Consider the following 57,092-nt stretch of genomic DNA (forward strand, 5'->3'; position numbering starts at 1 on the left):
AAGGTGTTGTCCAAGCACAACCCCAAGATCAAGTTCCGTTCGTTTGATTCGATTGATAACGCGCCGGAAGAAAAGGCGCGCGGCATCACCATCGCCACGGCGCACGTGGAGTACGAGACGCCCAACCGGCACTACGCCCACGTGGACTGCCCCGGCCACGCCGACTACATCAAGAACATGATCACCGGCGCGGCGCAGATGGATGGCGCGATCTTAGTCGTCGCCGCCACCGACGGTCCCATGCCGCAGACGCGCGAGCACGTGCTCCTGGCCCGCCAGGTCGGAGTGCCGTGCATCGTGGTCGCGTTGAACAAGTGCGACGCGGTGGACGATCCGGAACTGCTGGACCTGGTGGAACTGGAAGTGCGCGAGCTGCTCAAGAGCTACAAGTTCCCGGGCGACGACGTGCCGGTGGTGCGTCTCTCCGCGCTGGGCGCGTTGAACGGCGAAGAGAAGTGGGAAAAGCAGGTGGACGAGCTGATGGCCGCGGTGGACAAGTACGTTCCGCTGCCGGCGCGCGACATTGATAAGCCGTTCCTGATGCCGATTGAAGACATCTTCTCCATCTCCGGCCGCGGCACGGTCGTAACGGGCCGCATCGAGCGCGGCAAGGTGAAGGTGGGCGAGGAAGTGGAGATCGTGGGCTTCCGCGACACGCGCAAGACGGTGGTCACGGGCGTGGAGATGTTCAAGAAGCAGTTGGACGAAGGCATGGCGGGCGACAACGCGGGACTGCTTCTGCGCGGTATCGGCAAAGACGACGTGGAGCGCGGCATGGTGCTGGCCAAGCCTGGTTCAATTACGCCGCACACCAAGTTCAAGGCCGAGATCTACGTGTTGAATAAGGAAGAAGGCGGGCGGCATACGCCGTTCTTCAAAGGCTATCGTCCGCAGTTCTACTTCCGCACCACGGACGTTACGGGCGTGGCGGAGTTGCCGGCGGGCACCGAGATGGTGATGCCGGGGGACAACGTGTCGCTGACCATTGAACTGATTACGCCAGTGGCCATGGAAAAGGGCCTGCGCTTCGCCATCCGCGAAGGCGGAAGGACGGTAGGGGCAGGCACCATTTCAGAGATCATTCAGTAAGGAAGGGATTTAGCAATTGCCAGAATTGACAATTGCCAAAGAATCCAAATTGAGGCGACGAGCGGGCGTGAGCGAAAGCGGAAGCCCGCTGCCGAAATCCTGAGGGCCAGGCCCGAAGGATCTGGTAGCAACAAGGCAATTTCGGCGATGTTTGGCAATCTTGGCAATTGTGGCAATGAAGAAGGGGCTGGGTTTTTATGAGAGAAATCGTGACATTGGCGTGCGGCGATTGCAAAGAACGCAACTACTCGACGACCAAGAACAAGAAGACAACGACCGGTCGTCTGGAGTTCAAAAAGTTTTGCAAGCGCTGCCGCAAACACACGCCGCACAAGGAAGTTAAATAGATTGGGTAATTGAGTAGTTTCGTAATCGGGTAATTGAGCGATCGGCTACGAATGTCCGGATCAGATTACCCAATTACCAATTTTAGCAATTACTCAATCTTCGGAGGGGCGTAAGCTCAACGGCTAAACTGCCGGTCTCCAAAACCGGACTTGGGGGTTCGAATCCCTCCGCCCCTGCCAAATTTTGATTGCGGGACTGAACACGGGTACTGAGAAGAAGACAGGTAGGACACCATGGCAAAAACGGCAATCATGACGCGTGAAGACCGGAGTCTGGGCAACCGGATCAAGCAGTTTCCTTCGCGCACCAAGAATTTTCTGGTGGACGTCCGCAATGAAATGCGGAAGGTCACCTTTCCCAGCCGGAAAGAGGTCCAGGCGACCACCCTGGTGGTGATCATTACCGTGATTCTTTTTGGCGTGTATTTCTTTGTCCTGGACCAGGCCTTTACCCCTGCTGTTGCCTGGGTGTTGAAGCATAAGTAACTCCGGAAGGTTGATGGGAAGCATGGAAGAGCAAAAAACAGCTGGAACCAGCGGGACTGAGCCAGAAGCCGGCGTGGCGCCTGCTGCGGCGGCGGCGGCGGCGGAAAACGTCAACCCGAACATGAAGTGGTACATCATCCACTCCTATTCAGGTTTTGAGCGGAAGGTGAAGGAGTCGCTGGAAACACGTGTAGCCGCGTTCGGGCTGGAGTCGAAGATCGGCAAGGTTGTCATTCCAACGGAACCTGTCACCGAGATCCGCGGTGGCAAGAAGTACACCGTGGAACGGATGTTCTATCCCGGCTATGTTCTGGTGCAGATGGACCTGACAGGTTTTCGTACCGGTGGTGAAGGCGACCACGTTTGGCATGTGGTGAAGTCCACGCCGCGGGTGACGGGCTTCGTCGGCACGGCCAATGATCCTACGCCGCTGTCCGAAGACGAAGTCAACCAGATCATCTACCGGGTGAACGTAGGTAAGGACAAGCCCAAGATCAAGGTCAAGTTCGAAAAGAACGAGACCGTGAAAATCACCGATGGTCCGTTCGCAACCTTCACCGGCACAGTGGACGAAGTCAATGAAGATCGCGAGACCCTCAAGGTGATGGTGACGATATTCGGCCGCGCGACTCCGGTGGAGCTGGAGTTCGGGCAGGTGGAAAAAGTGGCATAGCAATTGCCAAAATTGAAAATTGCCAAAGAATCCAGATTGAAAAGCCGCAGTACTGGCAGTTGGGATGAACAAGCAATTTCGGCGATCTTTGGCAATCTTGGCAATTCTGGCAATTGCAGAAAACAACGAGAATTAAGGAGCACAGGCAAGAGTGCCTGTGCCACACACGTCAAGGTCAGGAAAACAGATGGCACCGAAAAAAGTACAAGGTCAAGTCAAGCTGCAGATTGAAGCCGGGAAAGCGACTCCGGCGCCGCCGGTGGGTCCCGCGTTGGGCCAGGCGCAGATCAACATCATGGAGTTCTGCAAGCAGTTCAACGCTCGCACGCAGAACAAAGAGATGGCTGGGCTGATTATTCCCGTGGTGATCACGGTTTACACCGACCGTTCGTTCACCTTCATCACCAAGACGCCGCCGGCTTCAATTCTGCTCAAGCGGGCCGCCGGCATCGCCAAAGGCTCCGGCGCGCCGAACAAAGATAAAGTCGGCAAGGTGACGGAGAAACAGGTCATGGAGATTGCCAAGCAGAAGATGCCGGACCTGAACGCCGCCTCGCTGGACGCAGCCATCAAGAGCGTGAAGGGCACCGCCCGCAGCATGGGCATTGAAGTCACAGCTTAGGTACTTGTGAACCAGGTTTTGTAAATCGCTAACACCACGGCGACGAAGAAGAACCCGGCGCGGTGGGAGATAAGGAAATGCAATGAGCCGTAAAACAGGAAAGAATGTCACGAAAGCTCGCGCAGCAGTGGAGCAGCGTTCCTATTTGCTGAACGACGCTGTCGCGCTGTTGCAAAAAGTTAAATTCGCCAAGTTTGACGAGACGGTAGAAGTCACCCTCCGGCTGGGCGTTGATCCCAAACACGCTGACCAAATGGTCCGCGGTACCGTGGTGTTGCCGCACGGCCTGGGCAAGTCGAAGAAAGTCCTGGTGATCGCCAGCGGCGAAAAAGTCCGCGAAGCTGAAGCCGCCGGAGCCGACATCGTGGGCGGCGAGGAGATGGTGGAAAAAATCCAGAAAGAAAACTGGACGGATTTTGACGCCGTAATCTCCACCCCGGACATGATGAAGTCGGTGGGCAAGCTGGGCAAGGTGCTGGGTCCCAAAGGACTCATGCCCAACCCCAAGACGGGGACCGTTACCTTTGATATCGCCAACGCGGTGAAGGAAATCAAGGCCGGTAAAGTGGAATTTCGCACCGACAAAACAGCGCTGGTGCACGTGCCGGTGGGCAAGATCTCTTTCAGCCCGGACAAACTGGTGGAGAACGCCACCACGGTCATCAGCAGCGTGGTCAAGGCCAAGCCTGCGGCGGCCAAAGGCAAATACATCAAAGCAGCGTACATCTCTTCCACCATGGGACCGGGTGTTTCGGTTGACACTACCGCGGTTGAAGCTGCGGCGAAAGCTTGAGGCGTTAATCGGGCGTGAGCGAAAGCGGGAGCCCGATGCCGAAATCCCGAGCCTAGCGAGGGAGCTCCTCCAAAAAGCCGGGTAAAAGATAAGGATCAAACAATGGCGGTTACAAAAGCAAAAAAAGCCGAACAGATTGAAAAGCTCAGCGTGGAGCTGAAACAGGCCAGCAGCATGATTGTCGGCACGTTTTCCAAGCTCACGGTGGCCAAAGATTTTGAGTTGCGCAAGACGGTCCGCTCCGCGGGGGCGCGCTACAAAGTGGTGAAAAACACGCTGGCGCAGCGGGCGTCGGAAGGCACCAAGGTTTCCGAAGCGCTGAAGGGCTTGAAGGGTGTCACGTCCATCGCTTACACCAGCGGCGATCCCGTGGCCCTGGCCAAGGCGCTGGACAAGTACGCGAAAGACAATCCGGAATTCACTTTCAAGGCCGGCATTCTGGAAGGCCGCCTGATCTCCATGAAAGAGGTCAAGGCGCTGGCCACCATGCCGTCCAAGGAAGAGATCTACGCCAAGCTGCTGTTCCTGATCCAAGCTCCGGCGCAGCGGTTGGTCACGGTGATGAACGCCGCAGGCCGCGATTTGGCCGTGGTGATCAACCAGGGTGTGGAGAAGAAAAAGTTCAAGGACTCCGGCGAAGCTGCCAGCAGCTAAGCCGGGTTCCAGCCTGGACGGGCCCGTGCTGGCCGGTTCAGGAGAAGTTTCTCGCTGTCAAAGACTCACGTGGCGCATGTCTGGGCGCAATGGAACGCGATGGGATGATGCGGCGAATCAGCACAAATGACTTCAGAAACTTGGGAGAGAAGACAATGGCAGATTTGCAGCAATTGGAAGATCAAATTGTTGGGCTCAGCTTGCTTGACGCAGCCCAGCTCGTAAAGAAGCTCGAAGAGCGCCTCGGAGTCTCCGCGGCCGCAGCAGCCCCAGTGGCCGTGGCGGGTGGCGGAGCGGCAGCCGCAGCTCCAGTGGAAGAGAAGACCGAATTCACCGTGGTCCTGACCGGCGCGGGCGCCAACAAGATCAATGTAATCAAGGCCGTGCGCGAAGTCACCAGCCTGGGCTTGAAAGAAGCCAAAGACCTGGTGGATGGCGCCCCCAAGAGCATCAAGGAGAACGTTTCCAAGGAAGAAGCCGAGACCATCAAGAAGAAGTTCATTGATGCCGGCGCTACCGTTGAAGTCAAGTAACTCCAGGCTCCCAAGGGCTGAAATTGCAGTTTAGTGCGTAGCGGGTGGTCCCCAAAGCAGCAAAAACCGGGGACGCGGCTGGCCACGGGCGGAAGCTAGCCGGGCCCGCTAAGCATTTTTATCGCCAATGGGGTTGAATCCGGAAGAGGGTTTCTGTTATCAAATAGATACGGTAATTCTCTTCCAAAACCGGAATTATTCAGGATTGCAGGCAGCGTGGTGCTCTGGGCTGGCGTGGCCCGGAGTCGTAGCTTGGCCTGCCGATTGTTGTCTTTTTGCAACAGGTCTGTGAGTAGCGGACCGCAGAACGGTTCTTAGACACGGGCGCGGACAAACACAATTCAGTCTTTCAAGATTTCGCTATCGCGGCGTCTTCGGAGATTTTTGTCTCCGCGGACCCGCGTTGCCGTGTCTTCATGCCCCGTGCGTAGTGCAGCGTGCTTGAAGCTGCATAGTTAACAGGTTTCGCCCTGGAAAAGCAAGAGATTTTCCGGAGCAGGCCCTTACCCGAAGTTCGCCACCTAGAGCGAGCGGCGAGTGCAACGCATTTAGGAGTAATTCATGCCGAACAAAAATGGCCAAGCCCGCTATCGTTTCGATTTCTCCAAGATTCCGGCAGCCCTGCAGATCCCGAACCTCATTGAGGTCCAGAAGCGCTCGTACGACCGCTTTCTGCAGATGGACAAACTGCCCAGCGAACGTGACGACAGCGGTCTCCAATCTGTCTTCCAGTCCGTCTTCCCCATCAACGATTTTCGCAATGTTTCCGAGCTGGCGTTTGTAGATTTTGCCATCGGCAACTGGGAATGCAAATGCGGACACCTGAAGGGCCTGCATCACCTGCGTACCACCTGCCGCAATTGCGGCAACACGGTGATCACGGACCCGTTTCATCCTGGCGAAGTGCTTTGCGGAAAGTGCGGCACCTACAACGCCAACACGCCCGACTTCTGCAACAAGTGCGGCGACCCCGTGGGCCTGCAGCTGAAATATGACGTGGCTGAGTGCGAAGAGCGCGGCATGACGTATTCCGCTCCGCTCAAGGTCACCATCCGCCTGACCATTTACGACAAAGACCCGGAAACCGGGAACAAGAGCATCCGCGACATCAAAGAGCAGGAAGTGTTCTTTGGCGACATTCCGCTGATGACCCAGAACGGGACGTTCATCATCAACGGCACCGAGCGCGTGATCGTCAGCCAGTTGCACCGCTCGCCTGGCGTGTTCTTTGAATCGGCCAACAACAAAACTTATTTCCTGGGCAAGATCATTCCCTACCGCGGATCGTGGGTGGAATTCGAGTACGACCAGAAGAACATCCTGTACGTCCGCATTGACCGCAAGCGCAAGTTCCTGGGCACCATCTTCCTGCGCGCCCTGGGCCTGCGTTCCGACGAAGACATTTTGCGCACGTTCTACACCGTGGACCGCATCAGCCTGAAGAACAAAGAACTGCGCTGGATGCTGGAGACCGGCGTGGAGAAGCCCACCAACCTGCTGGGCCTGAAGTTGACGCGCAGCGTGAAGGACAAGAGTGGGCATGAGATCGCCCACTCCGGACGGAAAATTACGCCGGCCATCCTGAAGGAAATCCAGAAGGCCAAAATCAGCGAGATTGAAATTGACGTCACCGACCTGGAAGGCGCCTTCACCGCGGCCGACGTGGTGGACGTGAACACCGGCGACGTGCTGCTGGAAGCCAACAATGAAATCACCGCGGACAAGCTCAGCAAGATCATGGACGCGGGCATTGAAGAGATCCACGCTTTCTTCCCCGAGCGCGACGACGTGGGCAACATCATCAGCGCCACCCTGCGCCGTGATTCGGTCAAGACGCCGCAGGAAGCGCTGATCGAAATCTACCGCAAGCTGCGTCCCGGCGACCCGCCGACCCTGGACACCGCCACCGCGCTGTTCCACGGCATGTTCTTTGACCCGCGCAAGTATGACTTCAGCCGCGTAGGCCGCTTGAAGTTCAACATCAAGCTGTATGACCGGAATGAAGCCGTGGGCCTGGACAAGCGCACGCTCGACCCGGAAGATTTTTACGCCACCATCCGCTACCTGCTGAAGCTGCGCAAGAGCATTGGCTCGGTGGACGATATTGATCACCTGGGTAACCGCCGCGTCCGCGCCGTGGGCGAACTGATGGAAAACCAGTTCCGCATCGGCCTGGTGCGCATGGAACGCGCCATCAAAGAAAAAATGTCCGTGTACCAGGAAATGTCCACGGCCATGCCGCACGATCTGGTGAACGCCAAGCCGGTCATGGCGGCCATCCGCGAGTTTTTCGGGTCGTCCCAGCTTTCGCAGTTCATGGACCAGACCAATCCGCTGTCCGAGATCACGCACAAGCGGCGTCTCTCCGCACTGGGACCGGGCGGTCTGTCGCGTGAGCGCGCGGGATTTGAAGTCCGCGACGTTCACCCCACGCACTACGGCCGCATCTGCCCGATTGAAACGCCGGAAGGACCGAACATCGGTCTGATCAGCTCGTTGAGCTGCTACGCCCGCATCAACGACTACGGCTTCATCGAATCACCCTACCGGCGCATCAAAGACGCGCGGGTGGTGGACTTTGTCAGCATCGTCAACGCCGGCGACGCAGAATTCCGCGTGGGCGACCACATTGAGCTGAAAGAAGCCGAGAAGATCAACGCCGATCTGAAAGAACGCCGCAAGAAGCTGATCGAGCATGAGCCGTTCTCGTTCTACCTCTCAGCGTGGGAAGAAGACAAACACGTCATCGCCCAGGCCAACATTGACCTGGACGACAAAGGCCGGATCACCGCGGAGCTGGTCAACGCCCGCAAGTCCGGCGACTTTGATTTGGTCCGCCGCGAGGAAGTTGACTACATTGACGTTAGTCCCAAACAGCTGGTCTCCGTGGCCGCTTCACTGGTTCCGTTCCTGGAACATGACGACGCCAACCGCGCGCTGATGGGCGCCAACATGCAACGCCAGTCTGTGCCCCTGCTGCGCGCTGCCGCGCCGTACGTCGGCACCGGCATGGAAGGCGTGACCGCGCGCGACTCCGGCGCGGTGGTGCTGGCGCGGCGCAACGGAATCATTGACTCAGTGGACTCGGAACGCATCATCGTGCGCGTGGAAGGTGAGCACCATCCGACCCAGCTCTCGCGCGAAGTCGGCAGTGACATCTACCAGCTCACCAAATTCAAGCGCTCCAACCAGAACACCTGCATCAATCAGAAGCCGGTGGTCAAGAAAGGTGACCGCGTCCTGAAAGGCCAGGTCATTGCTGACGGCCCTTGCACCGACAAAGGCGAACTGGCCCTGGGACGCAACGTGCTCGTGGCCTTCATGCCCTGGCGCGGCTACAACTTTGAAGACGCGATCCTGGTTTCGGAAAAGATGGTGAAGGAGGACTACTACACCTCCGTCCACATCGAAGAATTCGAGATCGAGGCCCGCGACACCAAACTGGGTCCCGAGGAAATCACCCGCGACATCCCCAACGTGAGCGAATCGGCTCTGCGTGATCTGGACGAAAGCGGCGTCATCCGCATTGGCGCCACCATCAAGCAAGGCGACATTCTGGTGGGCAAAGTCACGCCCAAGGGCGAGACCCAGCTCACGCCGGAAGAGAAGCTGCTGCGCGCCATCTTCGGCGAAAAAGCCGGCGACGTGCGCGACGCTTCCCTGACATGCCCTCCGGGCATCGAAGGCACCGTGGTGGACGTGAAGATCTTCTCCCGCAAGGGCCAGGAGAAAGACGAGCGCGCCAAGGCCATTGAAGCCAGCCAGATTGAGCGGCTGGAAAAGAACCTGGCGGACGAAATCCGAATCCTCACCGACGAGCGGTTGAAGCGTCTGGAAGCCATCCTGGGCAGCAAGGAAGTGCAGGCTGACCTGCATGACGAGCGCACCAACAAGCGCTTACTGACCAAGGGCGCAATCCTGGACCGCGAAACCATTGAGCGCATCTCCACCCGCAACCTGAAGCGCATCAAGTACGCCGACAAGGACCCGCGCGTCAACGAGCAGATTGACGAAATCGAAGAGATGACCTCGCGCCAGATTGACGTTTTGCGCAAGATCACCAACGAGAGGATCGGCAAGCTGCAAAAGGGCGACGAGCTGCCTCCCGGCGTAATCAAGCTGGTGAAGTGTTATATCGCCATGAAGCGCAAGCTGAGCGTGGGCGACAAGATGGCGGGCCGTCACGGCAACAAAGGCGTGATCGCGCGCATTCTTCCTGAGGAAGACATGCCGTATCTGGCTGACGGTACCCCGGTGGAAATCGTCCTGAACCCGCTGGGCGTTCCCAGCCGTATGAACGTGGGACAGATTCTGGAAACCCACTTGGGCTGGGCTGGTTATCACCTGGGTGAGCGCATCGCCGAGTTCTTGAAAGAAAATTCGCGCGAGGAAGTGATTCGTCGCGAACTGAAGTCCATCTTCAAGGACACGCCGTTCGGCGCCAAGATCGCCGAACTGGCGGACGATGAGCTGATGCACGTGGCCAAAACGCTGACCAAGGGCGTGTTCTTCGCCTCGCCGGTGTTTGACGGGTCGCGCGAAGTGGAGATCAAGTCCATGCTGCGCGAGGCCGGCCTGCCGGAATCGGGCAAGACCGAACTTTTTGACGGCATGACGGGTGACAAGTTCGAGCAGCCGGTCACGGTGGGCTACATTTACATGCTCAAACTCTCCCACCTGGTGGACGACAAGATCCACGCCCGCTCCATCGGACCGTATTCGCTCATCACCCAGCAGCCGCTGGGCGGCAAAGCGCAGTTCGGCGGACAGCGCTTTGGAGAAATGGAAGTCTGGGCGCTGGAAGCTTACGGCGCAGCGTACATCCTGCAGGAACTGTTGACCGCCAAGTCAGACGACGTGTTTGGCCGCACCAAGATCTATGAGGCCATTGTGAAGGGCGAAGCCGCCATTGAACCCGGCGTGCCGGAATCCTTCAACGTGCTGATTCGCGAGTTGCAGTCACTCTGCCTGGACGTGGAATTGATCAAGACCGAAGGCGGCCGCAAACAGATGCATGCCGCTGCGGCCGACTAAAAACCCGGCCGTGTCTCAACTCCGGGGAGCGAACCGGCTGGGGTTGAGACCTATAAAGCTTCATAAGCCGGGAGCCGCCGCGGTGGCGTAAAAGCCGCAGGAGGACACCTTGTATCGTTCAAGTCCGTTTGACCTGGGTAATCCGATTGCCGATTTCGATTCCATCAGAATCAGCCTGGCTTCTCCCGAGAAGATCAGGAGCTGGTCTCATGGCGAGGTGACCAAGCCGGAGACCATCAACTACCGCACCTTCAAGCCCGAGCGCGACGGCCTGTTCTGCGCCCGCATCTTTGGCCCGGTCACGGACTGGGAATGCTTGTGCGGAAAATACAAGCGGATGAAGCACCGCGGCGTGATCTGCGATAAGTGCGGTGTGGAAGTTACGCTGAGCAAAGTGCGCCGTGAACGCCTGGGCCACATTGAGCTGGCGTCGCCATGCTCGCACGTGTGGTTCTTCAAAGGACTGCCGTCACGCATAGGGCACCTGCTCGACATCTCGCTGCGCGACCTGGAGTCCGTGCTGTACTTTGAGTCTTACGTGGTCGTGGAAATTGGCGAAGCGCCGGTCAAAGAGCGCGAAGTCATCAAGGAAGAGACCCGCTTCCGCGAACTCGACCAGCAGTTCCGCGCCACCGGATTCAAGGCCATGATGGGCGCGGAAGCCATCAAAGAGCTGTTGAAGCGGGTAGAAGTGGACGAACTCTCCACCGAACTGCGCGAGAAGATGAAGCACGAAACTTCTCTGCAGAAGCGGCTCAAGTACGCCAAGCGGTTGAAAGTGGTTGAGGCCTTCCGCAAGAGCGGCAACAAGCCCAACTGGATGATCCTGGACGTGATCCCGGTGATCCCGCCGGAACTGCGTCCGCTGGTGCCGTTGGATGGCGGCCGTTTTGCCACCTCCGACCTGAACGACCTGTACCGCCGCGTGATCAACCGCAACAACCGGTTGAAGAAGCTGATGGACCTGCACGCTCCGGAAGTGATTGTGCGCAACGAAAAGCGCATGCTGCAGGAGTCTGTGGACGCGCTGTTTGACAACGGCCGTCGCGGACGCGTTCTGCGCGGCGCCAACAACCGTCCGCTCAAGTCGCTTTCGGACACGCTCAAAGGCAAGCAAGGCCGCTTCCGCCAGAACCTGCTGGGCAAGCGCGTGGACTACTCCGGCCGTTCGGTCATCGTGGTCGGACCGGAACTCAAGCTGCACCAGTGCGGACTGCCCAAGAAAATGGCCCTGGAGCTGTTCAAGCCGTTTATCTATCACCGCCTGGAACAAACCGGACACTGCACCACCATCAAGCAAGCCAAGGAAATGGTGGAACAGCAGGAACCTATTGTCTGGGACATTCTGGAAGAGGTCATCAAAGACCATCCGGTGCTGCTGAACCGCGCTCCCACGCTGCACCGCCTGGGCATTCAGGCGTTTGAGCCGGTGCTGGTGGAAGGCAAGGCCATCAAGATCCACCCGCTGGTTTGCACGGCGTTCAACGCCGATTTTGACGGCGACCAGATGGCCGTGCACATTCCGCTGTCTCCGGAAGCGCAGGTTGAAGCCAGCGTGCTGATGCTGGCGTCGCACAACATCCTGTCGCCGGCATCCGGCCAGCCGATCACCGTCCCCACGCAGGACATGGTGCTGGGTCTGTATTACCTGACCAAGTCCAAGCCCGGCGCCAAGGGTGAAGGGCGCGCTTTTGCCAACACGGAAGAAGTTCTGCTGGCGCTGGAAGCCGGCGCTGTCGAAACTCTCACGCCCATCCGCTTGCGCTATACCGGCGAGCTGATTGACCTGACCCAGGCGTACGACGACCAGGACATCATCCACACCGAGCCGGTCCATTTTGAGCGGCAATTCGTGAACACCACGGTGGGCCGCGCCATTCTGAACGACCATCTTCCCGAAGGCATGCCGTTCATCAACGGCTTGCTCAAGAAGAAGGGCATCGGCCAGCTGGTGAACTACACCTACTTGCGGTTCGGGTTGGAAACAACGGTCAAAATGCTGGACGAAGTAAAAGACCTGGGGTTCCTATTCGCCACCAAGGCCGGCCTGTCCATCGGCATTGATGACATGGTCATCCCGGAGGACAAGAAGGAACTGGTGAGCGAAGCCGAGAAGCAGGTCATCAACGTCCAGCAGCAGTATCTGGACGGCGCCATCACCAACGGCGAACGCTACAACAAGGTGATTGAAATCTGGTCGAACGTGACGGAAAAAGTCGCCGACGAGATGTTCAACAACATGCAGGAGCTGGACAAGGCCGGGCAGTTGAACCCGATTTACGTCATGGCTGACTCCGGCGCTCGCGGATCGAAACAGCAGATCCGCCAGCTCTCCGGCATGCGCGGACTGATGGCCAAGCCTTCCGGCGAAATCATTGAAACGCCCATCACGGCCAACTTCCGTGAAGGGCTGACCGTGCTGCAGTACTTCATCTCCACGCACGGCGCGCGCAAGGGCCTGGCCGATACGGCGCTGAAGACCGCTGACTCCGGCTACCTGACCCGCCGCTTGGTGGACGTGGCCCAGGACGTGATCATTAGCGAACAGGACTGCGGCACGGTGGACGGCATCTACGTCGGCTCGATCGTGGAAGCCGGCGACATCATCGAACCGCTGCGCGACCGCATCGTGGGCCGCGTGTCGCTCGAAAAAATCAAGGACTACGAAGGCAACGTCATCGTGGACGTGAACCAGGACATCACCGAAGACCTGGCCAACGCCATTCAAGCCGCGGGCATTGAGCGGGTAAAGATCCGCTCGGTCCTTACCTGCGAATCCAAGCGCGGCGTTTGCATCATGTGCTACGGGCGCAACCTGGCCTCAGGCCGCATGGTGGAACTGGGCGAAGCCACGGGCGTGATCGCGGCGCAGTCCATCGGCGAACCCGGAACGCAGCTCACTATGCGTACCTTCCACATCGGCGGTACGGCGTCACGCGTCTCTGAGCAATCACGCCTGGAAGCCCGCACCGCCGGCATGGTGCGCTTTGTGAACCTGCAGACGGTGAAAGCCAAATCCGGCGATCTGGTGGTCATGAACCGCGCCGGCAACATCACCATTGTGGACGACAAGGGCCGCGAAAAGGAGCGCTACTCGGTGGTTTACGGCGCCCGGGTCAAGGTCCAGGACGGCTCGCAGGTCCACCAGGGCCATGTGATGGCGGAATGGGACCCGTACACCTTCGCCATCCTCACGGAAATTGGCGGCACGGTGCAGTTCAAGGACCTGCAAGAGGGCGTGACGCTCCACGAAGAAGTGGACGAAGTCACCGGTCTTTCGCGGCACGTGGTGGGCGAATCGCCGGACGAGAAGCGCCAGCCGGCCATCGTGATCAAAGGCAAGACTACGCGGCGTTACCTGATGCCATCCCGCGCTCACCTCATGGTGCAGGACGGAGATGAATCGCATCCGGGCGACGTGCTGGCCAAGATCCCGCGCGAAACCACCAAGACCAAGGACATCACCGGCGGTCTGCCGCGCGTGGTGGAATTGTTTGAGGCTCGCAAGCCGCGCGAAACCGCCATCATCAGCGAAATTGACGGTGCGGTGAAGTTCGGCGAAGTCTCCAAAGGCCAGCGCAAGATCTACGTGGTGGCCGATAACGGGACGGAGAAAGAGTACTCGGTGCCCAAGGGCGTCCACATCAACGTGCAGGAAGGCGAGCGCATGCGCGCCGGCGAAGCGCTGATGGATGGTCCTCTCAACCCGCATGACATTCTTGCCGTGCTGGGCGAAAAGGAACTGCAGGCGTACCTGGTGAATGAAATCCAGGAAGTCTACCGGCTGCAGGGCGTCACCATCAGTGACAAGCACATTGAGGTGATCGTCCGGCAGATGATGCGCTGGGTGAAGGTGGAGGACGTGGGTGACACCGCGTTCCTGCTGGAACAGCAGATTGATAAATTCCGCTTCCGCGAAGAGAACGAACGAGTGATCGCCACCGGCGGCCGACCGGCAACCGGACGCCCGCTGCTGCTGGGCATCACCAAAGCGTCGCTCTCCACGGAGTCGTTTATCTCCGCGGCGTCCTTCCAGGAGACCACGCGCGTGCTCACCGAAGCGTCCATCCAGGGCGCTGTGGACCACCTGCGCGGCCTCAAGGAGAACGTCATCGTAGGCCGCTTGATCCCGGCCGGCACCGGCATGGAGTTCTACCGCAATGTGCGGCTGGCTCCGGAACTGGAACAGGCCGCCGCCAAGGTACAGGAGGAAGTCTCCCGCGAGTACGCCGAAGCCGAGCGCGCTCTGGAGCTTCTGCGCCAGGAAGGCGAAGCCGAAGAGATGGCTGCAGAGTAAACAGTTGTTTAATGATTAGTAATCAATCGCGGGCTGGAGAAATCCAGCCCGCTTTTTTATTTTACCTTAGGAATGATCCGCAATACACTTTGCGATGAAGCGGAACGGGGGAGAGAATTACCGAGAAAGGTTATGCCAGTGACAATCGACGAAAAACTAGAGGAGCTTATCACGAGAGCCTGGAACACAGTCCAGATCTATAGGTATGATTGGCAGGCGCGTGTAGGTGCATTTCTTCGAGCCGCGGGTTTGGAAGATACGAAGAAGGAATTCGATAATATTATTTTGCATGGCTCCGATTGGGACTCGACGAGAGCCGCTTTGATTGGGCTTCTCGAAGGAACAGCTATCAGAGTGGCTCAGAATCGATCGCAAATAGATGCCGCGGTCCGCACCGGTCCCAAGGCTACTGATTCAAGAAAGATTTTTGTGGTACATGGTCACGACAGCCAGACTAAGGAATCAGTGGCTCGCTTTCTGGAGCGCATCGGACTGGAGCCAGTAATCCTTCATGAACAACCGAGCTCCGGGCTTACCGTTCCCGAAAAGCTTGAAGCATTTTCAGCAGTGGGCTTCGCAGTCATTTTGCTCACGCCTGATGATATTGGCGGTCTAGCGTCCGAACCCGACAAACTCAACCCGCGTGCCCGTCAGAACGTGATATTGGAGCTCGGCTACTTCCTAGGAAAGCTGTCTCGCCGAAGAGTATGTGCTCTCTACAAGAACATTGAGATCCCGTCCGATTATCAGGGAGTGCTGTATGTCGAGTACGATGCATCAGGAGGATGGCGCACAAAACTGGCACAAGAACTCGTTGAGGCCGGTTTCTCGATCAATCTGGAAGCGCTGCTGAAATCCTGACCCTATCTGTTGGCGCGCGCCTGAAGCAGATACGTCCAAAGGCGACATTAGGGAGGAGCCCCAATGCACAATTCCGGAGCGCTCGGAACGTTCAGCGGGTTTTGCGCATCTGGTCGAAGCGTTTGGCGAGATCTAGAAACGAGATTCCCAGAGCATCACAGACTTCGGCCATGTCGACAACGTCAATGCGGCGGTCACCCAGTTCATATTTGCTGACGAACCCTTGTGAGCGGCCCATCTTTCGGCTGAGTTCGTCCTGGATCATGCCGATCTCTTCCCGGGCCTGGCGCAGGAGTTGACGCAAGAGCTGGCGGTTCTTCTGCTGCCGGGGTGATTTGCGCTTTTCCATTGGCGACTGAGCGCGCGGTTATTGGCCTTTCGGCTTCTTTGCAGGCTGCGACGGATGTTTTTCCACGTATTGCTGGATAAAATCGATCAACACGTCTGTCATCTTTTTGCCTTCTGCAGCCGTGGCAGCTTTGAAGGCGTCATGCAGGCCCGCCTCGACGTTCAGGTTCATGCGCTTCCACCTTGGCTCTTTGGCCATTCCGCTCACCTCCCGGGAGTCAAGAGATGAGCTTATATGTTTATGAGTAATTTCGCATTGACAGAAATAGATCATACTCATATACTCATAATGAAGTCAAGGTAATTTCGCATGACCGCTACCAAGCGTAAGAACAAATCCGGACGCTCAACCCGCAACCAGCCCCAAGTCCGCAGCGGAAAAACGTCCAACCTCTACCGCCCGCTGGGCTCCTTTCCCTTTCCGCAGGTGTGCGGCAAGACCATCACGGACGTCTACGTGACGACAGACAGTGACCTGAACTGCCTCACGATCTCTTTCGACGACAATACCGAGCTGGTTCTTGATGTTGAGCCCTGCGTGCGTTTCGCGGCTGACTATTCCGCCTGGAAGAACGGTAACCAGCGCGTCATCAAACGCTGGCCGCTTGTTCGCAGCAAGTAGTTTCCTTTGAGCTATGCAACGCCCCTCCAAACCTCGCAAGAAACTCGGCAAACGACCACTTGGCCTATTTCGGGGCGAAATCTGGATGGCGCCCGATTTCGACGCGCCGTTAGAACTCATAGAGTCCTCCGAAAAGATGGCGCTGCCGCCTGAAAACTCGAGTGCCACCAAGATAAATGCTAAACGGCGCAAACCCGCCAGGAAGCGTACGCGTCCGTAAGCCGCTAGTGGTCCGAACAACGTTCTTTTAGTTGCTAACGGCTTCAGCGCCCTTTACCCTAGTCTAGTTCATGCACTTCACCCGCCTCCGACGCGCGTTCTGGCAAGCCTTTATGCACGGCCAGTTTTCCACGGCCAAGGCGGCGGCGTATTCGTCCATTCTCACGCTGTTTCCGGCATTTCTGGTGGTCACCTCAGTTCTGGAGGCCTCGCACAACACGGAAGGCTTCCTGCAGCAGATTGCGGCCGCGGTGGGCTGGGTGCTTCCGCCGGGTTCGCGGTCGGTGGCGCTGTCGTTTTTTCAGACCAAGCAGCACCACGCCAACCGGATCATCATCTCCACTTCCATCGTGACCCTGCTGGCGGCTTCCGGCGTGATGATTTCCTGGATGGACGGGTTCCGCCGGGCGTACGGCATGCAGAACACCTGGGGATTCTGGAAGGAACGGGCCATCGCGCTGTACCTGGTGCTCCTGGCGCTGATTCCCATGGGTTTTGCCACCATCCTGGTGGCCTTTGGCAATGAAGTGGAGAACTGGATCCAGGCGGAGACCATGCACCTGTTCAAACCGCTGATCATCTTGCTATGGGACGGAGTGCGCTGGGCGATAGCTCTGATTACCAGCATCGCGGTAATCAGCCTGATCTACCATCATGGGCTGCCCAAGACGCAATCCTGGCGCAGGGTGCTGCCTGGGGCCACGGTGGCGTCCCTGCTTTGGTTCCCGGCGACGATGGTCTTTGGCTGGTACGTCAGAGAGTACGCTACCTACAGCGTGGTCTACGGGTCCTTCAGCGCGGCGATTGCCTTGCTGGTGTGGATGTACATTGTCTCCGTGATCGTGTTGCTGGGAGCTGAGATTAACGCGCAGGTTTTTCCCAGAAGCCCGGAAAACTGAATTTCACAACTAAGAATTCACAACCAAGAAGGAAGAAGTCACTGATGAGCGTACGAAAGGGCCTGGAAATGAACCCGGCCGGCGGAGCGCGCCGGGCGAAAATTGTGTGCACACTGGGACCGTCCAGCAATTCTGAGACGGCGATTCGCGACCTGATGCGCCTGGGCATGGACGTGGCCCGGCTTAACTTTTCCCATGGCACACACGCTGAGCACGCTCGCGTGATCGAGCGTTTGCGCAAAGTGGCGCAGCAGGAAGACCGGACCATCTGCATTCTGCAAGACCTGCAAGGGCCCAAGATCCGCACCGGCCGCTTGAAATCCCACGGCCTGGTGGAGTTGAAGAGCGGTTCGCGCGTCACCATCACGCCGCGGGATATTCCCGGCACCGCAAGTTTGCTCTCCACCACGTTCAAGACCCTGGCGCAAGAAGTGCAGCCAGGATCGCGCGTCCTGATTGCCGACGGCCGCATTGAATTGGTGGTGATCGCGTTGCACGGGAGCGACGTGGAATGTGAAGTCATCAACGGCGGTCCCGTCGGCGAGCACAAGGGCATCAACCTGCCGGGAACGGTGGTGAGCGTGCCGTCGCTCACGGAGAAAGACATCAAAGACCTGGAATTTGGCCTGGCGCATGACGTGGACATGGTGGCTGCGTCCTTCATACGCACGGCCGACGACGTTCGAGCCGTCAAGCGGCTGGTGAGCAGCCAGCGGTCGGACGCATGGATCATCGCCAAACTGGAAAAGCCACAGGCTGTGGAAGAAGCCAACCTGGAAGAAATTCTGGACGTGGTGGACGGCGTGATGGTGGCGCGCGGCGACCTGGGTGTGGAGATGCCTCCGGAAAAAGTGCCCATGATTCAGAAGCACGTGATCCGCCGCGCCGCGGAGTGGCGCAAGCCGGTCATTACCGCCACGCAGATGCTGGAGTCCATGGTGGAAAATCCGCGGCCCACGCGCGCGGAAGCCAGTGACGTGGCCAACGCCATTCTCGATGGGTCGGACGCCGTGATGCTTTCCGCGGAAAGCGCCAGCGGCAAGTATCCCCGCGAAGCCGTGGCCATGATGGCCCGCATCATCCTGGAGGCCGAGTCCAGCATGCCGGAGCCGGTGCCGCGCCGCCGCCAGGGCCGCCATCTTTCCATCTCAGAGACCATCTGTGAATCCGTGGCGCACGCGGCGCAGGACCTGGACATGAAAGCCATTGCGGTCTATACGGAGACGGGAAGGACCGCTCGCCTGATCTCCAAGTACCGGCCGCAGTCAAAGATTTACGCCTTCGCGGCCACACCCAGGGTTACGCAGCGCCTAGGCCTGTTGTGGGGCGTGCAGCCCGTCCACTGCACCATGGCCATCAACACGGAAGGCATGGTGGCGCACGCGGAGAAAGACTTGTTCAGCCGTCACGGCGTACAGGCGGGTGACATCATGGCGGTTGTGGCTGGTACCCGGTCTTCCAGCGGCTCAACGAACTTCATGCGTCTGCACGTGGTGGGCAGTGTGGAATCTCATGAGAGAGCGCGGGAGCGGAGGGCGTCGAAGAAGAAGTAGATCAGCAATTAGCAGACAGCAAATAGCAATCAGCAATCAGCCAAAAAAGTCACGGCCGTGTCTTTTCGGCAGTTGTTCTGGTGGATCGTCGTTGAGCTATGCCGTCCGCACGCCAAACCGCCAAGTCATCACTAGGTTCGAGAGTGCTTGAAGGCTGACTGCTGATTGCTGACGGCTGATTGCTCAGTTCACCCACCCGCCGGAATCGCCGTCTTTTTTGTCCTTGTCAGGGTCTTCCGGGTAGAACCGTTTGGGGTCGCGTTCTTGTTTGCTCATGTAGACTTGAAACTTTTTGGCGGCGCGCTTCCGTTTCCAGCGATGGTACGCATTCCTGAGACCGAAGGACCGTTCCGACACAGCAAACGACATGCCCCGCCGGGGAACAAATTTGACAAACAGGTAGCCGAAGAAAAGTCCGCCGAGGTGCGCAATGTGGGCCACGCCGCCGCTCTCCTGCATGGAGAACACGACCGTAACAACAATGAGGATCGCAATCAAATATTTTGCTTTGATCCCAACCGGCAAGGGGATCATGATGATTTCGTTTTCCGGAAAGAACATGGCAAAGGCCATCAGCACTGCATAGATTCCTGCCGAGGCACCGACGGTGATGGAATTGGGATTTCCGAGAATCCCCGAATAAGCCAGCCCGATGCTGAACAGAGCGCCGCCGACCACTCCTGCCAGGAACAACTCAAGGAACCAGCGGTGGCCGCGCAAGCTTTCCGTGGAAGGGCCGAACATCCACAAGGTAATCATGTTGAAGAACCAATGGATGAAACCGCCGTGTATGACGGAATAAGTAACGATCTGCCACACCCATCCGTGCATGACGGCGGTGGGCACGAGTCCAAACCAGAACACAAACCTGGCTTCCAGCAGCGGCGCCGAGAGGCCCAGCAACGCCATCGCAAAATACACGACAGCGTTAATGGCGATCAGCCAGGTTACCGCGGGCGTGAACGGCGGCAGGCTCAGCGTCTGTTGGGTTCTGGTCATTACTTCTTGTCCGCCTGGGGCGTTGGTGTTGCCGCCGGCGAAGGTCCGCGCTCCGGCCCAGGAATCGCCACCAGGCTGCGTTGTCCATTGGCGCCTACGGACCGCACGCCGAAGATCACGTTGTCCTTGGACTCCTGCAGGTCAATCTTGGTTGCGGTGGTGCGGGTTGCGTTCTCCTCGGGGAAGTCAGGGTCCGTGGTCTTGCGCCAGACCACGTCGTAGGCCACGGCCCCGGCGACCGCGTCCCACTCGATTTTGGAATCGTTCTCCAGGTCGTGCGTCAGCAGGCGGGCCTTGGGCGCTGCCGGCGCGGACGCCAGCGTGGCCAGCGTGGCGGCGTTGAGCCGGGCCACGTTGGCCAGGTAGTCGAAATTGACGAACTTGGGCCAGTCACCGTACTCGATGCCTTTTTCCACGCGCGGGGTCTGGTGCTGGTGGTGGAAGTCTTCGCGATACTCGGTAAAACGGACTGCGGCGAATCCTTGCTCATTAAAGGAGCTGTGATCGCCGCCGCGCAGGAAACGGTCGCGGCGGAAAATGATTTTTGGGGTAAATTTCCCGAAGCTGGTATACGTCTGGTTGACTTCCTGGACGTAGCGGGCAATCTGGCGCGAGGCGGAATCGTTTTCACCGCCCACGGCGCGGATGGCGCGCAGATCGGCTTCGCTGGCCGCTGCGGGAAGGCCCTCAGAAAAAACGCGCACCCAGTTAAAATTCTGCAGCGTATCGCCGGGCGTGCGATTTCCGCCGACAATGTCATTGTTCAGCACGCCTTCCAGTTGCCAGCCCTCGGCTTTGGCCATCTTGGCGAAGTGCGAGCTGCCGTCCAGACCCTGTTCTTCGCCGGCGACGGTGAGAAAAATAATGGTCGCAGGAAACCTGTGCTTGCTGAGCACGCGGGCGCATTCCAGAGACACGGAAGTGCCGCTGCCATCGTCATTCGCGCCCGGGGCGGGATCAGTGGTGTTTTCGTTCTGGCTGTTGCGGGAATCGTAATGGCCGGTCACCAGGAAAATACGCTTGGCCTGTGCCGGATCGGTACCACGCAAAATCGCGTAGACGTTCTGGAGTTCCGTCGGCTGCGGGATGCGGTTTTTAGGCTGCAGCACAAACGTGTCGGTCTTTACTTCCAGGCAGCCGCCGCATGCGGCGGAGTAGCGCTCGAATTCAGACTTGATCCAGTTGCGCGCGGCGACGATGCCTTTGTCTGAGGTCGCGGCCCCCGGATTGTTCACGGAGAGCGTGCTCCGCGTGCCAAAGCTGACCAGCTTTTCATCCGTCTGCTGCAGCTGTTGCGGAGACACATCATGGATAATATGAATGATGGCCTCGTCTTTGACCCGGCCCGGCGTTTTGGCTGGGGCCTTCTTGCCGGCGGCAGTTTTGGCCGGCTTCTTCCCGGCGGTCTTGGATGCGGCGGGCGCGGGTTTCGGTGTATGGGCCGGCTGCTGGGCAACGGCGCCCGGCAAAAGCAGCATCAGAACGGCCATCAGGAAAACCAAGGTACAGTATGTTGTGCGGCGCAAGAGCAAGATTTTCACCTTCATTAGAAAGCTTGACGGCAACCTGCAGAGATTCTAAATATAATCACGTGACCTATGCCACCTGGGAGTGGCCCGCTGAGGAGGAAAGCAATGCCAATTTGTCCACAATGTGACACCGACCTCGACCTGGATGAGGAGGAGCTCGAGGAAGGGGAAATCGTCGCCTGCCCGGAGTGCGGCACGGATTTCGAAGTCGTCACCAAGAGCCCGCTGGAGTTGAATCCAGTGGACGAGCTCGACGAAGATGACGAGGACGACCTGGACGATGAGGAAGACGAGGAAGATGAGTACTGAGCGCCGCGCCCTGGCCAAAGCCGCGGTCCTGAGCGTGGCGCTGGGCCTGCTCATTACTTCCGCGTTCGCCCGCGAAGACCGGAAAAAGCGCGAAGACTCCAGGAAGCACTACGCGCTCATCTTCGGCACCGTCTTCGGCACTGACGACCGTCCTGTCTACGGCGTTCGGATTACCATCCGCGAAGTGGGAAAGAAACATCCCAGCTGGGAACTGGTGTCTGACCATCGCGGTGAATTCGCGCAGCGCGTGCCTCCCGGCCCGTCTGACTACGAAATCAAGGGCGAAGCCGAGTTTGCTCCCCTGGAAAATGGCAAGCCGCAAGTAGCTAAAAAGAAGAAGGTTAGAGCTGAAGCCAAAGTGCACATTGCAGAAGAAGAGCGCCAGGACGTCAGCCTGCATCTAACTGACTAGCAATTTCCAAAGAATTTAGTCGGAGGACATGCTGTGAGAAAGTCTGCGTACAGATGGGCGCTGCTGCTGGGCATCCTGGCGGCGACTCTGGGCTTGGCCCAGACGCGCGCAGAGAGCGGCGGCGCGCAGCAGGCCTTGCGTTCGCTGACTGGTCACGTCGTGTCCAGCCAGAACCAGCCGCTGCAGAAGGCCATTGTGTATCTGAAGAACACCAAGAGCCTGGTGATTAAGACATACATCACGGAAGCCGACGGGTCTTACCGTTTTCCCGCGCTCTCTCCCAACGTGGATTACGAAGTCTACGCCGACTATCAAGGCTCGCGTAGTGACACCAAAACGCTCAGCGCGTTCGACAACCGGAAGCAAGTGAACATCACGCTGAAAATCCACAGCAAATAACTTCCAAAAGAAAAAGGCCGCCCTCTTGATACAAAGTAGGACGGCCTAGAATCGTTTTGACTGCGCTCCAGCGATCAGCTCTGGTCGTTGCCGGCGCGCTTCCAGTTGATGATGTCGCCCAGCGTGGTGGTGGCGCTGCTGCTGGACGCCGGATGCTTATAGGCTTCCACATCAGCGCGGCTGGCTTCATCGCCCACGGCGCGCAGGCTGAGTCCGACTTTCTTTTCCTCAGCGTTCATCTTGATGATCTTGAACTCGTGTTCCTGGCCGGCTTCCAATTTGGCGGATGCTCCGCTGGAATCGGTGGCTTCAGAGTTGTGGCAAAGGCCTTCCACGCCTTCCGCGATCTCCACAAACGCGCCGAACTGCGCCAGACGCAGCACCTTGCCGTGCACCTGGTCGCCCACGCGATGCGTATTGAAGAAAGTTTCCCAGGCGTCAGGCTGAAGCTGCTTTACGCCCAGCGACAAGCGGCGCTGTTCCGGCTCAATGCCCAGAACAATGGCCTTCACCTTCTCGCCTTTTTTCAGGACTTCAGAAGGATGCTTGACCCGCTTGGTCCAGCTCAAGTTGCTCACGTGCACCAGGCCGTCAATGCCGTCTTCGATTTCGATAAATGCGCCAAAGTCGGTGAGGTTCCGCACCCGGCCTTCCACCGTGGAGTTGATCGGATACTTCTCGTGCAAGCGCTCCCAGGGATTCGATTCCAGTTGCTTCAGGCCCAGAGAGATGCGGCGCTCGCCGGAATTCACGTTGAGCACCACGCACTCGATCTCATCACCCACGTTCACCAGCTTCGAAGGGTGCTTCATTCGCTTGGACCACGACATCTCGCTCACGTGGACCAGGCCTTCAATGCCCTGCTCCAGCTCCACAAAGGAGCCGTAGTCGGTCACGCTGAGCACGCGGCCTTTCACGCGGGCGCCGATGGGATAGCGTTCCGCGGCGTCCAGCCAGGGGTCGGGCGTAAGCTGTTTGAAGCCGAGGGAAACGCGCAGCTTCTCCGGATCGAACTTTAAGACTTTCACCTGGATCTGGTCGCCCACGTGGACCAGGTCGCGAGGATGCGTCAGCCGGCCCCAGGACATGTCCGTGATGTGCAGCAGGCCGTCAATGCCGCCCAGGTCCACGAACGCGCCGTAATCGGTCAGGTTCTTCACCGTGCCGGTGAGGATGGCGCCCTCCGCCAGGTTCTCCAGGGTCTTGCCGCGCTTGGCGGTGACTTCTTCATCCAGGATCGCTTTGCGCGAAACCACAATGTTGCCGCGCTTCTTGTTCAGCTTGATCACGCGGACTTCAATTTCATGGCCCTTCAACGTGTCCAGATTGCGGACCGGATGGGTATCCACTTGCGAACCCGGCATGAACGCCTTCACGCCGATGTCCACCGAGACTCCGCCCTTCACCCGCTCTACCACTGTGCCCTTCATGGGTTCTTTGGAGTGGTAGGCCTTCTCAATGTTCTCCCACACACGGACGCGGGCCGCGCGCTCATGCGAGAGCAGCACGGAACCTTCTTCGTTCTCCCCGCGCTGTACCATCACTTCAATCGGGTCGCCGGGGTTGAACTTGATGTTGCCTTGCGCGTCGGTGACTTCGGCGATCGGCACCAAGCCTTCTGACTTGAAGCCGATGTCTACGACAACGTGGGTGGCAGTAATCTTGATGACGGTGCCTTTGAAGACGTTGTCTTCACTGGGCGCCGGTTCGGTTTCCAGGGTGTACGACTCAAGAGCCGCGGCAAAATCGTCCATGTGGGTTTCTTCTTTTTGAGTCGAGCCCGCAACGGGCTGCTCAGTGGATTCGAGTTGAGAGTTTTTCCCGGACATAGTTGTTTGAGTTTTTTTCGAGGACTTCTGAAGGGGCCGAATGAACTCCTGAACTTGAGCTGCTTGCTTACTTCCGGCTGACTGCTCAGAGCAACATTTTTCTACCCTTCCGGACCTAAAACACGCCGGAGCTCGCAAGGAGGATCAGTGGACGTGCTGAAGGCGGACTCGGGATCATCCGAGCCCCACTGGTTTGATTCGGCCCCCTTACTTTGCCCTCGGGAGACCTGAAACCCAGCGGCCGGATCTTACGGCAGTCCTGAATGGGCCATAAGACTCCTTCGAGTGTAGCAACGCCCCAAGGGAGTGTCAAACGCCGCAGGCCGCTAAAACCCGTTCTTCAGGCCTGTCCGTCTGGTATCTTTCCAGGGTCATGGACTTCCTGTTCACCCCCTGGCGCTACGCCTACGTCACCACCGCGGAGCAGGCCCAGGGCTGCCTGTTTTGCCGGGTTGTAGGCCACAAAAATGAGCAAGGCAAGACCGCCGACGCCAAAAAAGCCGAAGAGCGGACGACAGACGACGCGGGGAAAGATTCCGCCCGGACGGGCTCGGCCCAGAGTGGCGAAGGCCAGTCCCAAGCTCAGCCCGACGCTCCATCCCAGTCCGAATCCGCCGCCGAGTCCGACGCCAAGAACATGATCGTCCACCGCGGCCGGCACTGCTTCGTCATCCTGAACACCTTCCCCTACACCAGCGGACACGTCATGGTGGTCCCTTACCAGCACGTTGACCAGCTGCTCAAGCTGCCCGCTCCCGCCGCCCAGGAAATGATGGAGTTGACCCAGAAGATGGAAGGCATCCTGCGCGAGCTGTACCGCCCGGACGGCCTCAACCTGGGCATGAACCTTGGAAAAGCCGCCGGCGCCGGCGTGGCCGGCCACATCCACATGCATATCCTGCCACGATGGGTGGCCGACGCCAGCTTCATGAGCGTGGTGGGCGAAACGCGCATCCTGCCGGAAGATTTGGCGACGACGTACAGAAGAATCAGGGAAAAGTTCTAGCGATTGTCATCTTGAGCAAGCGCAAGGGAGCGTTAGCGACTGAGTGCGCGTCGAAAGATCCCGAGGATGTGTCCTCTGCCATGCCGCTACGGTGTGTTCTACCCCAATCGCATCTCTACTCTTCCGCGTGCGCGACAGTTTCCATTACAAGTTCTGGGTCTACATTCTCTCCGCCTGGTCTGGCATGCTCTATGTCGGGATCACTGGGTAAAACGCCCTGATCAGCATGGTGGAGTAAGCACCCTCGGGATCTTTCGACGCGCCCTCGCTTCCTGCGTCGCTCGGGCTTGCTTGATTTCATAACAACGACGGCTCCTAAGAGCGCCGAGTAAACTTGAGTTTGCAAAGACCAAGACTCGGACGAAAGGAGCCGCCAATGAAGATTATAGGCTGTGATTTCCATCCGAGTTTCCAGCAAATTGCGATGGTCGACACAGAAACAGGAGAACACACGGGACGGAGGCTGACCCGGGAGGAAGCGGCTGAGTTCTACCGCGGACTCTCTGGCCCGGTGATCGTAGGCATGGAAGCCTGCGGCAACACGCTGTGGTTGGAGCGTCTGCTGGCCGAACTAGGCCATGAGCTGCGGATGGGCGATGCCGCCAAGATCCGGGCCATGGAGGTGCGCAAGCAGAAGACCGACCGACGCGACGCCGAGTTGTTGTTAACGCTGTTAGTCGAAGGCCGGTTTCCCCAGGTGTGGGTGCCGGGCCTGGAGCAGCGGGACACACGGCAACTGCTGCTGCATCGGCAAAAACTGGTGAGTGTGCGCCGGCAGATCAAGAACCAACTGCAGCACCTGGCGCTGAACCAGGGAGTCCAGCAGAAGCGGAAGCTGTGGACGCAGAAAGGCCGCCAGCTGTTAGAGGAGTTGCCTTTGACGGGCTGGACGGCGCGGCGGCGTGCCGATGATCTGCAGCTGCTGGAGCAGTTGAATCGCAGCATCGCGGAACTGGATACGGCGGTCGAGCAGGCCGCGGCCCAGGACGGGATCGCGCGACTGCTCCAGACCCATCCCGGAGTCGGACCGATCACGGCTCTGGCCTTTGGGTTGACGCTAGGCAGGGTCGACCGTTTTGCTCACAGCAAGCAAGTAGTCAGCTATCTGGGATTGAATCCAGCCGAGCACTCCAGCGGCGGCCGGCAACGGCTGGGGAGTATCAGCAAGCAAGGCAATCCCATGCTACGCAGTTTGTTGGTGGAAGCGGGCCAGAGCGCGGCCCGTCTGGTTCCGGAATTAAAGCGCGCCTATCAGCGGCTCAAACACAGAAAGCATGCGGGAGTCGCCAAGGTCATGGTAGCGCGCAAACTGGCGGTGCGGCTGTACTGGATATGGCGAACACAACAGCCTTACTCCGCCACTCGCATGCAGGGTAGCCCGAGTCATCTTGTGGGGGAAGGTTAACCCCGGTCGCTTGAATGGGCGCCCTGCCTCCCAGAAAAGTCTGGGAGTTCGAAGACAAGAATCATGGTCGGTGGAACTGACCGCATAGATGATTGGTGGAGCGTAACGCTTCCACCGGTGATTCACCAAGAAACGCGAGCCTTGGTCTTATGCAGAAAAAGCAATTCCCTCGAGAGCGAAATGGCGCTTCTCTAACACCCGTGGCGTCGACGCTCTCGTTTACCCTTGACACCGCCGTCGTTGTTATAGACAAGATGACAATTTCATGGAATTGTTACTTCCAATCCGCGTCATCCGCGTTAATCAGCGGTAAGGTTTCTTCTCAGATCGGCGAAATCACTTCAGCTCCCTAAAATCCTCTTCCCTGAACTCCGTCATCGCTTTTGCGTCCGTCTTCGGTTGCGCACGGCGGAGGCGGAGAAAGCGTTGAATGCGATTCGCGCGCTCGCTACCATACTACGTACTTAAAGGTATCGCCGTCAGTGTTGGCCTTAATGAAGAATGAGTTCCGGACGCAATTGTCAATCAGCGGATTGTCCTGGCCTTCGCAAGCCTGCATGAGCGGATCGACGATCACCACTTTGAACGAGTGGCCATTGACCCAGCCGTTGTGTCCGATGAGGTTGATCGTGTCCGGATCCGCGGGCTGCCCGTTCTCATCAAATGGGCACGATCCGTCTTCGGCATACTGCGTCTTCATTCGCGCTGACAGCCAATAGCCGGCGGCGGGCAAGTTGAGATCAAGAAGATATACGCTGATGCTTCGGTGCTTGCCGACCCGGTCCACGTCGCTATTGCAATTGTTGACCTCAAGCTTGGCGTACCCCACCGGCGAGGGCGGCCCCGGCGGAGGCGGACCAGCCGGGCAGCGGAGAACGCCGTTGTAGTTCTCAATCCTTCCTGCGCAGGTCTGATAGTTTGCCAGGGTCGTAGGCAGCCAGTTCCCTTGCGGTGTTTCGCACAGGGCCTTGAGAACGGTCCCTGCCACCACAATGTTCCGGCAGCTCTTCAGGTAGGACCCTGCAGGCTCAGGTCCATTGCCTTTGGGGCAGGTCAGAAACCCGTGGATGTTGGCGATGTCGCCGGTGCATCCGCGCACGTCGAGGCTTGAGGTTTGCGCCAGGACTCGAGTGGAGCCGGTGACGCAGCTCGCCGTCAACGTAAAATCAGTCATTGCTATGTTGCTGCATGACTGGCGATACGACCCCTGTGGCGGAGGCTGGTTCCCAAACGTACACACCAGCGTTCCGCCGTGGTTCTCAATGGAGCCGGGCAGGCAATGGGAAAATTGCGTGAGTTGCGCCGTTGCCATGCCACCGCCGGCGGTCTTGCAATGGGCATTCACGGTGTCGCCGCTGACCCACATATCGCTACAAGTTTGCTGATAGGAACCGCCGGGCAGCGGTAATTTGTTGCACGTGAGCGCCCCGTTGAAATTGAAAATATCGCCCAAACACCACCCGAACATGTCAATGGCCCCGGGAAACCAGCCACCAGACCCATTCGGGCAAGACGCGTGCAGCACGGTCCCGTCAACCCATATGTCACGACAACTTCCCATGTAGGAACCGCGGGGTGTGGCGCCGCCGAGGTTGCAGTGGAGCTGTCCATCCTGGTTCTGGATATCGCCGCGGCATCGCGAGATGTCGGGGATCGTGCTTGAAACCCAGCCGCCATTGCGGTTCTGACAATTGGCGTGCAAGGTCTGGTTGTCGAGCCAGATATCACGACAGCTCGCAGTATAGGAACCGCCGGGTGGTGTTGCTCCGCGGTCGCACCGGAGCTGGCCTTCCTGGTTTTGGATGTCGCCGCGGCATTGCGAAATATTGGGCAGAACGCTGGTAATCCAGACGCCACCACGGTTCTGACAACTCGCGTGCAACGTCCCGTTTTCCAGCCAGACATCACGGCAGCTTCTGGTGTAGGAGCCTCCAGGAGGGGCCGCGCCGCGATTGCATCTGAGTTGGCCATCTTGATTCTGAATGTCGCCGATGCACTGGTGATAATTGGGTAGTGACGTATTGGGCCAGTTACCGCTGCGTGTGCGGCATTGAGCGGAGAGCGTGCCCCCGTTGGCGCTCATGTTGCGGCAGCTCTGTTGATAAGACCCGCCCGGAAGATTGTCGGCCAGGCACTGCTGCGCGGCTACGGCCAGCAGGATTGCGATGAAAAAGGCAAAAAGCAGAATCGGGCTGCGGCGCATCTAGCTCTCCTTTTTTTTGACCCATCTCCGGACCGCTTCAGGATTTGCGAAGCTGGCCGGCGCCAGTGGCGATTGTACGCTCCTGGAGTGGAACGCTCATCCTTTGACCAGCCCCTCCATCTCCTTCTCCCCAATCACCTTCACACCCAGCTCGCGCGCCTTGTCCAGCTTCGACCCCGGATCGTCGCCGGCAACCACGTAGTCCGTCTTCTTGCTCACCGAGCCCGACACTTTTCCGCCGGCGTCTTCAATCAGCTTTTTGGCGGCGTCGCGCGAGTAGTTGGCCAGCGTGCCAGTGAGCACAAACGTCTTGCCCGCCAGCGCCGTGCCGCGGACGCGTTTCTTGCCGGTCAAGGTCAAGCCATGGTCTTTGAGTCGCTTCACCAGCGCGCGATTGCGCGGTTCGGCAAAGAATTCGTGGATACTTTCCGCAATGCGCGGACCAACTTCATCCACTTCCTGCAATTCGTCAACCGACGCGCCCATGATCGCGTCCATCGCCCCAAAGTGTTCGGCCAGAAATTCGGCGGTGCGCTCACCCACAAAGCGTATGCCCAGCCCGTAAATCACGCGCTCCAGCGGCAGCTTGCGCGAGGCTTCAATTTCCGCCAGCAGGTTCTCGGCGGACTTATCGCCGATGCGCTCCAGCGTGAGCAGCTTTTCCTTGTTCAGGTCGTAAATGTCAGCGATGTCTTTCACCAGCTTGCTGTCGCACAGCTGGTTGACCAGCGATTCGCCCATGCCTTCAATGTTCATCACCGAGCGCGCGGCAAAATGCAGGATGCTCTCCCGCAACTTGGCCGGACACGCCGTGTTCACGCAGCGATGGTCGGCCTCGCCTTCCACCCGCACCACATGCCCGCCGCACTCCGGACAGCGTTCCGGCATGTGGAACTTCCTGGTGCCGCGCGGATGGTCTTTGTCCTCGATCACCTGCACCACTTTGGGAATCACGTCGCCGCCGCGCTCCACCGTGACCCAGTCGCCAATCTTCACGCCCAGGCGCTCAATCTCGTCCATGTTGTGCAGCGTGGACCGGCTCACCGTGGTACCGCCAATCGAAACCGGTTTGAGCAACGCCAATGGCGTGAGCTTACCGGTGCGTCCCACGTTCACCACGATGTCTTCGATTTTTGTGACGCCGCTGCGCGCCGCGTACTTGTACGCGATGGCCCAGCGCGGAGCTTTCCCGGTAAAGCCCAGCCGCTCCTGCGTACGCATGGAGTTCACTTTGATCACGATGCCGTCAATTTCGTATGGCAGCTTTTCCCGCAACTGCTCGCCCTTGGCGATGAACGCCAGGACTTCGTCCAGGTTGCGGGCCAGCGTGTGGTACTTGTTCACTTTGAAGCCCGCGGCGTGCATGGCCTTGAGCGCGTCAGACTGCTGGTCAGGAAAATACTTGCCGTTCACCAGCAGGAAGTACACGTACAGATCCAAGCGGCGCTGCGCCACAATATTCGGCTCCAGCACGCGGATGGTCCCCGCCGCGGCGTTGCGCGGGTTGGCGAAGGTGGCCAGCCCTTGCGCTTCGCGGTCTTTGTTCATGCGCTCAAACGAAGCCAGCGGCATAATGATTTCGCCGCGCACTTCAAAATCCGGTGGTATGCCCGCCTTCTTCAGCGCGGCCGCTTCAATCGTCAGCGGCACGGTGCGCATGGTGCGGACGTTGCTGGTCACGTCTTCGCCGACGGAGCCGTCGCCGCGCGTGACGCCCGAGCGCATCCGCCCATCGCGATAGGTCAGCGCCAGCGACATGCCGTCCATCTTGAACTCGCAAACGTACTCGATCTTGTCGCTGCCGGCCAGCTCGCGCACGCGGCGGTCCCAGTCGCGCAACTCTTCTTCGCTGTAAGCGTTGTCCAGTGACAGCATGGGCCGCGAGTGCTCGACTTTGACGAAGCCTTCGCGCGGCTTGCCGCCTACCCGCTGCGTCGGCGAATCCGGCGTGACCAGCTCCGGGTGCGCGGCTTCCAGGCGCTTCAGCTCCTGCATCATCAGGTCGAAATCCGCGTCGCTGATCTCCGGCGCGTCCAGGACGTAATACAGGTGCTCGTGGCGGCGGATCTCCACGCGCAGCTTCTCAATCTTCTTTTCGAGGTCTTTGGCCTTGGATTTGGCGGCGGTAGCCATGCGAACAGATTATATTGTCTGCGCGCTTTCCATGGCGTACAGCTTGTTTGCGATACTGTCCAGCAGCTTGAAGCGTTGCAGCAAGGAATCGGCGAAGAAGCGAAGTCCCAAAACCTTTTGAAACACGGAGGGAAGGAGGACGCGGAGGAAATTAGAATCGCGTACAAAATCCTCCGCTGCCTCCGTTCCTCCGTGTTTCAAGACTTTTAAGCGACAGGCATGCAGAAAATATTTCTTCTCTACAACCCGGCGTCCGGCACCCGGCGCGAAGCCCGCACCCAGCAGATCGTCAAGATCGCTGAAGTCTTTCGCTCCGCCGGCGTTGAGCTGGAAACCTGCGCCACCGCCCACGCCGGCAGCGCCACAGCGCAAGCGCAGACCGCCGCGGCTGGCGGGTTTGACACCATCATCGTATGCGGTGGCGACGGCACCGTGAATGAAGCCATGAACGGCCTGGTGGTCAGCGGTTCGCAGGCCGCGCTGGGCGTGGTCCCTTTGGGCAGCGGCAACCTGCTGGCCACCGACCTGCGTCTCCCAACCAACCCCGTGGCCGCGGCGAATGCTCTTCTCCGTTACACTCCGCGCGAAATTCATCCCGGATTTATTACTTCGCAGAGCAAGAACGGCACGCAGCGGCGCAACTTTATTGTCGCCGCCGGCGTGGGCGCAGACGCCGAACTCATGTACCGCACCGCCGTGGAGTCCAAGCAGCGCTTCGGCCGCATGGCGTACTTCATGGAGATGGCGCGCATGACCCGCTACGGCAAGTTCCCCATGTTCCACGTGGAATGGCAGGACGAAAGCGGCCAGACGCTGCACGACGAAGTCTCCCTGGTGATGGCCATCCGAGCCACCAGGTTTCCTGGCCTGCTGCGCTTCGTGAACCTGGAATCGGCCATCACTCGCGACGATTTCCGCCTGCTGCTCTTCCGCACCAACAAAGTCCGCCACTTCCTCAACTATTTTTACAGCGTGGCCAGCGGACGCAACTGGAACGTTCCTCAGGTGACCGTGGTGTTCTCCCGCCGGGTCCGGTGCAGCAGTCCCATGGCGAACGATATCCACTGCGAAGCCGACGGCGAATCGCTCGGACGCCTTCCCGTGGAAGTCGGCATTGAAGAGAAGACTTTCAGGTTGTTGATGCCGTGAGGGAGCAAATAGCAGCTAGCAAATAGCAGTCAGCAAAATCCAAGACCTTTGAAACACGGAGGAACTGAGGTAGCGGAGGATTTTGGAGGAAGATTTCACAATCCTCCGTTTCCTCCCTTCCTCCGTGTTTCAAAGATTTTTGGATTTTTGGATGGCTTGCTGAATGCTGATTGCTGATTGCTGACTGCTCTGAATACAATGTCGGATTCACCCCGGAGGCTAAAGCAACTGGACCCTCTCACCCACATCCTCACCGGAGCCTGTCTCAGCCGCGCCGGCCTGAACCGCACGACCGGTTTGGCCACGCTCACGCTGGTCCTGGCCGCCGAGGCCCCGGACGTGGACATCCTCAGCGTCTTCGGCGGCTCGGTCTCTTACTTTCAGCATCACCGCGGTTTCACCCACACGCTGCTCGGCGCGCCCTTTGTCGCCGGGCTTGCACTGGCCATCGCCTATGGCATCCATCGCCTGCTGCGGCTTCGCGGCGGCGGAACCAAGGTTCCGGTCAAATGGAAACTGCTGTATCTTTACGCGCTGCTTGCCGTGCTGCTGCATATTCTGCAGGACTTCACCAACAGCTACGGCGTGCGGCCGTTTGCTCCATTCAACCCAAAGTGGTTTTCCTGGGACATCGTTTCTCTCATCGATCCGGTCATGCTGGCCGCGCTGTTTCTGGGGCTCGCCGTCCCCGGCATGCTGGGTCTGATCACCGATGAAGTGGGCGCCAAGAAGCAGCCTTTTCGCGGACGGGGCGGGGCCATCTTTGCCCTGGTCTGTCTTATCGCCGTGATCTTCGCGCGCGACCTGGGCCATCGCCGCGCGCTCACCGCTCTGCAATCGGTGAATTATCGCGGCGAGGACGCGCTGCGCATCTCCGCCTTCGCCCCGCGCATGAGCTTGAATCCGTTTGCCTGGAACGGCGTGGTTGAGACCCAGAACTTTTTCGGCGTGCTGCCGGTGAACTCTCATTCCGGAGAAATTGATTCGCAAGGCTCCATGATGGTGTATTACAAGCCGGAGGAAACGCCGGTGACACTGGCCGCCAAGAAATCCAGGCTGGGCCGCGTCTTTCTCGACTGGGCGCAATACCCCGTGGTCGCCACCGAGCGCCTTCCCGGCGACGCTGGCTATCAAGTCCAGTTTGTTGATCTGCGTTTCACATCGCCGGACGCGGTTCGCGGGCAAGCGCCGCCCCTGGCCGGCTACCTGACGCTGGATCCGCGGCTCAACGTGCTGGACATGTCATTGGGCCGTCCGCTGGTCCGCGACAAGGGGCCCGCTGGAAGCCGTCCTTGACTGGGGTGCTTGACGCTGGACAGCCCAAGCCCTCAGAATACTTGCTGCTGAGGTGTCTCAAATGCTCGCTTACCTGTTTGTGGTCATTGCCGTTGCCGTGCGCGCCCTGGCTGGTACAGGGACCTTTGCCACCCATGGATTTACTCCCGTGGGAGCGGCGCTTCTATTCTTCGGGTCGCGCATGCCGCGCAAACAGTTTTGGGCGCCGGTAGCGCTCTTGATAGCTTCTGATTTGTATCTGAATTTCAAGGTCTATCAGTTCCCCTTCACCTGGGACCAGACAGTGGTCTGGGCCTGGTACGTGGGCGCGTGCTTCCTGGGAGTTCTGCTGCACAACCGGGTGAAGCCGCTTTATGTCGGAGGCGCTGCGCTGGGCAGCTCCGTCTCATTTTTTCTGATCACCAACTTCGCGGTCTGGGCTGCCGGCTACATTGGTTATCCTAAGACCCTGGCGGGATTGGCCGCGTGCTACACGGCCGCCCTGCCGTTCTTCCGGCCGGGAGTTGTGTCTGACCTGATGTTCTCGGCAGTCTTCTTCGGATTGCCGGCGCTGGTGGCCTACGCCACTCGTTCGACAGATAGCGAAACCGCCCGGATCTGAACGCCGTTCACAGTCTTTCTTGCCCCACTCGTCTAGGCCGGTGGGGTGCGTCTCAACGTTAAAAAGTTTATTAGGTTTTTTAACCGCAGGCCCGTTCTCCGCGTGTCTCAGGGGCAGTTCTAATCTTTCCCGCCAAGCCTTCAAGTAATTTGTTTTCTTTGGGTTAGTTCATTTTGCCCCGTCCGCCGCCCATCCCCATCCAAATCACTGATTGGGGACAAAGCCCCATCCGAAGTACCATGCTCCTAACGATTTAAGCTTTGCAGGTTTGACGGACCATGGAAAACAAAATTGATTTAAACACAACTCCACTTATTGTGGTGTGGGAGACCACCACGCCACCCGCGAGCGAGCGCCCGCCGAGCCCGTTGGCGTCCTCAGAACTAACTGACCCCGAGGCGGAACAACTCATCCGCGAAATTGGGGAACTCGGTCCCCGCGTTTTTGTATTTACCGGAGACCCGCTCAAGCGGCCAGGAATCCTCAGTTTTGTTCGCTACGCGGTTTCGTGCCACTTGCACCCCAACATGCTGATCACCGCCAGCCGGTCGCTGACCGGCAAAAGCATCGCGGCACTCAAGTCTGCAGGATTATCGCGGCTGGGTTTGACTCTGGATGGCTCCACGCCTGAGCTTCACGACAGCCGGTGCGGGATAGAAGGATCGTTTGATCGCACCCTCCAAGCCATCCAATGGGCCACGGATTGTCACATCCCGGTGCAGATCCAGACTACGGCGACCCGGCAGAACTGGAATGACCTTGAAGGCATCGCTGCCATCCTGAAGAACTTCCGGCTGATCGCTTGGAGCGTCTCGTTCCCAGTGGCCGTGCCAGGCGAACAGGAGCAAGTGGAAGATGGGCCTTCGCCGGAGGAATTTGAAGAAATTTTTGCCCGGCTTTACGCTCTGGCCCAGCAAGTGCCTTTCAAGATCAAGACGGTTGAAGCCCAGCACTACCGCCGCTTTGTGTTGCAGGAGCGGACCAAGGCCCGCAAGGTAAGCATAGAACACGCCGATAATATCTTTCGGGAAGAAGGCGTCCCCGGTGTGTTGCCCGTCAATGAAACCAGAGAATCGGTGTTCGTCACTAGTTCAGGGGAGGTTTTCGCCAGCAGTTGCATGCCGGTTTCCGCGGGCAACGTGCGTCACCAGAAGCTGGCGGAGATTTACCGGAACTCGCTGCTGTTCAAGTCCCTGCGCGATCCTTCCTTGCTCACCGGCAAGTGCGGCCGCTGCGAGTTCAAGGAAATCTGCGGCGGCTCGCGCGCCCGCTCCTGGGCGATTGCCGGCGACATGTTTGGTGAGGACTCCTGCTGCGCCTACCTGCCCGGACAGCGCCCTCGAAGCAACGCCACCGTCGCTTCGGAACCTGACATCGCGGGAGAGCCGGCGGTTTCCGCTTAGTCTTACGGATAAGCCTCCAGCCGGGACCAGCCGCAACGCGGTCCCGGCTTAATTCCGGGTTCCTTCCGAGTGCTTCATCTCTTCAGCTACTTCTTTCACTGGCTGGCGCAGCAGGCGAAACAGCAGGTAAACCAGCCCGGCCACCACAACAACCGCCACAATTGCCAGCCACAGATGGTTCTTGAACAGGTTTTTCACCTGCCCCACAATCTGCGGACCAAAAAACACAGTCAGCACAGACAGCACGCCAAAGCGCACCAGACGGCCAGCAATAATGGCCGCAAGAAAATTCACCACCTTCATCTCAAATACGCCGGCTGAGAGCACAAACAGCTTGAAAGGCGTAGGCGGAGGCAGGGTAGCCGGAATCATCAAGGCCAGAAACTCCTGGCGTTCAAAGCGGTCGCGTATGCGCTGCAGGCGGCCCGGATCCATGCGCTTGAGCAGGATGAGCTCTCCGCCGGCCCGGCCAATGCCGTAAGGAATCAGGCTGCCCAGGGCCGATCCCACCGCCCCGGCAATGCAATAAAGCCATGCCCGGTGAGGGTTGGCATAGACGTAGCCCGCCACCAGGGGGTCCATGGGGACGCCGAAAAGGGAAGCGTCAATGCCTGCCAGCAGAAAAACGCCCCACGCTCCCAGCGCTTTCAGGGCGGTAAGCCAGCTAAGATATTTGACGAGGAACCCGCGCATGGAAGGCTGGCATCCATTGTATGCGACCCCAGGCCCGGGAAAGAAGGTCTGGGGCTGCCAGGCGGCCCGCGCTTGCGCCTTTCGCGGGACATGGTAGAGTTGGGTGCGGCCCTTTACACAACATTTTTCCAACAATTACACTAAGCGGTTTACCGTTGTGAGGAGATTCCATGCCGTCGGTTGAGGACCGGGTGACCCAGATTATCGTCGACCAGCTTGGGGTCGAGCCCGAGGAGGTCAAGCCCAAGGCGTCGTTTGCCGACGATCTGGGCGCTGACTCCCTGGACCGCGTGGAATTGATCATGGCCTTTGAAGAAAGTTTTGGGATGGAAATCCCGGACAGCGACGCGGAAAAGATCGTCACCGTCCAGGACGCGGTTGCTTACATTCAACGGAATGCGAAGTCAGTAAAACAGTGATCCCTTGCCGTCCGGGACGCACAGCAGCAGAAATCACGCAGAAGAAATTACGCAGCAGAAATCACAAGGAGACGCGATTCTATGGCATCAGCAGTCGAAGAGAAGGTAAAGCAGATTATCGTGGAGCAGCTCGGAGTGGATGAGGGCGAAGTCACGCAGAACGCCTCATTCGTGGATGACCTCGGCGCCGACTCGCTGGATACCGTGGAGCTGGTCATGGCCTTCGAGGAAGCCTTTGATATTGAGATCCCGGACGAAGACGCGGAAAAGATCCGCACGGTCAAAGACGCCATCGAGTACATTGACAAGCACGCGAAAGGCGGGAAGTAACGTTGGCCAGGCGTGTCGTCGTAACAGGGTTGGGCATGATTTGCGCTGTGGGCAACACCAGCCCTGAGGTATGGAAGAACATCCTTGCCGGCAAGAGCGGAGTCAGTAGAATCACCCACTTTGACCCCAGTCCCTTTGCCTGCCAGATTGCCGCCGAAGTAAAGAACTTTGATCCCCTGAACTTCATTGAAAAAAAGGAAGTAAAGAAGATGGGCCGCTTCATCCACCTGGCGCTGGCCGCCACCGATGAAGCCATGAAGATGTCAGGGCTTCAGGTGACCCCGGAGATCTCCAGCCGCGTAGGTGTGCACATAGGCTCCGGCGTGGGCGGCTTTGATGTGATTGAACGTGAGCACGAAGCTCTGCTTACCGGGGGGCCGCGCAAGATCTCGCCTTTTTTTATTCCCGCCGCCATCGTCAATCTGGCGGCCGGGCACGTCAGCATCCGCTATGGGGCCAAGGGTCCCAATGAAGCCACAGCCACCGCCTGTACCACCAGCGCCCACGCCATCGGCGACGCGTATGAGATCATCCAGCGCTCTGATGCTGAGGCCATGATCGCCGGCGGCAGTGAAGCGGCCATCACTCGCATGGGCGTGGGAGGCTTCGGGGCCATGCGCGCTCTTTCCACGCGCAATGACGAGCCGGAAAAGGCCAGCCGTCCTTGGGACGCCGGGCGTGACGGCTTCGTCATCGGCGAAGGCGCCGGGATCGTCATCCTGGAGGAGCTGGAATTTGCCCGCAAGCGCGGAGCGCCCATCCTCTCCGAGATCATCGGTTACGGCATGAGCGCGGACGCCTTCCACATTACCCAGCCGGCTGAGGACGGAGAAGGCGGCTACCGCGTGATGATGAACGCCATTCATGACGCCAAGATCACGCCCGCCGACGTGGGCTACGTGAACGCCCACGGCACTTCCACGCCCATCGGCGACGCGCTGGAAACCTTGGCCATCAAGCGCACGTTCGGAGAGGGCACCAAGATCGCCGTGAGTTCCACCAAGTCCATGACCGGACACCTGCTGGGCGGTGCCGGCGGCCTGGAAGCCGGCATTACCATTCTGGCCTTGCGCGACCAGGTTCTTCCTCCTACCATCAACCAGGAAACTCCTGATCCCAAGTGCGACCTGGATTACGTGCCGAACACCGCGCGCAAAGCGTCGTTCGATATCGCGCTGTCGAATTCCTTCGGCTTCGGCGGCACCAACGGGTCGTTGATTTTCCGTCGCTGGACGGAGTGAGCAGGCTTCCGCCCCTGAAAAAACAACCAATCATGCGCTCTCGCTCCCCCCAATTTGCGCGTTCTCTTCTGACACTAATATTCCTCCTTCCCTTGTGCGCGGAGGCCCAATCCCCTGCCTGGAGAGTCACCCTGGAGCCTCTCCGCCCCGTCAACGGCTCGCCGGTGCTGTTTCGCGTGACGCCGCCGGCGGCGCTGACGTCGCTGCAAGCGACGTGGCTCGGGCACAAACTCCGGTTCCGCTTCAATGCGAAATGCAAATGCTGGTACGCTCTGGGGGGCGTAGAACTGTCCACCAAGCCCGGCAAATACCCGCTTCACCTGGAAGGCGACAGCGCCACCAACCACAGCTTGGCCTTCAGCCATGACGTGCTGGTCAGGGCCGCTCACTACCCTTCCACGGCTTTGAAAGTGGCGCCAGGCTTCGTTGAGCCTCCCAAGGAGATCCAACCGCGCCTGGAGGAAGAAGCGGCGCTCAAGAAGCGCGTCTTCGCGGAGACTACGCAGGAGTCGGTTTGGTCCGGCAGTTTTGTTGCTCCCACGCAAACCGACCCCACCGGAGTCTTTGGCGCGGGGCGCGTGTTCAATGGCAAATTGCGCAACCAGCATCAAGGACTCGACTTCCACGCCAACACCGGCACGCCCGTGCATGCCACCAACAGCGGCAAAGTGCTTCTGGCCCGCAGTCTTTATTTCGAAGGTAACTGCGTCGCCCTGGATCACGGCGACGGATTGATCACCCTGTACATGCACCTCTCGGAGTTCAAGGTCAAAGAGGGTGACGCGGTAGAGAAAGGCCAGCTTCTGGGACTGAGTGGCGGCACTGGCCGTGCCACCGCGCCGCATCTTCATTTTGGCGTGCGCTGGCAGGGCACGTATCTTGATCCTGCGACTCTGCTCAAACTGCACGCCCCGTAAGAAGCAGCGCCAACAAGAAAGCGTGGCTGGTTAGGCCACGCTTTGCTTGAGGAGGCACGGGGGCAGAAAGAGCTAGATCAACGCGTCAACATATCTTTTGATTTCTATCTTCAGCTCTTGTTGCATGAGCTTTTCCGTCCGGCGGAGTTCGTTGCGCGCGTCGCGAAAAGCCCGGCGCATTTCCGGCTGCTGGCTTCTGACCGCGGCCAGCGCGCTGCGCAACTGTGCCCGCAGCTCCCTGCCGGGGAAGACCAGGTTATGCGACTCTGACGGCTCGTCAGGATCGGCCACCGAATCCTCGATGATGCTGTCAATATTGCCTTCCAGCAGTTCCATGTCATCGAAATCAAGGTAGAGCTTGGAGGAGTCTTTGGCGCCGTGTTGCGGCACTTCTACCGTGACCGTTTGCTCGTGCTTGTCACGGACAATGCCCAGATTGATCTTGCCGGCTTCGCGGTGGCTGCGCAGTATGCGCGACAGGTCGGAGCGGTCCGTAAGCTTTTCGTTTTCCGCTTTCACGATCACGTCACCGGCTTTGATCCCCGCTTTTTCCGCCGCGCTGCCTTTTTCCACGCTGCGCACCAGGATGCCTTCGCCGTTCTTCACGCCAAAGTATTCACCCAGCTGCCGGGTCAAGCCTTCCGTCTGGATGCCCAGGATCCGTGAATAGCTTTGCATCACGATCACGTTAGGGACGCCGAACGCATTGGGCATCTCCGGTATCCGCGGCACGACTGGCCAGCTCGGATGGCTCTCCGCTACAACCTTGCTGCGATCGGCCAGTTGGGCGCTGATCTTCATGATGTTGCCGTCGCGGCTCACGTTCAGCGTCACGGTGCGTCCCGGCGGCGTTTCTTTGATCATGCGCCGAAGCTGTTCCTCGCTTTCAATGCGCGCGCCGTTGAAATCCAGAATGACGTCATGTTCTTTCAAGCCGGCTTTCCCCGCGGGCGCGTCCTGGTCCACCATGGTGACCTCTACGCCGCGTTCTTCCTTGAGCTTCAGCGGCCCAACGCGGTCCGCCGTGATGTCCCGGATGTCCACGCCCAGGTACGACCGGCCTTGCGCGGCTGCGCCCAGCAGGACTTCCATGTTCTTGCTTTGCATTTCCGGCTGTTCTTCCGGGCCGGCGGACGCGGCGGGCAGGGCCAGCCCGGCGAGCAGGAGCGTTGTTGCTAATGTTTTGATCATTGGAGCATTCCCCCAATCCAAGAATTATCGGGACGTCTGTAGGACGTTCCGGAAGTTATTCATTCTTTGCCATCCGTTTGAGCTCGATATTTCCCGTGGTGGTGTGGACGTGCAGCAGAGGTCCTCCGCCGTTCAAATTGCCTTTGGCGAACATGGAGCGCGGGCCAAACCGCTCTTTGGGTTTGTCAATCTTGAGTTCAGAAAACTCGCTGGTGATGCCGGATCCGCGTGCCGTGTCCACGGTGGCCACAATGGTCACGCCCAGGCCGTCCGGCACGTACACAATAATGTCGCCCATCTTGGTTTCCAGCCGGGAATCGCTGAAGATTTTCACGCCCGGGGCGAGCGTCGCCACAATCGGTCCGCTGCCTGTCTCTGCCCGCAAACCTCCGTGGATCACGCCCACTCTGATCTTGCCACCGCTGGTTTCGATCTGCGCCGGGCCTCCCGACTCGGTGACTTCAACGGCGCCGCCGCCGGTTTCCGCCTTGATGCCGCCATCACATTTGGTCACGCTGATGGAGCCGGCCCCGGTGCTTAAGGTCATGACTTTGGCCGCTCCGATGTTCAAGTTGCCGCCGCCCGAACTGGCTCGTACTTTCCCGCCCGCTGAGGCAATGCGAATATTGCCGGCCACGGTATTCGCGTCCACATCATGGCCCACGCGGCCAATATCAATGCCCCCGCCGGCGCTGGACACCGAAACACCGCCGCCAATCTGGTCCAGTTGGATGTTGCCCCCGCCGGTGCTGGCGATCACTTTGCCCTCAATCCCGTTGGCGGAAACCGCCCCGCCCTGGGTCTCCAGTTTGACCACCGCGGTTTGCAGCGGAACGTGGACTTCAAAATCAATGTAGCCCTGCCGGGTGCCTTCGCAGTCCGCGCGCAGGATGGCGCCTTCCGCGGAATTGAACGTGCTGAACTTCAGGCGCTTGAATTCGGCGCGCGCTGCGGCTTCCGAGCCGGCATAGACGTGTTCGCGGATCACGTAGCTGATGCTCAGCTGATTTCCGCCCTGCACCCTAATGGCCCCGGCCGTGGAGCGCACGCGTACGATCTTGTTGGCCGGCAAAGTGCCTTTGATTTCCTGGATCCACTCATTGCCGGAGCGATGGATGGGCTTCTGCGCCCCTGCAGCCACACTGGCCGTCAAGAAAAGGGCCGCGAGTTGTAAGTACTTCGTCGACATTTCGATTTTGTCTGTGTCGCTTTCTTAGTCCAGATTCGGGGTGCTGGCGATATACCGCTGCGCCTGGCCGCGGATCGACGCATTCTGGTCATTCAGCAACCCGTGCAACACGTCGCGAACGCTGCTGTCCGCTTTCACCGGGTCCAGCAGGCTGATCGCCTCCTGGCGGACGCCGGGATTCGAGTCATACCGCAGCGCTTCCAGTACGGCATCGCGCACGCGGCGGTCGTCGCGCACGTAGCCTTTGAGCGCGTCCAGGGCCTGGAGCCGCACGCCCGCATTGTCGTCATAGTGTAACCGGGAGATCAGTGCATCGCGCACGTCATCGTCTTGTGTACGGCTTTTCAGAATTCCCATGGCCACCAGCCGTACATCAATGTTGTTGCTGTTTTGCGCCGCCATCAGCAGTGATTGCATCTGGGGATCGTCCGCCGTCCCTTCATACACCTGTGGCCGCAGGGTGTCATATTTCACTTGAACTCGGTTGGAATTGGGCTGCTGGACGATAGACTCAAAGCCGGCGATGCTGGCTTCTTGGGGCAGGATCGAAGTGCCTGTTCCGGTGGGGGCCTCGGGGTGGTTGGCTATGCGCCATGTGGTAAGCACCCCGCCAGTAAAGCCGATCATCAGCAGCGCCACGGTCAGCGCCGGAGCCAGTTTGAGCTGGTGCATCCATCCGGCAACGTCAAAGACGAACATGCCCCAGCCGCCGCGCGCCTGTTCGGCGTGTTCCAGCTCTTCCTGCAGCTTCATGCGGCTTGCGGCCAGCAGGTTGGGAGAGACCTCCTGGACCGGAAACGCCGCCATGTCCTTCTTGAACGCTTGCGCCTGCTCCACTTCCTTGCGGCAACCCAGGCAATGGTTCACGTGATGCTCAAACTCGTATTTCGCGTCGTCCCCCAGTTCGTCATACATGTAGAGGACAACGTTTTCTTTTACCCATTCGCAGTTCATAAAAACCTCAGCACTTAGCAAATAGCACTTAGCAACTGGCAACTAGCACTTAGCTCAAATCCCAATTCTTTGTTCACCAGGCTGCCTGCATCTTCTAAACAAAAGCTAGTTGCTAGCTGCTAGCTACTTACTTCTCATCGGCGCCAATACGCCTCTTAGCTTCTGCGTCGCCCGGAAGAGCGTGTTCTTGGCCGTTTCTTCCGTGGTATTGAGCATCTCGCCGATGGTGCGCAGGCGCAGCCCCTGGTAATGCTTTAATTCAAAAACCATGCGTTCCCGCGGCGTCAGCCGGGTAAGCGCTGCCGCGATCTTCGCGCCCAGCTCTCGCCGCATCAGGTCGCGTTCCGGATTCGCGCCGGCGCGGTCGTCAGACACGCGGTCCAGCAAATCCATTTCCTGTCCGCTCGAATCGGTCACCACCGCGGAATCTTCTTTGCGCGTCTGCCGCTTGCGCAGATGGTCCAAGCACAGGTTGGTGACGATGCGGTAAATCCACGTGTAAAAGGAACATTCAAACCGGAAATTGCCGATGTGGCGATACGCCTTGAGGAACGCTTCCTGGTAAATGTCGCGCGCGTCGGCTTCCGAGCCGGTCAGGTGCAGCGCCAGACGGAGCACGGCCTGATCATACTGGCGGACCAGTGCTTCGAAAGCGGCGCAGTCGCCCCGCTGAGCGGAGCGAATCAGCTCGCTGTCGTGAACGCGGCTTAGGGGTTGACTCACCATTGCTCCGGAGGAATGTGAGCTCCGTTTACCGTTCGCGCCAACCGCTCCTTTCCACAGTGCAGTTTCGGCCGGCATCTGTTTTAGTGTCCCTGTAATCCTCTCTGCTTGCAATTACTTGGACGCGCCAAAACACGAGACGTAAGCTGAGGTTATCCCATTTTCGAACAGTTTTAAAAGGGGCCGCCGCAGGCAGCCGAATCTTGCCCGGGCAGGGGTGCAAAACCGCCCAGATGCCCGACCGGATAGGAAATATCGGGTATGGACGTGTAGCGGGTAGGTCTCCCGCCCGGTACCGCTGCTCAGTCTTTCGTTAAGATCGCAGAGACCGTCGGCGTTGCTTTTCCCAGTCGCGAATCCCCGGAAATCGAATGGAAGAAGCGGGTTGTCTTTGCTGAAAATCCAGCCTCGTACGCAATTTCCAGCATATCGTCCACCGTGGAAGAATCCTCCGGATCGCGGGTCCTCTGGCTTCTGATCAACAGAATCCCGCCGGAGCGCAGCAGGGTGAATGCATTGACGATTCCTGCCCTGAGCTCCACCTTGTCGACAAGTTGCAGGCCGGAGCAGAAGATCACATCCACAGTGCCGGGTGCTGACACAACGAACCTGTTGGTTGCGAAGAGGATACCATCCTCTTGCGGAACAAAGAACCCGTTGTTCATGTAGACGGCCATCGAGTCTTTCGTCATCAACGTGCTTGCGAAACTGATCAAGAAGGCGGCGATGAAGCAGCCCTTGGTGACAGGCACGTAAACGAAAGGGCGACCCTGGGCCAGGGCATTGAGGTGTTCCCGCACGAGAAACTTTCCCTGCAGTCCCGGGCCGTAATCAATGACGATTCTGGAGTGCGACACCGGGGGCAAATCATAGCTGTGCTGGTTCGCGTCAAAGAGAAGAGTGTCGTTCATCAGGGTGGTTGAGGCTGCATGCGAGGACCAACCCGGGGAAATCATAATATCGGCAGCGCAGGCGCATGCTGCCTGCATTTCAAACGCCGCCAGTCCTTTCCGCCAGGCTGCGGGCGACTCTTTAAGAATGGCGCGCAAGGCAGGTTGAAACGTGCCCTCGCTGTAACTGTGTTCGCCAAATAGCTCGCCGAGCTTGGCATCTTCAAAATTCCCAGGGTGTAAGCGTGCGACTTCATCATGGCTGCACACTGCCAGGGCGCAGGGGAATATGTACTTTTGAAAATTCTCGAGCGTCGCAAACTCACGCGGCGCGCCCAAGAGCTCGCATATATCTTCCACTGTAACTTGATCTTCAGGGCACCTGGGCGGTCTTTTCCAAGGCGTGTCGAACATGGCCGGTCATCATACGCCGGCGGTCTTTGCGAATGCCAGGCAATTGGGGAAGGTAACAAAAACAGAAAAGGCTCTGGGCTTGAACCCAGAGCCTGCGTGTGGTGTGAAAAGTTACGCTTCGGCTTCCTTCGCTACTGATACTTTCACCTTGCTGGTGACGTCGCGATGCAGGCGGATGGGAACTTCAAAGTCGCCGATGCTCTTGAGTGGCTCGTCCAGCTGGATCTTGCGGCGGTCAATATTGAAGCCTTGGCGTTCCAGCGCTTCCGCAATGTCTGACGAGGTGACCGATCCGAACAGGTGGTCTTTTTCGCCGGCCTTGCGGTGGAAAGAGAGGCTCACGGCCTCCAGTTGCTTGGCCAGGGCTTCCGAATCGGCCTTCTCCACGGCGGTGCGGCGCACGGCGGACGACTTCATCTGCTCGATCACAGCTTTGTTGCCGGAGGTGGCCTCAATGGCCAGCTTGCGCGGCAGCAGGTAATTGCGGCCATATCCCTCGGCAACTTTCACCACGTCGCCGCGGTGGCCCAGCTTAGGAACATCTTCTTTAAGAATGACTTCCATGACAGATCTCCAGTAAAGAATCTCGTTGTACTACTAGCCGATGATTCTTGCAGCCTGTGACGACCATTGCGCCGTCCGAACCACCGCGCTCCAATTCTTGCCTTCCTCCGTGCCTCTGTGTTTCCGTGGTAGGGTTTGCTCTACCGCGCGGCGAAAGGCAGCAGGGCGATGTTACGGGCCCTCTTGATGGCCGCCGTCAGCCGCCGCTGATGGGGCGTGCACACTCCGGTCAACCGACGCGGCACAATCTTGCCGCGTTCCGCCACGAACTGCCCCAGCAGACGCACGTCCTTGTAGTTGATGTCGTCAATCTTTTCGACGCAGAACCTGCAAACCTTCTTGCGCCGGAAGAACTTGCGTCCGCCTTCGCGGGGGCCGCCGGGGCCTCGATCGGGCCGGTCCGGACGGTCCGGGCGGCCGCCCGATGGTGGCCGGGATGGTGGTGCGGAACTCTCTTGTCGTTGCTCGTCAGCCATAACTCTCCTTGAGTCCAGCGCGTGTCATGCAGCGCCGGAAAATGTTTTGCTGTTACGCGTTGATCGCGGGGGTCTCGCCTTGCGCAGCGCCTGGCGCTTCCGCGGCAGCCGGCGGCGGAGTGGGAGCGCGCTTGGCGTGCTCGGCGCGGTGCTTCTTCACTTTGTCCAGCCGCTGCTGCTCTTCGTCGGTGCGCACGGTCAGGAATTTCAGCACCTGCTCGGTGACGCGCAGGCGGCGCTCCAGTTCGTGGATGGCCTTGCCGTCAGAACTCAGCGTAAACAGCACGTACTGGCCGTCCTGGCACTTGTTCACGTCATAGGCCAGGCGCCGTTTCCCCATCTTCTCCACGTTCTGTACGGTTGCCCCCGCCGTGGTGGCGTGGCCAGACATCGTGGCAATCAGTTTGTCCAGATCCTCTTCCAGCACTTCCGGACGCACGATAAACATTACTTCGTAGGTTCTCATTTCATCTCCAATTCTGTCGCTGCGCTCCACACCGCCGCCGAGCTTCATTGACCTCAAGCTCTTTTCAGCTTTCGAAGCGCGCCGCTCAGCACGCTAGTCGGCTTCGCGGCGTCAAATTCAACTTTCTTCCGCCGGATCTTCCGGCTTGTTCTTGCGATTAAACCGGTTCATGGCGATGAGGATTCCTTCGCTCAAAGCCACGTTCACCGCTTGCGCCGTCAGGTCCAGCGCTTCATCCACCGCAACCATCTGCGATTTGCGGAACGGCGCGAGTATGTACTTCGCCCCGCCTTTTCTCGGATCGTCAGGCGCAACACCGATCCTGATCCTGGCCAGTTCTTCAGTCTGCAGCGCGTCAATGATGGACTGCATTCCGTTGTGCCCGGCCGACGACCCTCGCGCCCGTACGCGGATCATCCCCAGAGGAAGGTCCAGCTCGTCATAAATCACGATCAGGTCCTTCTCCGGCTCCACTTCATACTTCCTGACCAGCTCCAGGACCGACATGCCGCTCAGGTTCATGTAGGTTTCCGGCTTGGCCAGCAGAATCTCTTCATTGCCGATCCTGCTGCGCGCCGTCAGCGCCTTACAATGCCGGTTGTCCACCATTACGCCGCATTGCTCGGCGATGCGGTCTACCGCGAGAAAGCCGATATTGTGCGGCGTGAACTGGTATTCGATACCGGGATTTCCCAGCCCGACGATCAGCTTCACTCGGTCTACTTCTTCGCCGGCGCGGCGGGTTCAGCGCCTTCCTCTTCCGTCTCCTGCTTGCCCTTCTTGATGACTTCCGGTTCAGCAGGCGCGGCCGTCGCAGCTTCCGCAGCGGCTTCCGGCGTCGCCACAACTTCCTCTTTCACTGAGGCGATGTGGGCCACGGCCTGGGTCGCGTCCGTGATGTACTTCAGCTTGCCGCCGTTGTCCGCCAAATCGGACACGCGCAGCACCACGCCAAACACCAACTCGGTTACGTCGGCATCTATGTGGCCGGGAATATCGGCGGGCAGGCACTCAACTTCCACTTCGCGCAGAATCTGGTCCAGGATTCCGCCCTGGGTCTTCACGCCGGCAGCTTCGCCGACCAGGTGGATGGGCACGCTGACCCGGATCTTCTGGTCCATGGCGATCCGCTTCAGGTCTATGTGCAGCAGCTTGCCTTTGATGGGCTCCAGCTGCCAGTCCACGATCATGGCTTTGGTCTTTTCGCCGCCGACCTGGAGATCAAAAATGGTGTTGTGGCCGGTGTCCGAGTGCAGGATCCGCGAGATTTGCTTGGGGTCCACACTGACGGCGACGGTATCTTTCTTGGCGCCGTACACCACGGCCGGGATGCGGCCGCTGACGCGCAGACGGCGGGCTTCATTCTTGCCTCGCGAACTGTCCGGCCTTGCCTGGGTTTCAACTAGTTCTGATGAACTCATTTTTTGTTTCCTTCTTCTCCGCTTCCACCGGCGTTACAAAAACAGCGTGCTGACGGAAGTTTCTTCATGGATTGACTGGATCGCGCGGCCCAGCAGGCCGGCGATGGACAGAACTTTGATCTTGGGTTCAGCTTTGCCCGCTTCCGTAAGCGGAATGGTGTTGGTCACCACCACCTGCTCCAGACGCGATTTGGAAATCCGCTCAATCGCCTGCCCGGAAAGCACGGGATGCGACGCGCAGGCAAAAACTTTGGTGGCGCCGGCGTTCAGCAGCGCTTCCGCGGTCTTGACCAGGGTGCCCGCCGTGTCAATGATGTCGTCAATGATCAAGCAGGTGCGCCCTTTCACGTCGCCGATTACGTGCATCACTTCGGCCACGTTCATGTCCGTGCGGCGTTTGTCCACAATGGCCAGCGCGGCGTCAACTTTCTTGGCAAAGAAGCGGGCGCGCTCCACGCCGCCGGCATCGGGCGAGACCACGGTCAGGCTGGGCAGCTCCATCTTCTTGAAGTAATCCACCAGCACCGGCGAAGCAAACAGGTGGTCCACCGGGATGTTGAAGAACCCCTGGATCTGCGGCGCGTGCAGGTCCACCACCAGCGCGCGGTGCGCTCCCACCGTGGTGAGCAGGTCCGCGACAACTTTGGACGACACCGGAACGCGCGGTTTATCTTTGCGGTCCTGGCGCGCATAGCCGTAGTAGGGAATCACCGTGGTGATGCGCCGGGCCGAGGCTCGCTTGAGCGCGTCCACCAGCAACAGCAACTCCATCAGATGCTCATCCACCGGGAAACAGGTGGGCTGGACCACGAACACGTCCGCGCCGCGCACGTTCTCTTGAATATGGATGTAGGCCTCGCCATCGGAGAAGCGGGTGACCGTGGCCTTGCCCCGTTCAATCCCCAGGAAGGCGCAAATCTCGTCCGTCAGCGCTTCATTGGCGGTGCCGCAGAAGATCTTGAACTTGCTGTCATCGGAACGCGGACGCGTCCGGCTCTCAGTCTTGGGCTGAGTTTGCTGGGCCTTTGCAGGCTTGCTCTCGGTCTTTTCCGGTGGTGTGATTGTCGTTGCCATAGTGATCACCCGTTCGAAGCTGGTTGGCTTACAACGGATCTTGTCGCGGACTCTTTGCCTTCAAGGGCTCCGCCGCAAGCGGCTTCGCCTTCGGCTGTGGCTCGCGCGTCATCGGCGCTCGCCTCGCCTCACCCCCACAAGAGCCCAGGAACTGCCTCACTCGCCCATAACATTACTTCGACTGCAAAGAACGCTGTCTTCGTCCCCGTCGTCTTTCATGCTCTTCGCCAATCCGTTCGGCCCGACTTTCCGATCACGTGCGATGACGGCGATCACGCGCGATTCCGGCGATCTCAAAACTGGCTGGGCCGCTAGGATTCGAACCTAGACAAAGTGCTCCAAAGGCACTTGACCTACCATTAGTCGACGGCCCAACTTCACTTCAAGGGCTCCGTCGCATAGCGACTTCGCCCTCGCCTCAGGTTCGCGCGATCCAGCGCTCACCGTTCGGCTCACCCCTTCAAGGGCTCTGCCACTCGGGCGGCTTTGCCCTCGGCTCGGGTTCGCGCGATTAAGGCGCTCACCACTCGCCTCACCCCATTTCGCCGACGCCCAATTGTCAATTTTGGCAATTCCGGAGATTTTGGCAATCTCTTCCTGAGTCTATCCCGGTTCTTACTTCCTTGAGAAAATTTCCTTCCAATATTGTGCGCGCGGCAACGTCACTGTAGCCTGTGCAGGAATATCGTTGTCCTGCAACAACTTAACGGCCTTGACTGCCGCCTCTTTCCCCAGGAAAAGCCCGTACACCGTGGACCCCGAGCCGGACAGCGACACGTACCTGGCCCCGGAACGCTCCAAGACACGTTTGACCTCGCGCAGAGCAGGATATTTAGGAAAAACGACACTTTCAAAGTCGTTTTCTATCCCGGTACGGACAAGGTCGAGAAGCAGTGCCTCGGCCCGGTCCCGGCCTTTGCCTGGGACACCGGTTGGGGAAAAACTACCGCCATTCAGCCATCCATAAACCGATTGACTGAATAAATCTATTTTATCGGAGCCTTCGTTGCTGGTCAATTCGACGCCCGTCAATTTGGGGCCCGTCAATTTTCCGCCGCCGGACGCCTTGCCCGCCCGCTTGTCCCAGTCGGCGAAGGCCGCTGGAGTCGAGACTCCGGTTGACGACGTAGCGATCACGCAATGCATCGCCGGCAAGTCTTCCAGGGCGTACACCTGTTCGCCCCGGCCCGTTCCCAGCACCGTCCCGCCGATCAGAAACAGCGGCAGATCAGAGCCAACCTCGGCCGTAATGCGCATGCGGTCTTCCGGCGGCAGAGGACGCTTTAACTCTTTTTCCAGTCCCAGCAGGGTCGCCACGGCGTTGGACGACGCCGCGCCCAGCCCGCCCTGCACCGGCAGGTTCTTTTCGATGGTGATGCGGACCTTGCCCCGCGTCTTCAGCGTGCGGAGCACGCGGTCAGCCACGCGCCAGCAGGTGTTCGACTCGTCGTCCGGCACGCGGGGGTCTTTGCAATGGATCTCAATCCCCACGCCGCGGCCCACGTCCACCCGCACCAGGTCAGAAAGCCCGATGGTCTGGTAGATGGTGCGCAGCTCGTGGTAGCCATCTTTACGAAGGTGGCCGATTCGCAATCCGATATTGATTTTGGCAAAGGAACGGACGATTGTGGGCATACCGATGATGGAATGATAAACGACAGTGCGGCTTTTTTTTGAAATCCCGCAGCCGAGCTTCAGAAGTTCGCCCTGAATGCGCGGGGCTCCGCAACGCGAAACCGAAGCCGGCGAGCGCGGGTGGACCGCTGTGAAATAAACCGCTGTGAAATAAGAAGAAGTTGATGGCCAAAAGGCAATTTGGGAGAAGAGCCGAATTACGAGAACCAGTACAGTCCCAGGGTACTTTACAACTAAGGAGAAACCGAGGAACCGCCATGAAAACGAAGATTTGGTGCTCAATTGCGCTGGTTGTCGCCGGTCTGGCGCTGCCCCTGTGGGCCCAGAATTTCCCGGCGGCGAAGGGCGATGATGGACCCGTTGCGTCCTTCGGAAAGTTCTGGATCCTGATAGATCCTCCCTATCAAGCCATGTTTGCCGGCTGTCCTTTGTACAACCCGGCAACCCATGTCCTGGAAAGCCCAACGCTCTACGACAACATTACGACAGTGATCGGGCGCAGTGTGCCCATCAAAGAGGGCTCGCCCCAGGACAATGGTGGGGTTCCAGTTGGTTCCGCCAATACTCCGGTGAGAGATGCGGGCATGGTGGTGCCGCCCAGTTTCACCCCGATCGCCCCAAATTCGCACGAAGTCCACACCGAACTCCGCCACCTGAACATGGAGACGTGGCCCCCCGTCCCACCAGCGAACCAGGCACGTGTGCGGGCTGGCGTCTGCTACAACGGCACCGCGTGCTCGTCGCCGCCGCCGCCGAACCGGATCAGCCGGGGGGAAGTCGTATCCAACCACGCCCCTGCGGGCACAGCGCCGGATTTTCCGGCCCGCAGCTACTTCAATGTCTTCGCGCAGATCGACATTCCCGCTTGCCCGGGCTCGACCTTCCCCGGCGCGACGGTGTACAACAAAGCTCCGCTGCTCGTCCACACCCCTAGCATCGCTGGTTTCCCTCCGTCCGGGGTTGTTTATATGCACGACAGCAGCAGCGCCGTGCCGGTATTCCTAAAACACGGGCTGAAATGGGAGCATGGGAAGCGGCGGCTTGGCTGCGTCATTCTCGCCGGGCATGGAATCATTCCGACCTTCCACAGGGCAGCAACGCTAGACGAGGCGCCGCCAGCGACGCAAGTCTCGTTCCAGAAGGGACAGGCCGCGCCACCGAGGGAGTACGAGCGGGAACAGAAGATAAGGCCGCCGGAAAAGCACGAGGTGGAGAAAGAAGCCGAAAAATTCCAAGAGCATATGAAGCGCGAGCACGATCGTGAAGGCGGCCACCATCGTGACTGCGGCCCCGCAGGCAGGGATGACGACAAGGATGACTGAAGACATTTCGCGGGACAGCGATTCATCCATCAACTGAAACACAGGACTTCGTCATTCTCCTTGGCCCACCTCTCGTTTGACCGTGCGAGAGGTGGGCACTTTTTCCACAGAACTGTTCCCCATACAATCAGTCGAAGCAAGACTCCGCGCTGTTAGGCTGCGGGCAATAAGCCTGACCGGCCACCTCATAGCATTTCGCGAGCGCCAAAGAAGCTTCGCCAATGTCCTGATGGGTGAACCGGTAGTTATCCCGGTCCAGAAGTCCTGTTCTGGGAAGTCAGCCGCGGTTAGCAGACGAACTTTTCTGGAATGATGCTTGCAGTCTCTAGTACCTAAACAAATACGAAATCTTCACAAACACCTGCCGCCCGTCGTTGAGGAACTGATTCCGCGTGCGCAGCAGGCCGTCCGGGGTGGACGCCAGAGAGCGGTCCAGGTTCTGCAGGTTACTGTTGTAGCCCGCGTAGATGGCTGTGCCGGGGTTCAGCAGGTAGGTGAAAAGTACGTCGCCATTGAAGGACTTGGTGCTCTGCAGCGTGGTCAGTCCGGGATTAGCGATGGTGGTCACATACTGCCCGATCAGGCGCAGGGAAAACTCCTTGGTGAACTGGTAATTCCACTTGGACCGGATGATGTGGTTGTTGAAGATGTTCAGGTTGGTGTTCTGGTCCCGCAACCGGACCATCAGGTAAGTGTTTTCCACCGTCAGGCCTTTGGCCGGGCGCACCACCGCGCGCGTGAAAGCTGTATTCTGGTAAGCCAGAATGGGCGGTCCGTTGCGTGGTACAAAGTTCGTCGCCGTGCCCCAATCCATCTCCAGGTCCAGGCTGATCCACTTGAAATATTGCGTCCCTGTTTCAACGCCGCCGACCATGTGCGCGTAGTCGCGGTTCGTGGCCAGGGTGGAAAAGTCCTGCGGCCGCAAACGTTCGTGTTCCCAATTGGCAAAGACATTGAAGAATGAACCGCGCTGGAAATTCCATATGTACCCGGGATTCATCCCGTAGGCCAGGCGCGTGCCGTTGTGGTCCCACAGCGTCTGCTCGTAAACGCGCGGCCCGTGCGAGACAAAGTGCTTTCCGTCCGGATGCCAGGTGTAACTGCCAAAGTTGCTGAACCGCCGCAGGTCCGTGCGGTTTACGAAACCAAGGTCCGCATTGAATCCCTGGGCGATGTCCAGGTACATGGTATTGAATTCGATCTTGCGGGAGCTGCGTTCGGCATACACCTGGTAAGCCGGGCCGGCACGGCGGGTGCCGTCATTGAACTTGGTCTCACTGGTCACGGCCTGGGCTTGCACCTGCCAATTCGGTCCGATTTTCATGCGACCGTCAACTCCACCGACCCGGTTGAAGCCCACCGAGCATTCGGTAAGCGTGCACGAACTGGCGGGCGCCGTATGCAGTTCGCGGTCCGTGTAAATCACGCCGATGCTGTTTCCCTGGCCAATCTCCCGGTTCAGACGAAATACGCCAAGGTTCGCGTTCTGCCCGGCAAGCGGGTCGGTGGCGATCACGTTTTTCCCCGGCGCGCGATCATTCGCCAGGAACGTCCCAATGGCCCACGGGCCGGTTTTGCCGGTAAGCCGCACGCCGTAGAGCGGGTCCACCACGCGGCGGGTGAAGACCAGATTCAGCGGCGTGGAAAAATAGCTGGAGTTTTCCTGGAAGAACGGGCGCTTCTCCGGGAAAAAGACTTCAAAGCGCTGGTTCACCGTGACCTGTGGATCGTCAGATTCAATCTGCCCGAAGTCCGGATTGATGGTCGTGTCCAGCACCAGGCTGTCTTTCAGCACGATCTTGGAATCCAGGCCTTCCTTGGGGGCCACATGCTTGCCGCTGAAGCGCGCTCCGGCTGGATCGCGCTGGTCCAGGTCGCGAAACGCTCCGATGGAACCGTAAGGCATGAATTGCATATTGCGGCCGGGTGAGATCTGCTCGAACGGCTTGTAGTCGCCTTCATGCACCAGCCATCCCTGCGACCGGCTGGAGTTTTCCGGATAGTAGGCGCGCTCGTTGTTGCGCGGCAGCACGCGCGCCAGGATGATCCCAAAGGTATGCGTCGGCGCGGGCTGAAAACGCAGCGACTTGAACGGAATCTCAAATTCCAGAATGTAGCCCTGCCCGGTGATCTTGGTCATGGTGTGCCAGACGGTGTCAAAGGAATTGTCCGGTCCGTCCGTTTCTGAGAAAAGCCCGTCCTGCTGGATGCCGTATGGGTTGGCGTAAAACGCGTAAGCGTGGCGGTGGTCGTGAAAGGTATCCAGGAAGACCCCGCACTGGTCGTCGTCATCAATCAGCTCGCGGCGAAGCATGCGTGCGCGCAGGAGCTGAGGCTGGCTGTCATGGGCCAGAAAAACCGCGTAAAAATTCTTGTCTGTATATCCCAGAAAGGCCTGCGTGCGCTGCGAAACCGGCGAACCATCTTTGGGGTCGCGCTGCAGGAACCCTTCCACCATGAGCATTTTGCGGGCTAGTTCGGTGGCCGGGACCATGCCCTCAAAGTCGCTGACTTTGGGCGCGTCCGTCAGCCGCGGGACGTCCTTGGAGCTTATTTCATTGGCCAGGCTGGGACGCGAGGGAGTGGGCGTTGGCGACGGCTGCTGCGCCATGACGGACGCCGCGAGCATGCTCAATAGCATGGCCCTGGCAAAACAAGCGAAGTCATGGAACTTCAACATGTCGATTTTCTCTGGGCAACCGGATCCAGCCAAGAACGCGAGGGTACCCGCCCCGGAATCTTAGGCTGTTTAGACTTTCACTGGAGCAGAAGGTTAGAATTCATCGCCGCTTCAGGTCAAGCCGTCGCGTACAAGGCTGATTACGGCGGAAGAACGCTCAGGGTTTCCAGAATTTGCCCTGAATCGCCTAAAACAGGTCCGGCTGGCGGCCGAAGCGGATGCCAAAATGATCGTAAGCCAGCTTGGTGGCCACGCGTCCGCGGGGCGTGCGGTCCAGAAAGCCGATCTGCATCAAAAACGGCTCGTAAATCTCTTCCAGCGCTTCCGGCTCTTCCGCCAGCGCGGCCGCCAGCGTCCCCAGGCCCACCGGGCCGCCGTTGTATTTCTGGATGATGGTCAGCAGCAGGCGGCGGTCGATTTCATCGAACCCGTGCTTGTCCACTTCCAGCATTTCCAGCGCCGCCTGGGCCGTGGCTTTGTCAATTCGGCCGTGGCCGCGGACCTGGGCAAAATCGCGGACGCGCCGCAGCAGCCGGTTGGCGATGCGCGGCGTCCCCCGAGCGCGCGACGCCAGCTCTTCCGCGCCGTCCTTGTCAATGGCCACGCCCAAAATCTCCGCCGAGCGTTCGATCACGAACTTGAGTTCTTCCGTGGAATAAAACTCCAGACGCAGCAGGATGCCGAAGCGCGAGCGCAGCGGCGCGGACAGCAACCCGGCGCGCGTGGTCGCCGCTACAAACGTGAACGGACTCACATCAATCGTATGGGTGCGCGCTGAAGGCCCCTGGCCGATGATGATGTCCAGTTTGTAGTCCTCCAGCGCCGAATACAGAATCTCCTCCAGCGCCGGCTGCAAGCGGTGGACCTCATCCACAAACAGCACTTGCTTGCTGGTCAGGTTGGTGAGGATGGCTGTGAGGTCGCCCTTGATCTGGATGGCCGGCCCAGCGGTCTGCTGGTAGGGCACGCCCATTTCATTGGCGATGATGGTGGCCAGCGTGGTCTTGCCCAGGCCGGGCGGCCCGTAGAGCAGCACGTGGTCCAGGGCCTCGCCGCGCGACTTGGCGGCTTCAATCGCTACCTGCAGGTTTTCTTTGACCTTGTTCTGGCCAATGAACTCGCGCAACCGCTTGGGCCGCAGCTTCAGCTCAAACGATTCATCGTCCTCCGCCTGGACCGCGGACACCAGCCGCTCCCGCTGCAACGCTTTTTCGTCAGACGCCGGCACTTTGGCGATGGTAAAGCGAAATGGAAAAAAAGGGAAGGAGGGAAAATCGGCAGCGGCCGTTCATCGCAAATTACTTCGTCTGGCTCAGCCCCTGGACAATTCGCTGGAACCCCGGGTCGCCGGACAGCGGCTGCAACTCGGGGTCCTGCGTCAAAGTCTCTGGGCGCTTGATGCCCCGCTTCACGGCCTCTTCCAGGGCCTTCAAGGCAGCTTTTTTGTTGCCGGCGCGAACCTGAGCTTCGGCCAGCAGCAGTACCGGCCAAGCCTGGTCCGGAGCCACCTCAGCCATCAGCTCGAAGTAAGTTTGCGCGGCCGCCAGACGGTTGTTGCGGAATTCGTCCTGCCCGGCCTCAATGCCCTGGATCCAGAGCTGGTTGAAGGCCCGCATGAAGACCGGGTGAGTTATTGACTTGGCCTGTCGCCGCAGGTCCGCAAACGCTGACGCAATATGTTGCGTCAATCGCATCTGTTCCTCGGCAGACGCCTGGCCAAGCTGGCTGATCTCGCCGCTGGTGACGGCGGTGAGGGACGCCTGTTTTTCAATTTCCTGCTGCTCGTCGCGGACAGCCTTTTTCAAGGCTTTCGAGTTCTTCAACGCGGCCAGCGCGCTTTCGTATTGCGTTACGTCCTCCAGGCCCTTGAAATCCACGGCCAAAGACCGCAGCGCATAGAACTGGAGCATGGTATCGCCGCGTTGTTCCGCTTGCGCCGCCTCGGCTCGCGTCTTGTCCAGCAGCCGATGGACGAACGCCGTGTCAGGCTTCTTTGTGCCGGCTTGCATGGCTTTCAATTCAAGCCATTCGACGGCGTCTTCCACCACATCGGGCGGGGCCCACTGATGCGGACCGGGATAGATCTTCACCTTGAACGCTGCTCCTTGTTCTTCTTTCTTTTTTCGCAGCGCAAGGACTTCAGGAAGATTGAAGTCAGCATCTCCGGCGGCCGCGTAGTAAACGAAGCGGTCATTCGCCGGCGGGCTGCTCTGTTTTGCGGGATAAGTTGCTCCCTGGGCGATGACTCCGGCCACCGCGCAGGTGTAGCAGTACAGTGCAAATGACGTTGCGAAGCGTGCGCCACCAGACAGGCCGGTGGTGTAGACCCGGTCCTTGTCAATCGCAAAACGGTGATGCGTGTCCTGCCAGACCGCCTGGGCAGCGGCCGCTTCCTGTGCGCTTGGGCCGTTCTTGGCGTTGTTGGAACCCACAACAATGTAGCCATACTTCTCCGCCGCGTCCTTATACAGCTCCACCGGGACCCTGCCGTGGGCAAAAGGATCAAACGCGTAGATGATCGGCCAACGGCGGTCAGCGAAATATTGCGAGGGCAGGTACAACGCGTAGCTCTGCGATGGATCGCCAGCGCACGGCACGCTGTTGACCACGGTGCCGCGGGCCTTGACTGGATCAAGGCTGGCAGTGGGCTGGGCTTGCGCTGCCACAACGCCGGCCATGCACACGACAAGCGCCAGCGTCGCGAAACGCCGACATTCCGTCAGCTTGCGGCTCTCTGAGTAGGGCACGGTGGGCGTAATTGTATCTTCCTGAACTGATTTAGACGTTGCA

At 59.1% G+C, this 57,092-nt stretch carries 51 protein-coding genes and 2 tRNA genes; 29 read left to right on the top strand and 24 right to left on the bottom strand.

The window, feature by feature from the left end; translation table 11 throughout:
* From tuf to LAO20_22090, 12 genes are all read left to right on the top strand, one after another.
* Positions 1–1,089 (top strand): elongation factor Tu (gene tuf / locus LAO20_22035; GenBank protein MBZ5534115.1); only part of this gene is annotated, 1,089 nt, incomplete at its 5' end.
* Between the two features lie 197 nt (positions 1,090–1,286).
* Positions 1,287–1,436 (top strand): 50S ribosomal protein L33, encoded by a 150-nt coding sequence (gene rpmG / locus LAO20_22040; protein ID MBZ5534116.1) that lies wholly within the window; start codon positions 1,287–1,289, stop codon positions 1,434–1,436.
* Between the two features lie 104 nt (positions 1,437–1,540).
* Positions 1,541–1,616, top strand: a tRNA-Trp gene (locus LAO20_22045).
* A gap of 54 nt (positions 1,617–1,670) precedes the next feature.
* Entirely contained in the window at positions 1,671–1,922 is a 252-nt protein-coding gene (secE, locus tag LAO20_22050) for a preprotein translocase subunit SecE (protein MBZ5534117.1), read from the top strand.
* Positions 1,923–1,944: 22 nt separating this feature from the next.
* Entirely contained in the window at positions 1,945–2,595 is a 651-nt protein-coding gene (gene nusG, locus LAO20_22055; protein MBZ5534118.1) for a transcription termination/antitermination protein NusG, read from the top strand.
* Between the two features lie 187 nt (positions 2,596–2,782).
* The gene (gene rplK / locus LAO20_22060; GenBank protein MBZ5534119.1) at positions 2,783–3,217 is read left to right on the top strand and encodes a 50S ribosomal protein L11; all 435 of its coding nucleotides are present in this window, start codon (positions 2,783–2,785) and stop codon (positions 3,215–3,217) included.
* A gap of 82 nt (positions 3,218–3,299) precedes the next feature.
* Positions 3,300–4,010 carry a 50S ribosomal protein L1 gene (gene rplA, locus LAO20_22065; GenBank protein ID MBZ5534120.1) on the top strand — a complete coding sequence of 237 codons (711 nt, stop codon included), beginning with the start codon at positions 3,300–3,302 and terminating at the stop codon, positions 4,008–4,010.
* A 102-nt stretch (positions 4,011–4,112) separates the two neighbouring features.
* Entirely contained in the window at positions 4,113–4,664 is a 552-nt protein-coding gene (gene rplJ, locus LAO20_22070) for a 50S ribosomal protein L10 (GenBank protein MBZ5534121.1), read from the top strand.
* A 155-nt stretch (positions 4,665–4,819) separates the two neighbouring features.
* Positions 4,820–5,197 carry a 50S ribosomal protein L7/L12 gene (gene rplL, locus LAO20_22075; protein ID MBZ5534122.1) on the top strand — a complete coding sequence of 126 codons (378 nt, stop codon included), beginning with the start codon at positions 4,820–4,822 and terminating at the stop codon, positions 5,195–5,197.
* A gap of 561 nt (positions 5,198–5,758) precedes the next feature.
* The gene (gene rpoB / locus LAO20_22080) at positions 5,759–10,231 is read left to right on the top strand and encodes a DNA-directed RNA polymerase subunit beta (protein ID MBZ5534123.1); all 4,473 of its coding nucleotides are present in this window, start codon (positions 5,759–5,761) and stop codon (positions 10,229–10,231) included.
* Positions 10,232–10,340: 109 nt separating this feature from the next.
* Entirely contained in the window at positions 10,341–14,528 is a 4,188-nt protein-coding gene (gene rpoC / locus LAO20_22085; protein MBZ5534124.1) for a DNA-directed RNA polymerase subunit beta', read from the top strand.
* Positions 14,529–14,660: 132 nt separating this feature from the next.
* Complete coding sequence (locus LAO20_22090; GenBank protein ID MBZ5534125.1) at positions 14,661–15,389, top strand: nucleotide-binding protein; 729 nt, start codon at positions 14,661–14,663, stop codon at positions 15,387–15,389.
* A 91-nt stretch (positions 15,390–15,480) separates the two neighbouring features.
* On the opposite strand, the gene LAO20_22095 is transcribed toward LAO20_22090, so the two are convergent.
* Positions 15,481–15,738, bottom strand: coding sequence for a helix-turn-helix domain-containing protein (locus LAO20_22095; GenBank protein MBZ5534126.1), 258 nt, complete (start codon positions 15,736–15,738; stop codon positions 15,481–15,483).
* An 18-nt stretch (positions 15,739–15,756) separates the two neighbouring features.
* Positions 15,757–15,909: a hypothetical protein gene (locus LAO20_22100; GenBank protein MBZ5534127.1), complete on the bottom strand. Its 153-nt coding sequence runs from the start codon at positions 15,907–15,909 to the stop codon at positions 15,757–15,759.
* Positions 15,910–16,047: 138 nt separating this feature from the next.
* On the opposite strand from LAO20_22100, the gene LAO20_22105 reads away from it, so the two are divergent.
* The 3 genes from LAO20_22105 (at position 16,048) to pyk (ending at position 19,030) form a co-directional block, all read left to right on the top strand.
* On the top strand, positions 16,048–16,359 hold the full coding sequence (locus LAO20_22105; GenBank protein MBZ5534128.1) for a hypothetical protein: 312 nt from the start codon (positions 16,048–16,050) through the stop codon (positions 16,357–16,359).
* A gap of 332 nt (positions 16,360–16,691) precedes the next feature.
* Positions 16,692–17,477, top strand: a complete 786-nt coding sequence (locus LAO20_22110; protein ID MBZ5534129.1) for a YihY/virulence factor BrkB family protein — start codon at positions 16,692–16,694, stop codon at positions 17,475–17,477.
* A 68-nt stretch (positions 17,478–17,545) separates the two neighbouring features.
* A complete protein-coding gene (gene pyk / locus LAO20_22115) occupies positions 17,546–19,030 on the top strand; it encodes a pyruvate kinase (protein ID MBZ5534130.1) in 1,485 nt (494 codons plus the stop codon).
* Between the two features lie 183 nt (positions 19,031–19,213).
* Here the strand turns inward: pyk and LAO20_22120 are convergent, their stop codons facing one another.
* Positions 19,214–20,029 carry a rhomboid family intramembrane serine protease gene (locus LAO20_22120; GenBank protein MBZ5534131.1) on the bottom strand — a complete coding sequence of 272 codons (816 nt, stop codon included), beginning with the start codon at positions 20,027–20,029 and terminating at the stop codon, positions 19,214–19,216.
* The gene (locus tag LAO20_22125; protein MBZ5534132.1) at positions 20,029–21,507 is read right to left on the bottom strand and encodes a M28 family peptidase; all 1,479 of its coding nucleotides are present in this window, start codon (positions 21,505–21,507) and stop codon (positions 20,029–20,031) included. Before LAO20_22125 ends, LAO20_22120 begins: the two co-directional genes overlap by 1 nt.
* A 156-nt stretch (positions 21,508–21,663) precedes the next feature.
* On the opposite strand from LAO20_22125, the gene LAO20_22130 reads away from it, so the two are divergent.
* Genes LAO20_22130 through LAO20_22140 form a run of 3 tightly spaced genes read left to right on the top strand, consistent with a single transcriptional unit; the run spans position 21,664 to position 22,678 of the window.
* Complete coding sequence (locus tag LAO20_22130; GenBank protein MBZ5534133.1) at positions 21,664–21,867, top strand: hypothetical protein; 204 nt, start codon at positions 21,664–21,666, stop codon at positions 21,865–21,867.
* A complete protein-coding gene (locus LAO20_22135) occupies positions 21,857–22,279 on the top strand; it encodes a carboxypeptidase-like regulatory domain-containing protein (GenBank protein MBZ5534134.1) in 423 nt (140 codons plus the stop codon). The genes LAO20_22130 and LAO20_22135 overlap by 11 nt, the downstream gene beginning before the upstream one ends.
* A 33-nt stretch (positions 22,280–22,312) precedes the next feature.
* Entirely contained in the window at positions 22,313–22,678 is a 366-nt protein-coding gene (locus LAO20_22140; protein MBZ5534135.1) for a carboxypeptidase-like regulatory domain-containing protein, read from the top strand.
* A 74-nt stretch (positions 22,679–22,752) separates the two neighbouring features.
* Here the strand turns inward: LAO20_22140 and LAO20_22145 are convergent, their stop codons facing one another.
* On the bottom strand, positions 22,753–24,507 hold the full coding sequence (locus LAO20_22145) for a 30S ribosomal protein S1 (protein MBZ5534136.1): 1,755 nt from the start codon (positions 24,505–24,507) through the stop codon (positions 22,753–22,755).
* Positions 24,508–25,144: 637 nt separating this feature from the next.
* On the opposite strand from LAO20_22145, the gene LAO20_22150 reads away from it, so the two are divergent.
* Complete coding sequence (locus LAO20_22150) at positions 25,145–25,513, top strand: HIT domain-containing protein (GenBank protein ID MBZ5534137.1); 369 nt, start codon at positions 25,145–25,147, stop codon at positions 25,511–25,513.
* A 376-nt stretch (positions 25,514–25,889) separates the two neighbouring features.
* Positions 25,890–26,918: an IS110 family transposase gene (locus LAO20_22155; GenBank protein MBZ5534138.1), complete on the top strand. Its 1,029-nt coding sequence runs from the start codon at positions 25,890–25,892 to the stop codon at positions 26,916–26,918.
* A 448-nt stretch (positions 26,919–27,366) separates the two neighbouring features.
* On the opposite strand, the gene LAO20_22160 is transcribed toward LAO20_22155, so the two are convergent.
* On the bottom strand, positions 27,367–29,121 hold the full coding sequence (locus LAO20_22160; GenBank protein ID MBZ5534139.1) for a CVNH domain-containing protein: 1,755 nt from the start codon (positions 29,119–29,121) through the stop codon (positions 27,367–27,369).
* Between the two features lie 96 nt (positions 29,122–29,217).
* Positions 29,218–31,254 (bottom strand): NAD-dependent DNA ligase LigA, encoded by a 2,037-nt coding sequence (gene ligA / locus LAO20_22165; protein MBZ5534140.1) that lies wholly within the window; start codon positions 31,252–31,254, stop codon positions 29,218–29,220.
* A 219-nt stretch (positions 31,255–31,473) separates the two neighbouring features.
* Between ligA and LAO20_22170 the strand changes: the two genes are divergently transcribed.
* The 4 genes from LAO20_22170 (at position 31,474) to LAO20_22185 (ending at position 35,703) form a co-directional block, all read left to right on the top strand.
* The gene (locus tag LAO20_22170) at positions 31,474–32,403 is read left to right on the top strand and encodes a YegS/Rv2252/BmrU family lipid kinase (GenBank protein ID MBZ5534141.1); all 930 of its coding nucleotides are present in this window, start codon (positions 31,474–31,476) and stop codon (positions 32,401–32,403) included.
* Positions 32,404–32,601: 198 nt separating this feature from the next.
* On the top strand, positions 32,602–33,699 hold the full coding sequence (locus LAO20_22175) for a metal-dependent hydrolase (GenBank protein MBZ5534142.1): 1,098 nt from the start codon (positions 32,602–32,604) through the stop codon (positions 33,697–33,699).
* 61 nt (positions 33,700–33,760) lie between these two features.
* Positions 33,761–34,300, top strand: coding sequence for a hypothetical protein (locus LAO20_22180; protein ID MBZ5534143.1), 540 nt, complete (start codon positions 33,761–33,763; stop codon positions 34,298–34,300).
* Between the two features lie 278 nt (positions 34,301–34,578).
* Complete coding sequence (locus LAO20_22185; protein ID MBZ5534144.1) at positions 34,579–35,703, top strand: radical SAM protein; 1,125 nt, start codon at positions 34,579–34,581, stop codon at positions 35,701–35,703.
* Between the two features lie 48 nt (positions 35,704–35,751).
* Here the strand turns inward: LAO20_22185 and LAO20_22190 are convergent, their stop codons facing one another.
* A complete protein-coding gene (locus tag LAO20_22190) occupies positions 35,752–36,396 on the bottom strand; it encodes a VTT domain-containing protein (protein MBZ5534145.1) in 645 nt (214 codons plus the stop codon).
* Between the two features lie 170 nt (positions 36,397–36,566).
* On the opposite strand from LAO20_22190, the gene LAO20_22195 reads away from it, so the two are divergent.
* From LAO20_22195 to LAO20_22210, 4 genes are all read left to right on the top strand, one after another.
* Positions 36,567–36,815 (top strand): acyl carrier protein, encoded by a 249-nt coding sequence (locus tag LAO20_22195; protein MBZ5534146.1) that lies wholly within the window; start codon positions 36,567–36,569, stop codon positions 36,813–36,815.
* An 81-nt stretch (positions 36,816–36,896) separates the two neighbouring features.
* Positions 36,897–37,145: an acyl carrier protein gene (gene acpP / locus LAO20_22200; protein ID MBZ5534147.1), complete on the top strand. Its 249-nt coding sequence runs from the start codon at positions 36,897–36,899 to the stop codon at positions 37,143–37,145.
* Positions 37,146–37,147: 2 nt separating this feature from the next.
* Positions 37,148–38,386 (top strand): beta-ketoacyl-ACP synthase II, encoded by a 1,239-nt coding sequence (fabF, locus tag LAO20_22205; GenBank protein ID MBZ5534148.1) that lies wholly within the window; start codon positions 37,148–37,150, stop codon positions 38,384–38,386.
* Positions 38,387–38,478: 92 nt separating this feature from the next.
* Positions 38,479–39,303 (top strand): M23 family metallopeptidase, encoded by an 825-nt coding sequence (locus LAO20_22210; GenBank protein MBZ5534149.1) that lies wholly within the window; start codon positions 38,479–38,481, stop codon positions 39,301–39,303.
* 72 nt (positions 39,304–39,375) lie between these two features.
* Here LAO20_22210 and LAO20_22215 read toward each other — a convergent pair whose 3' ends face one another.
* From LAO20_22215 to LAO20_22275, 13 genes are all read right to left on the bottom strand, one after another.
* Positions 39,376–40,494, bottom strand: coding sequence for a PDZ domain-containing protein (locus LAO20_22215; protein MBZ5534150.1), 1,119 nt, complete (start codon positions 40,492–40,494; stop codon positions 39,376–39,378).
* A 55-nt stretch (positions 40,495–40,549) separates the two neighbouring features.
* Positions 40,550–41,683 carry a hypothetical protein gene (locus tag LAO20_22220; protein ID MBZ5534151.1) on the bottom strand — a complete coding sequence of 378 codons (1,134 nt, stop codon included), beginning with the start codon at positions 41,681–41,683 and terminating at the stop codon, positions 40,550–40,552.
* A 24-nt stretch (positions 41,684–41,707) separates the two neighbouring features.
* Positions 41,708–42,637 carry a hypothetical protein gene (locus LAO20_22225; protein MBZ5534152.1) on the bottom strand — a complete coding sequence of 310 codons (930 nt, stop codon included), beginning with the start codon at positions 42,635–42,637 and terminating at the stop codon, positions 41,708–41,710.
* Between the two features lie 123 nt (positions 42,638–42,760).
* A complete protein-coding gene (locus LAO20_22230; GenBank protein ID MBZ5534153.1) occupies positions 42,761–43,438 on the bottom strand; it encodes a sigma-70 family RNA polymerase sigma factor in 678 nt (225 codons plus the stop codon).
* A 224-nt stretch (positions 43,439–43,662) separates the two neighbouring features.
* Positions 43,663–44,664 carry a hypothetical protein gene (locus tag LAO20_22235; protein MBZ5534154.1) on the bottom strand — a complete coding sequence of 334 codons (1,002 nt, stop codon included), beginning with the start codon at positions 44,662–44,664 and terminating at the stop codon, positions 43,663–43,665.
* A gap of 111 nt (positions 44,665–44,775) precedes the next feature.
* Positions 44,776–45,228 (bottom strand): 50S ribosomal protein L9, encoded by a 453-nt coding sequence (rplI, locus tag LAO20_22240; protein MBZ5534155.1) that lies wholly within the window; start codon positions 45,226–45,228, stop codon positions 44,776–44,778.
* Between the two features lie 140 nt (positions 45,229–45,368).
* A complete protein-coding gene (gene rpsR / locus LAO20_22245) occupies positions 45,369–45,704 on the bottom strand; it encodes a 30S ribosomal protein S18 (GenBank protein ID MBZ5534156.1) in 336 nt (111 codons plus the stop codon).
* A 52-nt stretch (positions 45,705–45,756) separates the two neighbouring features.
* The gene (rpsF, locus tag LAO20_22250; GenBank protein MBZ5534157.1) at positions 45,757–46,170 is read right to left on the bottom strand and encodes a 30S ribosomal protein S6; all 414 of its coding nucleotides are present in this window, start codon (positions 46,168–46,170) and stop codon (positions 45,757–45,759) included.
* Between the two features lie 117 nt (positions 46,171–46,287).
* Positions 46,288–46,884 carry an aminoacyl-tRNA hydrolase gene (pth, locus tag LAO20_22255; GenBank protein MBZ5534158.1) on the bottom strand — a complete coding sequence of 199 codons (597 nt, stop codon included), beginning with the start codon at positions 46,882–46,884 and terminating at the stop codon, positions 46,288–46,290.
* 5 nt (positions 46,885–46,889) lie between these two features.
* Positions 46,890–47,591, bottom strand: coding sequence for a 50S ribosomal protein L25 (locus LAO20_22260; protein ID MBZ5534159.1), 702 nt, complete (start codon positions 47,589–47,591; stop codon positions 46,890–46,892).
* Positions 47,592–47,624: 33 nt separating this feature from the next.
* Positions 47,625–48,665 (bottom strand): ribose-phosphate pyrophosphokinase, encoded by a 1,041-nt coding sequence (locus tag LAO20_22265; GenBank protein MBZ5534160.1) that lies wholly within the window; start codon positions 48,663–48,665, stop codon positions 47,625–47,627.
* A gap of 300 nt (positions 48,666–48,965) precedes the next feature.
* A tRNA-Gln gene (locus tag LAO20_22270) sits at positions 48,966–49,039 on the bottom strand.
* Positions 49,040–49,280: 241 nt separating this feature from the next.
* Positions 49,281–50,300: a 4-(cytidine 5'-diphospho)-2-C-methyl-D-erythritol kinase gene (locus LAO20_22275; GenBank protein ID MBZ5534161.1), complete on the bottom strand. Its 1,020-nt coding sequence runs from the start codon at positions 50,298–50,300 to the stop codon at positions 49,281–49,283.
* 257 nt (positions 50,301–50,557) lie between these two features.
* Here LAO20_22275 and LAO20_22280 point away from each other — a divergent pair, with 257 nt between their 5' ends.
* Entirely contained in the window at positions 50,558–51,622 is a 1,065-nt protein-coding gene (locus tag LAO20_22280) for a hypothetical protein (GenBank protein ID MBZ5534162.1), read from the top strand.
* A gap of 325 nt (positions 51,623–51,947) precedes the next feature.
* On the opposite strand, the gene LAO20_22285 is transcribed toward LAO20_22280, so the two are convergent.
* From LAO20_22285 to LAO20_22295, 3 genes are all read right to left on the bottom strand, one after another.
* Entirely contained in the window at positions 51,948–54,302 is a 2,355-nt protein-coding gene (locus tag LAO20_22285; protein MBZ5534163.1) for a carbohydrate binding family 9 domain-containing protein, read from the bottom strand.
* 187 nt (positions 54,303–54,489) lie between these two features.
* Positions 54,490–55,506, bottom strand: coding sequence for a Holliday junction branch migration DNA helicase RuvB (ruvB, locus tag LAO20_22290; GenBank protein MBZ5534164.1), 1,017 nt, complete (start codon positions 55,504–55,506; stop codon positions 54,490–54,492).
* A 94-nt stretch (positions 55,507–55,600) separates the two neighbouring features.
* Positions 55,601–57,049 (bottom strand): tetratricopeptide repeat protein, encoded by a 1,449-nt coding sequence (locus LAO20_22295; GenBank protein MBZ5534165.1) that lies wholly within the window; start codon positions 57,047–57,049, stop codon positions 55,601–55,603.
* Between the last annotated feature and the right edge of the window lie 43 nt (positions 57,050–57,092).

The sequence above is a fragment of the Terriglobia bacterium genome, from assembly GCA_020072815.1.
GTDB lineage: Bacteria > Acidobacteriota > Terriglobia > Terriglobales > Acidobacteriaceae > Angelobacter.

What these genes read in the sequence shown, in the direction of transcription:
- rpmG (MBZ5534116.1), top strand. Translation starts at nt 1,287, where the DNA reads ATGAGAGAAATCGTGACATTGGCGTGCGGCGATTGCAAAGAACGCAAC.
- secE (MBZ5534117.1), top strand. Translation starts at nt 1,671, where the DNA reads ATGGCAAAAACGGCAATCATGACGCGTGAAGACCGGAGTCTGGGCAAC.
- nusG (MBZ5534118.1), top strand. Translation starts at nt 1,945, where the DNA reads ATGGAAGAGCAAAAAACAGCTGGAACCAGCGGGACTGAGCCAGAAGCC.
- rplK (MBZ5534119.1), top strand. Translation starts at nt 2,783, where the DNA reads ATGGCACCGAAAAAAGTACAAGGTCAAGTCAAGCTGCAGATTGAAGCC.
- rplA (MBZ5534120.1), top strand. Translation starts at nt 3,300, where the DNA reads ATGAGCCGTAAAACAGGAAAGAATGTCACGAAAGCTCGCGCAGCAGTG.
- rplJ (MBZ5534121.1), top strand. Translation starts at nt 4,113, where the DNA reads ATGGCGGTTACAAAAGCAAAAAAAGCCGAACAGATTGAAAAGCTCAGC.
- rplL (MBZ5534122.1), top strand. Translation starts at nt 4,820, where the DNA reads ATGGCAGATTTGCAGCAATTGGAAGATCAAATTGTTGGGCTCAGCTTG.
- rpoB (MBZ5534123.1), top strand. Translation starts at nt 5,759, where the DNA reads ATGCCGAACAAAAATGGCCAAGCCCGCTATCGTTTCGATTTCTCCAAG.
- LAO20_22090 (MBZ5534125.1), top strand. Translation starts at nt 14,661, where the DNA reads ATGCCAGTGACAATCGACGAAAAACTAGAGGAGCTTATCACGAGAGCC.
- LAO20_22095 (MBZ5534126.1), bottom strand. Translation starts at nt 15,738, where the DNA reads ATGGAAAAGCGCAAATCACCCCGGCAGCAGAAGAACCGCCAGCTCTTG.
- LAO20_22100 (MBZ5534127.1), bottom strand. Translation starts at nt 15,909, where the DNA reads ATGAACCTGAACGTCGAGGCGGGCCTGCATGACGCCTTCAAAGCTGCC.
- LAO20_22105 (MBZ5534128.1), top strand. Translation starts at nt 16,048, where the DNA reads ATGACCGCTACCAAGCGTAAGAACAAATCCGGACGCTCAACCCGCAAC.
- LAO20_22110 (MBZ5534129.1), top strand. Translation starts at nt 16,692, where the DNA reads ATGCACGGCCAGTTTTCCACGGCCAAGGCGGCGGCGTATTCGTCCATT.
- pyk (MBZ5534130.1), top strand. Translation starts at nt 17,546, where the DNA reads ATGAACCCGGCCGGCGGAGCGCGCCGGGCGAAAATTGTGTGCACACTG.
- LAO20_22120 (MBZ5534131.1), bottom strand. Translation starts at nt 20,029, where the DNA reads ATGACCAGAACCCAACAGACGCTGAGCCTGCCGCCGTTCACGCCCGCG.
- LAO20_22125 (MBZ5534132.1), bottom strand. Translation starts at nt 21,507, where the DNA reads ATGCTGCTTTTGCCGGGCGCCGTTGCCCAGCAGCCGGCCCATACACCG.
- LAO20_22130 (MBZ5534133.1), top strand. Translation starts at nt 21,664, where the DNA reads ATGCCAATTTGTCCACAATGTGACACCGACCTCGACCTGGATGAGGAG.
- LAO20_22135 (MBZ5534134.1), top strand. Translation starts at nt 21,857, where the DNA reads ATGAGTACTGAGCGCCGCGCCCTGGCCAAAGCCGCGGTCCTGAGCGTG.
- LAO20_22145 (MBZ5534136.1), bottom strand. Translation starts at nt 24,507, where the DNA reads ATGTCCGGGAAAAACTCTCAACTCGAATCCACTGAGCAGCCCGTTGCG.
- LAO20_22150 (MBZ5534137.1), top strand. Translation starts at nt 25,145, where the DNA reads ATGATCGTCCACCGCGGCCGGCACTGCTTCGTCATCCTGAACACCTTC.
- LAO20_22155 (MBZ5534138.1), top strand. Translation starts at nt 25,890, where the DNA reads ATGAAGATTATAGGCTGTGATTTCCATCCGAGTTTCCAGCAAATTGCG.
- LAO20_22160 (MBZ5534139.1), bottom strand. Translation starts at nt 29,121, where the DNA reads ATGCGCCGCAGCCCGATTCTGCTTTTTGCCTTTTTCATCGCAATCCTG.
- ligA (MBZ5534140.1), bottom strand. Translation starts at nt 31,254, where the DNA reads ATGGCTACCGCCGCCAAATCCAAGGCCAAAGACCTCGAAAAGAAGATT.
- LAO20_22170 (MBZ5534141.1), top strand. Translation starts at nt 31,474, where the DNA reads ATGCAGAAAATATTTCTTCTCTACAACCCGGCGTCCGGCACCCGGCGC.
- LAO20_22175 (MBZ5534142.1), top strand. Translation starts at nt 32,602, where the DNA reads ATGTCGGATTCACCCCGGAGGCTAAAGCAACTGGACCCTCTCACCCAC.
- LAO20_22180 (MBZ5534143.1), top strand. Translation starts at nt 33,761, where the DNA reads ATGCTCGCTTACCTGTTTGTGGTCATTGCCGTTGCCGTGCGCGCCCTG.
- LAO20_22185 (MBZ5534144.1), top strand. Translation starts at nt 34,579, where the DNA reads ATGGAAAACAAAATTGATTTAAACACAACTCCACTTATTGTGGTGTGG.
- LAO20_22190 (MBZ5534145.1), bottom strand. Translation starts at nt 36,396, where the DNA reads ATGCGCGGGTTCCTCGTCAAATATCTTAGCTGGCTTACCGCCCTGAAA.
- LAO20_22195 (MBZ5534146.1), top strand. Translation starts at nt 36,567, where the DNA reads ATGCCGTCGGTTGAGGACCGGGTGACCCAGATTATCGTCGACCAGCTT.
- acpP (MBZ5534147.1), top strand. Translation starts at nt 36,897, where the DNA reads ATGGCATCAGCAGTCGAAGAGAAGGTAAAGCAGATTATCGTGGAGCAG.
- LAO20_22215 (MBZ5534150.1), bottom strand. Translation starts at nt 40,494, where the DNA reads ATGATCAAAACATTAGCAACAACGCTCCTGCTCGCCGGGCTGGCCCTG.
- LAO20_22220 (MBZ5534151.1), bottom strand. Translation starts at nt 41,683, where the DNA reads ATGTCGACGAAGTACTTACAACTCGCGGCCCTTTTCTTGACGGCCAGT.
- LAO20_22225 (MBZ5534152.1), bottom strand. Translation starts at nt 42,637, where the DNA reads ATGAACTGCGAATGGGTAAAAGAAAACGTTGTCCTCTACATGTATGAC.
- LAO20_22230 (MBZ5534153.1), bottom strand. Translation starts at nt 43,438, where the DNA reads ATGCCGGCCGAAACTGCACTGTGGAAAGGAGCGGTTGGCGCGAACGGT.
- LAO20_22235 (MBZ5534154.1), bottom strand. Translation starts at nt 44,664, where the DNA reads ATGTTCGACACGCCTTGGAAAAGACCGCCCAGGTGCCCTGAAGATCAA.
- rplI (MBZ5534155.1), bottom strand. Translation starts at nt 45,228, where the DNA reads ATGGAAGTCATTCTTAAAGAAGATGTTCCTAAGCTGGGCCACCGCGGC.
- rpsR (MBZ5534156.1), bottom strand. Translation starts at nt 45,704, where the DNA reads ATGGCTGACGAGCAACGACAAGAGAGTTCCGCACCACCATCCCGGCCA.
- rpsF (MBZ5534157.1), bottom strand. Translation starts at nt 46,170, where the DNA reads ATGAGAACCTACGAAGTAATGTTTATCGTGCGTCCGGAAGTGCTGGAA.
- LAO20_22260 (MBZ5534159.1), bottom strand. Translation starts at nt 47,591, where the DNA reads ATGAGTTCATCAGAACTAGTTGAAACCCAGGCAAGGCCGGACAGTTCG.
- LAO20_22265 (MBZ5534160.1), bottom strand. Translation starts at nt 48,665, where the DNA reads ATGGCAACGACAATCACACCACCGGAAAAGACCGAGAGCAAGCCTGCA.
- LAO20_22275 (MBZ5534161.1), bottom strand. Translation starts at nt 50,300, where the DNA reads ATGCCCACAATCGTCCGTTCCTTTGCCAAAATCAATATCGGATTGCGA.
- LAO20_22280 (MBZ5534162.1), top strand. Translation starts at nt 50,558, where the DNA reads ATGAAAACGAAGATTTGGTGCTCAATTGCGCTGGTTGTCGCCGGTCTG.
- LAO20_22285 (MBZ5534163.1), bottom strand. Translation starts at nt 54,302, where the DNA reads ATGTTGAAGTTCCATGACTTCGCTTGTTTTGCCAGGGCCATGCTATTG.